The organism is Faunimonas pinastri (assembly GCF_900110915.1).
Classification (GTDB): Bacteria; Pseudomonadota; Alphaproteobacteria; order Rhizobiales; family Afifellaceae; genus Faunimonas; species Faunimonas pinastri.
Genome location: NZ_FOFG01000018.1, coordinates 1 through 56170, shown reverse-complemented (window position 1 = coordinate 56170; position 56170 = coordinate 1). Strand labels below are relative to the sequence as shown.

The following is a 56170-nucleotide window of genomic DNA, read 5'->3' as shown; positions in this document are numbered from 1 at the left end:
TGCCCGGCCACAAGGTCGATGCTGTCGTGGCCAAGGTCCGGCATTCCACGCCGGGCGTCGGCCTGATTTCGCCGCCGCCGCACCACGACATCTATTCCATCGAAGACCTGGCACAGCTGATCTTCGACCTGAAGTCGACCAATCCGGCGGCCGACGTGTCGGTGAAGCTCGTTTCCGAAGTGGGCGTCGGCACCGTCGCGGCCGGCGTCGCCAAGGCGCGCGCCGACCACATCACCGTGTCCGGCTATGACGGCGGCACGGGCGCCAGCCCGCTGACGGCGATCAAGCATGCCGGCTCTCCCTGGGAGATGGGCCTGGCGGAAACCCAGCAGACGCTGGTGGAGAACGGCCTGCGCTCGCGCGTCGCCCTGCAGGTCGATGGCGGCCTGCGCACCGGCCGCGACGTCATCGTCGGCGCGCTCCTGGGCGCAGACGAGTTCGGCTTCGCCACCGCCCCGCTGATCGCGGTCGGCTGCATCATGATGCGCAAGTGCCACCTGAACACCTGCCCGGTGGGCGTGGCGACGCAGGATCCGGTGCTCCGCAAGCGCTTCAAGGGCACGCCGGAGCACATCATCAACTATCTCTTCTTCGTCGCCGAAGAGGTGCGCGAGCATCTGGCGAAGATGGGCGCGCGCAAGCTGGACGAGATCATCGGCCAGTCCGACCGGCTGGATTCCCGCTCCTTGCTCGATCACTGGAAGCGCAGGGGCCTCGACTTCTCCCGGGTCTTCTACAAGCCCGAGGCGAAGCCGGAGGCGCTGCGCTGGACGGAGCGCCAGACGCATCCGATCGACGACGTGCTGGACCGCAGGCTCATCGCGCAAGCGATGCCGGCGCTGGAGCGGCGCGAGCCCGTGGTGGTGGAAGCGGCGATCCGCAACCTCGACCGCTCGGTGGGCGCCATGCTCTCCGGCGAGGTCGCCAAGCGCTACAAGCATCGCGGCCTGCCGGTCGACACGATCACGGTGAAGCTTCAGGGCACGGCTGGCCAGTCCTTCGGCGCGTTCCTTGCCCGCGGCGTCAGCTTCGATCTCGTCGGCGAGGCCAACGACTATGTCGGCAAGGGTCTTTCCGGCGGCCGGCTGGTGGTGCGCCCGCGCGCCGACACCCGCGTGGATCCGGCCAACTCCATCATCGTCGGCAACACCGTTCTCTACGGTGCGATCGAGGGCGAGGCCTATTTCGGCGGCGTCGCCGGGGAGCGCTTCGCCGTTCGCAACTCCGGCGCGGTGGCGGTCGTGGAAGGCGTGGGCGACCACGGCTGCGAGTACATGACCGGCGGCGTGGTCGTCGTTCTAGGCCAGACCGGACGCAACTTCGCGGCCGGCATGTCCGGCGGCGTCGCCTATGTCCTGGACGAGGACGGCACCTTCTCCTCGCGCTGCAACCTCGCGATGGTGGAACTGGAGCCGGTCCCGGAAGAGGACGATCTGATGGAGCAGTTGCACCATCATGGCGGCGACATCGAGTTCCACGGCCGCGTCGACGTGACGTCCGACATGAACAGCCACGATCAGGAGCGTCTGCTCACTCTGATCGAAAGCCATCTGAACCACACGGGCTCCAAACGCGCCCGGCATATCATGGAGAACTGGGCGGCCTATCGCTCCCGGTTCGTCAAGGTGATGCCGGTCGAGTACCGGCGGGCGCTCCTGGAAATGGAGCAGATGCGCATGGGCGCGGTCGCGGCTGAATAGCGCGCTGGAAGCAGGAATAGAACGATGGGTAAGGTTACAGGGTTTCTGGAGATCGATCGCCAGGAACAGCGCTACCAGCCGGCCTCCGACCGGGTGCGCCATTTCCGCGAATTCGTGCTGCCGCTTCCCCAGCCGGAAGTGCAGCGTCAGGCCGCGCGCTGCATGGATTGCGGCGTGCCGTACTGCCATGGCCCGACGGGCTGCCCGGTCCACAACCAGATCCCGGACTGGAACGACCTGGTCTATGGCGGCGACTGGGAGGAGGCCTCGCGCAACCTCCACACGACCAACAACTTCCCCGAATTCACCGGCCGCATCTGCCCCGCTCCCTGCGAGGAAGCCTGCACGCTGAACATCGAGGACATCCCGGTCACCATCAAGACCATCGAGCAGGCGATCGCCGACAAGGCCTGGGCTTCCGGCTGGATCAAGCCGCAGCCGGCCGAGGTGAAGACCGGCAAGAAGGTCGCGGTGATCGGCTCCGGCCCGGCGGGTCTGGCTGCCGCCCAGCAGCTCGCCCGCGCCGGCCACGACGTGCATGTCTATGAGCGCGAGCCCAAGGCCGGCGGCCTGCTCCGCTACGGCATTCCCGACTTCAAGATGGAAAAGCATCACATCCTGCGCCGCGTGACGCAGATGGAAGCCGAGGGCGTCACCTTCCATTACGGCGTGAATGTCGGCGTGACGCATACGATGCAGGAGCTGAGCGACGGACACGACGCCGTGCTGCTCGCCTGCGGTGCCGAACGCCCCCGCGATCCCGGCATCGGCGGCATCGACCTTTTCGGCGTGCATTACGCCATGCCCTATCTCGTCCAGTCCAACCGCCGCGTCGGCGGCGAGACGGTGCCGGAGCCCGGCGCCTCGGGCGATATCTGGTCCGGCGGCAAGCATGTCGTCGTCGTCGGCGGCGGCGATACGGCGTCGGATTGCGTCGGCACGTCCTTCCGGCAGGGTGCGCTTTCCGTCACCCAGCTCGATATCCGCCCGGTGCCGCCCAAGCACGAGGACAAGGGGCTGGTGTGGCCGTACTGGCCGACCAAGTTCCGCACCTCCTCCAGCCAGGCGGAAGGCGCGGAGCGCGAATTTCAAGCCGCGACGCTGGAATTCGTCGGCGAGGAAGGTCGCCTGACGGGCGTGCGCTGCGCCCGCGTCGACGACAAGCGCCAGCCCATCGAGGGCTCGGAGTTCATCCTCCAAGCCGATCTGGCCTTTATCGCCATCGGTTTTGCCGGCCCTGGAGAGGGCACCTATCTCGCCGAACTCGGCGACGCCCTGCAGCGCGACCGCCGCACCAATGTGGCGGCCGATGAGAAGGACTACCGCACCAGCGTCGACAAGGTCTTCGCGGCCGGCGACGTCCGCCGGGGTCAGTCGCTGATCGTCTGGGCGATCCGCGAAGGCCGCCAGGCAGCCCACGCCATCGACACCTATCTGATGGGCTCGTCGCTGCTGCCGCGCTGAGGCGGAAGCGCGCCGGCCGGCTCGCTGGCCAACAACAATCAAGCCTGCCCTTCGGGGCAGGCTTTTTCATTCAGGAAAGAGCGCCAGCGCCGAACCTGCTATGCCTCCGGGTCGTGACAGCAGACGCAGATCTTGTTGCCTTCGGGATCCCGGAAATATGCGCCGTAAAAATTTGAATGGTATTGCGGCCAAAGTCGCGGTCCGCCCTCGTCGCTCCCACCCGTAGACATTGCGTACTCATGGCATCGATCGACGAGCGGACGACTGGCCGCCAGGAAGGCGGTCATTTGTCCATTCCTGGCGATGTGGCCCCGCCATCGAAAGGCTGCATCACGACGAAGAGCGGCCGATCTGCATCCGTATGCTTCCAGCAGGCCCATTGCGCGCCCGAGAACTTCAAGGGCAGACCCAGGATGTCCATGAGCGGCCTATAGAAATCCAGGGCGCGCGGCACGTCGTTCACCCCGATCGTCACATGTGAAAACACCCTCCGGCTCCTGCGTCCCGTTCACCCTTCCGGTATGACTTTGAGAAGCCGGCGGAAGCGCCAACCGGTTCCGGCGCCACCCGAGTAGCGGCGCCGCAAGCGTTCCGACGACGATTTTAGATCATCATTCCGCCGGACACCTCGATCCGTTGCGCGTTGACCCAGCGATTGTCTTCCGACAGCAGCGACGCGATCATCGGGCCGATATCGTCGGGCAGGCCCGGACGGCCGAGCGCCGTGACCTCGGAGACGCGCCGGTTTACCTCCGGATTGTCGCGCACCATGCCGCCGCTGAAATCGGTCTGGACAGCGCCGGGTGCAACTACATTGACCGCGATCCGCCGATTCCCCAACTCCTTGGCCAGATACCGGGTCAGCACCTCGACGGCACCCTTCATCGAGCCATAGGCGGCGCTGCCGGGATAAACGATCCGCGTCAGGCCGGTCGAGACGTTCACAATGCGACCGCCATCCGCGATGAGGGGCAGCAGGGTCTGCGTCAGGAAGAACACGCCCTTGAGGTGAACGCGGTAGAGGGCGTCGAAATCCTCTTCGGTCACCTCGGCAATCGGGGCGTGATGCGAGATGCCGGCGTTGTTGACGAGGAAGTCGAAGCGCTCGGTACCCCAGTCGGCCAGCACCTTGCGAAGCTCGGTTGCAAAACCGGGAAAGGCCGCCGTGTCGCCGGTGTCGAGGCGCAGGGCGACGGCGCGCGCGCCGGCCTGTTCCACGGCCGCGACCACCTCGTTGGCGGCGGCACGATTGCTGTTGTAGGTGACGATCGAGCCGACGCCACGGCGGGCGAGAGCCTCCACCGTCGAGCGGCCGAGGCCGCGGCTGCCGCCGGTGACGATTGCGATTGGGGAATGTGCGGACATGGAAACTCCATCGGTTCGGTCGCACCGATCTAGTTGCAGCCGCCCGGCCTGATTAGATCGAGATTGCGGTCAACATTGTTTTGGCAGACAGAATGATCGCCATGGATCGTCTCGCCAGCCTGGAACTCTTCGTCCGCATCGTCGACCGGGGCAGCTTCCGCGCCGCGGCGGCCGATCTGGGCATTTCACGTCCTGTCGCAACGGCCGCGATCAAGGCGCTGGAAAAAAGGCTTGGCACGCGACTGCTTCAGCGCACCACCCGGCACGTCCAGCCGACGGTCGACGGCGAGTCTTATTACCGGCGCTGCGTGTCCATTCTCGCGGATATCGAGGATGCCGGCCGCGGCGCGAGCGGGGCCGTGACGGGGCTGCTCCGGGTCAACATCGCGGGCCATCTGGTGCGGACGATGCTGCTGCCGGCTTTGCCCGCATTCCTGGCGCAACATCCGGCGCTGGCGATCCATCTCGGCGAGGGAGAGCGTCTGGTCGATCTGGTGCGGGAGGGCATCGACTGCGTGGTGCGCGCGGGCCACCTCCCCGACAGCGACATGGTCGCTCGGCACCTCGGAGACATGGAGGAGATCACCTGCGCGAGCCCCGCTTATCTCGCCGAGCATGGCGTTCCTCTGTCGCCCGATCGGCTGGACGGACATGTGATGGTGGGTTTCGTGTCGTCGCGAACGGACCGGCCGCTGCCGCTGGAGTTCACGCGGGACGGCGAGACGATCGAGGTTTCCCTGCCGGCGCGCGTGCTGGTTGGCGGCGCCGATACGAGCGTGGCGGCGGCGAGATTGGGTTTCGGCTTGGTCCAGGCACCGCGCATCCGCTTCGAAAACGACCTCGCGGCGGGTACTTTGGTGGAAGTCATGGCCGATTTTCCGCCGACCCCGACCCGTCTCTCCGTCCTGTATCCCAGCAACCGCCAGCTTTCCCCGCGCGTCAGGGTGTTCGTCGATTGGCTGATCGATACGCTTGGGCCGCACCGGTCTCCTGCCTAGGAATCCTGAGCGGCACCAACCTTCGAGGCTCTGTCTCAGGGCTGAGCGGCCGGTGCTGCGGGAACCGCAGGGGCTGCAGGAACAGCCGCAGGTGGGGCCGCCGTGTTGGCCGGAACCGCGGGGCTCGCCTGGGCCAGCGGCGCGTTAGCAGGGGGTGGAGACCCCGGGGCGGATGCGGATGGGGTGGCATTACCTTGCCCGCTCGCGGTAGGCACGCTCGGCTGTTGCAGCTCCTGCCCGGTCGGCGGCGCCTCGGGTTTCGGCTGGGGCGCGCTGCCGCGCGGCCAGGCATTGTTGTCGGCCCGGCTCGCAGGCACTGCCGGGCCCTTTGCGAATGCCGCCGTCACGAGGCTGCTGGCGAGGCTGTCGTTCGCATTGCCGGGAACGGCAGGTGGCATGTCGGAAAGCGCGTTCGTCGGCCCGACAGGCGCGCCCACCGGTATCATCGGCCCGATCTGCGGTCCCTTGGGCTGGTCGCTCGGCGCGGGCTGCTGGCCATTCGCCACGGGCGGCAGGGTGCCCAGTGTCTTGTCGAGATCGGTCTCCAGAAAGAAGGCGAGCTTGCGCGCGCCGGCTTCCGTAAAGGCGATGCCGCCGCTGTCGCGCAATTGCACGGGCTGGCCGGAGACATCCGGGCCGTTGCTAACGAAGCGGCCGTCCTCGTCGGCGAAACCGTCCCAGAGATCCTCGACCTTGACCCCGAGGGTATCCAGGTGATCGTGGAAGATGCCGTTCAGCGTGCTGTAGGTGTTGGACATGGCCGTGGAGCGGACCGGCACCAGCCCTGCCCAGACCACCGGCTTGCCCGTGGCCTTCAGTGCCTGCCCGAAGCGGGCGACCCGCTCGCCATAGACCTGCGTCCAGCGATCGGAGCCCAGCACCGCGCTGCCGCCGGTGCCGGTGATCGTCTGCCGGTCGTTGGCGCCGATCATCACGACGATGGCGTCCGCCTTCTGGTCGCCGGCAAGGCCCGGCAACCTTGCCGGCCAGTCGAACGCCTTGTCACGGACGAGACCGGAGGAGCCGACGCTTGCGTCGATGACCAGCACATCGGGATTGTCGGAATAGGCGGCCGCGAGGCCCTTTGCCAGCGAGGCCGCCATGAAGTCGCCGACAACGAGGATGTGGCGGGCGTTTTCCGCCTTGCCGTCCGCCGCGACCGGCTTGGGATTGACGGCGAGGGGCGCGTTTCTCTCCGCCGGCGTGCGGACGGGCGCCGGTCGCCGGGGCGTGCTGCGCCGCGCGGGAGCAGGCGCCTGCTGGGGCGCGATGGCCGGGGCCTGCTGCGGCGCCATCTGCTGCCGCCGTCCGAAAAGCCGCTGGAAGAAATTGGGGCGGCCCGCCTGCTGCGGCTGCGCCTGGTAATAGCCGCCATTGGGCTGCGCCGCGGCGATATCGCCGAAGGCGAGCCCCGCGACGAGCGCTCCGGTCACGCAGACGATAACGGCCCTTCTCATCTCACCTCCGCGCTATCCCTCGCGCAGAGCGCTCAGGACTTCCACGCCGGCATGGCCGTTCGGCTCCATGCCATTGCGGCTCTGGAAGGCCTTCACCGCCTCGCGCGAGGCAGGACCGGCCTTGCCGTCGATCTCGCCATCATAATAGCCGAGAGCGGAAAGGCGTTGCTGAACTTCCTGCACTTCGCCGGGCTTCAGGGCGCGCTGGCCGTTCGGCCAGGCATGGACGAAGGGTCCGGCGCCGATCAGCCGGTCGGCAAGGTGACCCACCGCCAGCGCATAGGCGGTCGACTGGTTGTAACGCTTGATGACGAAGTGGTTGCGCAGCATCAGGAAGGCGGGGCCGCCCTGCCCGGCCGGCAGGACCAGCACGGCCTTGTCGTCGCCGCGCGGGAAATCCTTCCCGCCGACGCGCACGACGCCCGCCCGCGCCCATTGCGAGATCGGCAGCGAGCCCTTGCGGCCGCCGCTAAGCTCCGGCGGCAGCAGCACCTCGTAGCCCCAGGTCTTGCCGGAATTCCAGCCGGCCTTCTTCAGGTAGTTCGCGGCCGAGGCCATCGCATCCACCGGCGAATTCCAGATGTCGCGACGACCGTCCCCGTCGAAGTCGACGGCGTAGCCGTTATAGGTGGTGGGGATGAACTGCGTGTGGCCCATGGCGCCGGCCCAGGAGCCGGTCAGGCCCTTCGGCGAGATATCGCCGTGCTGAAGGATCTTCAGGGTCGCTATCAGCTGCGTGCGGCCGAACTTGGCGCGACGCGGATCGGCATAGGCGAGCGTCGCCAGCGAGCGGACGACCGGCTTCACGCGCTTGGGATCCTGCAACGCCTCGCCATAGGAGGATTCGATGCCCCAGATGGCGACGAGGATCTCGCGCGGCACGCCGTAGCGGCGTTCGATGGCGTCGAGCGCGGTCCGGTATTGCTGCAGCGCGACGCGCCCAGTGGCGATTCGCTTGTCGGAGACGGCGCCCTCGACATAGTCCCAGAGCGGCTTGACGAATTCCGGCTGGTAGTGGGCACGCTCCAGCACGTCGGGATCGGGTGACACGCCGCGGAAGGCGGCCTGGTAGACGGCGCGGGAGATGCCCGCCTGCGCGGCCGTCGGCCAGAACCCGGCGACCCAGCGATCGAAGCCCGCATCGGCGTGGGCGATGCTGCTGAAGCAGGTCGCCGCCAGCACGAGAGCGAGGCTCGGAAGGGACAGTAGTCGCCGCATGTCATCCTCTCCGTTATTCCGTTTGTCAGAAGCTCCCAAGCTCGCTGGATATGGTTAAGGAGAGGATAAGACGGACGGTTCCCTGTCACTGCCGGCCATCAACGAGGCGTGAGCAGGCAGCCTGACGGTCAGGCCGCCCTACTCCCTCGGCACGTTCCGGTCCAGTTCCTCCAGCCAGATCCGGCCGTTCCCGTCGGAGGGCGCGCGCCAGTCGCCGCGCGGCGAGAGCGAGCCGCCGGCCACGACCTTCGGACCGTTCGGCATGGCGGAGCGCTTGAACTGGCTGATGGTGAAGAAGCGGAAGAGGAAGACTTCCAGCCAGTGGCGGATGTCGGACAGGGCGTAATGATGCCGCCGCTCCTCGGGAAAACCGGGAGGCCACGCGCCACTTTCCCGGTCGCGCCAGGCATTCAGCGCCATGAAGGCGATCTTGGACGGCACGTAGCCGTAGCGAAGCACGTAGAAGAGATTGAAGTCCTGCAGTTCGTAGGGACCGATCTTCTCTTCCGTGCTCTGCGGCGCACCGCTGGCTCCGGGCGGGATCAACTCCGGCGAGATCTCGGTGGCAAGGATCGCGGTCAGCGTTTCCGACACGTCGGCTTCGAATCGCTTCGAACTGATGACCCAGCGGATCAGGTGCTGGATCAGCGTCTTCGGCACACCCGCATTGACGTTGTAGTGGGACATCTGATCGCCCACGCCATAGGTGCACCAGCCGAGCGCCAGCTCCGAGAGGTCCCCGGTGCCGAGAACGATGCCGTTCTTGTGGTTGGCGAGGCGGAAGAGATAGTCGGTCCTGAGCCCCGCCTGAACGTTCTCGAAGGTGATGTCGTAGACCGGCTCTCCCTTGGCGAAGGGATGCTCCATTTCCTGGAACATCGTCATCGCGGTCGGCCTGATGTCGAGTTCCTGCTGGGTGATGCCCAGCGAGGTCATCAGCCCTATGGCATTCGTCTTCGTGCCCGCGCTCGTGCCGAAACCCGGCATGGTGTAGCCGAAGATGTTGGTGCGCGGCAGCTTCAGGAGATCCATCGCCTGCGCCGCGACGATCAGCGCCTGGGTGGAATCGAGGCCGCCGGAAACGCCGACGACGATGCGCTCGATACCGGTGGATTGCAGCCGCTGGACAAGGCCGGCGACCTGGATGTTGTAGGCTTCGTAGCAGTCGAGTTCCAGCCGCTCGCGACTGGCCGGAACGAAGGGGAAGCGCTCGATGCGGCGCTTCAAACCGATATCGTCGGCCGGGGGATCGACGCGGAAGAAGACGCGACGCCAGCCGCCGGTCATCTCCTCCTGCCGGGCATTCTCGTGGAAACTGCCCATGCGGATCCGCTCCTGCCGGAGAAGATCGAGGTCGATATCGGCATAGGCGATCTGGTCGGTGGACGGGAAACGCTCGGTCTCCGCCAGCGTCGCGCCGTTCTCGAAGATGCCCGCCTGCCCGTCCCAGGCGAGATCGGTGGTGGATTCGCCGGGACCGGCCGCGGAATAGAGATAGGCCGCGATGCAGCGGGCGGACTGCGACTGGCAGAGCATCCGCCGCGTCTCGGCCTTGCCGATGGTGATATCGCTGGCGGACAGGTTTGCGAGAACCGTCGCGCCGGCCAGCGCCGCGTTGGAGCTCGGCGGGATCGGCACCCAGAAATCCTCGCAGACTTCCGCATGGACGATCAGGCTCTTCACGTCCTCGGCCTGGAACAGGAGATCGGTGCCGAACGGCACCTCGCGGCCGGCAACGAGGATTTCGTCGTCGGCGATCTCGGCGCCGGAGAGGAAATGACGCTGTTCGTAGAATTCCCGGTAGTTCGGCAGGTAGCTCTTGGGCACCACGCCCAGAACCTGCCCGCGATGGATCGCCACCGCGCAATTGTAGAGGCGCTGCTCATGGCGGAGCGGCGCGCCGACGAGGATCAGCGGCAGGAGGTCGGCGGAGGCTTCCGCGATGGCGTCGATCGCCTCCTCCACCGCATCCAGCAGCACGTCCTGCTGCAGGATGTCGCCGATCGAGTAGCCGGAAATGCCGAGCTCGGGAAAGACGGCGAGCGCCGCTCCCTCTTCGTGGCACTGGCGGGAAACCCGGATCACCGCCTCCGCATTGGCGGCGGGATCGGCCAGCGTGCAATGCGTGGTGCAGGCTGCGACGCGGGCGAAGCCGTGCCGATAAAGCGAGTCGAACGTCATCGTGGAACCACCATTCCTCATGCGGTCAACATGCCGCCGGAGGGAAAGTTCCGCAATCCCGTCCGCCACTTAACCGAGAGCGCCGGAGCCGGTGGGGTCAGGCGGCGTGCTGGCGCAGCAGGATTTCTTCCCAGTCCAGCGCGTGCTCGACCATCAGGTCGAGATCGTCGAAGCGGGGCTGCCAGCCGAGTTCCCGGCGGATGCGCTCGGCGCGCGCGATCATGACGGGGATGTCGCCGGTGCGGCGGGCCCGGGCGCGTATGTCGATGGTGCGGCCGGAAACGCGCTGCACGGCATCCAGCACGTCGAGCACGGAATAGCCGTGGCCGTAGCCGCAGTTCAGCGTGCGGCTGGTGCCGCCGCCGCGCAGGTGGTCGACGGCAGCGCCGTGGGCGCGGGCGAGATCGGAAACGTGGATGAAGTCCCGGATGCCGGTTCCGTCCGGCGTAGGATAGTCGGTGCCGAACACGGCGACATGGTCGCGCTGACCGGTGGCCGCCTCGATGGCGACCTTCATCAGATGCGTCGCGCCCCGCGTGGACTGGCCGGTGCGGCCGAGCGGATCGGCGCCCGCGACGTTGAAATAGCGCAGCGCCACGTAGCGGAAGTCGTAGGCCGTGGCGGCATCCGCCAGCATGCGCTCCGTCATCTGCTTGGACGCGCCGTAGGGCGAAAGCGGCGAAAGCGGCGCTTCCTCGTCCACCGGCAGGCTGGCGGGAATGCCGTAAACGGCGGCGGTGGAGGAGAACACGAATTCCGGCACCCGGCACGACACGGCCGCAGCGACCAGCTCGCGCGATTTCACGGTGTTGTTCAGGTAGTAGCCGAGCGGATCCGCGACGGAGTTCGGCACCACCACGGAACCCGCGAAATGCAGGATCGTTTGAACATCCCGGGTCGTCAGGATCCGGTCAACGAGGACCCGGTCGCCGATGTCGCCGACAACAAGCTCTGCCGAGGGAAGAACCGCCCAATCGAATCCCGTGGAAAGATCGTCCAGCACGACGATCCGCTCGCCACGCCGGGCCAGTTCCAGGACGACATGGCTGCCGACGTATCCTGCGCCGCCGGTAACGAGAATCGTCATGCCTCTACCGTTCCCTGCCCGATTGATCTCTGGACGAGACGCCCGGAGGTACAGTAAGGCAGCGATCCAGAGGGCGGAACCGAAAGGCTAAGGTGTGGTAAATCCAATTCGCAAGGCGGTGTTTCCGGTCGCCGGGCTGGGCACGCGTTTCCTGCCGGCCACGAAGGCGACGGCCAAGGAAATGCTGACCATCGTCGACCGTCCGGCGCTGCAATATGTGGTCGACGAGGCCATCGAGGCCGGCATCGAGCACATGGTCTTCGTGACCGGTCGCGGCAAGGGCGTGATCGAGGATCACTTCGACTCCGCCTTCGAGCTTGAGGCGACGCTGAAGAGCCGCAACAAGACCAAGGAACTCGAGCAGCTCCAGCGCGAGCTGCCCAAGGCCGGCACCACGAGCTTCACCCGCCAGCAGGCCCCTCTGGGGCTCGGTCACGCCATCTGGTGCGCCCGCGACATCATCGGCAACGAGCCCTTCGCGGTGCTCCTGCCGGACATGCTGATGAAGGCCGAAAAGGGCTGTCTGAAGCAGATGCTGACCGCTTACGAGAAGCATGGCGGCAACGTGCTGGCGCTGGAGAAGGTGCCGCACGACCAGGTCAGCAAATACGGCGTCGTCGCCGTCGGCGGGCAGGACGAGACCGGCTACGAGATCACCGGCATGGTGGAAAAGCCGAAGACGGAAGACGCTCCTTCCGACCTCATCATCTCCGGCCGCTACATCCTTCAGCCCGAGATCTTCGACATCCTGACGCATCAGGAGCCGGGCGCCGGCGGCGAGATCCAGATCACCGACGCCATGATCAAGCTGATGAAGACGCAGCGCTTCACCGGCTTCGAGTTCGACGGCATCACCTACGATACCGGCTCCAAGATCGGCTTCCTGACCGCCAACGTCGCCTATGCGCTGGAGCGGCCGGAACTCGGCGGTGAATTCCGCGCCGAGATCGAGAAGCTGCTCGGCCGCTAAGGCGGTCGAAGAAGAACGAGCGGCGCGCCCCCAGTCTTTCCGGGAAGCCAATCTTTCCCGGAAAGACTGGGAGCGCGCTTTATCTTTGCAGCCGGACCCGCACCGTCACCGTGTTGCTGTCGCCCGTGGAGCTCGGCTCGTCGCTCCGGGTGTTCTCGTATTCGTAGCGCCCGATCAGCGCGACGTCCCGATTGAGGTTGTAGGCCACCGTCGCATAGCCGGTGAACGTCCGGTCGGTACGGTCCACCCCCTCGAAATGCTCCTCGGAATAGCCGATGCCGGCCTCCACGTTCAGATCGTGGCGGATACTTCTGACCACGCTGAGCGTGCCGCCATAGACGATCGATTCCGACGAGCCCTCGAGAGTCGTGGGCCGGAACTCGGTTGAAAGGCCGAGCTTCACGATCGTCAGCCGGCGCGGCGACCAGAGGATCGCGGCGGAGGCGGTCGGCGCATCGATATCTGCGAGCCGGTCGTCGTCGAAATGCTCGTGGTGGTATCCGGCGGCCAGCTCGCCGCTGAGCTTGGGGCCGAAATCGGCGATGATGCCGCCGCGCAGATCGCCCCAGACGCTTGAGCGCCGATAGCCGTCCTCGTCCGTCGCGCGATCGTAGCTGCGGGTGCCGACCGCCACTTCCACATAGGGCTTCAGCGCCGGGCTGATCTCGTAGGAACCGCGCAGCCGGCCTTCATAGGCATTGTTGTCCTCGCGCGCGAGATCGGCCTTGCTGCCGTCGGCCAGCGAGACGTCCTCATGGATTTCGCGTTGCACGCTGCCTGCCGCCTCGATGCCGAAGCGGCCAAGCGTCTGGTCGACGCCCGCCTGCCCCGTCAGCGTATGAACCGCCGGCCGTTCCGTCGCGCCGGACGGCGTGTCCGGGCTCGTATAGCTTTGCAGCCCGTAATGGTAGCTCGCGCCGAGATTGACCTTGGTATCGTGCGAGACGTCGATGCGCCCCTTCACGTCCACGTCGGCCTCGCGCTCGTCCAGCGACTTGTCCTTGAACTGGGTGTCGCTGCCCTTGGCGTCGATCTGGAGGGAGTGACGCGACCAGTTGGATTGCAGCGTGGCTTCGGGGGCGATCACCGCGCCCAGCGCCGGGTTCTTGTCGGGACCGCCATCGGGGTTGTCGCTGGCGGTGACGCCGACCTCGATCGCGGGGCGGAGGGTGAAGGTGCCGACCCGCACGCCCACCGGCGCGAAGGCATCGTCCGCCGCCTCGCGGTCGACGCTTCGCCGGCGGGCCGGGATCCCGGTTTCCGGCACGATCGTCGTGGCCGCCGCGTTCGTCACGGGTGCGGCCGCCGGCGTGGCAGGCGTCAGCAGATCGTCCCCGGCGGCATCGAGATCGCCGGAAAACGTGTCCAGCCCGGTTGCGGCCGTGCCGCGCGCGGAGGTGTTTCCGGTCGTGCCGAGATCGGTCGGCAGCGTGCCGCGGAGAGGCAGTGCGCCGGTCGTCGCCGGACCCGCGTCCGTGCTCGCGGTCGTGGCGGTCAGCGCCGCGTCCTGCGCCCACGCGCCACCCGCCCCACCGAGCAGGGCAGCGAGACAGACACTGGCGGAAAGACCGGCGCGCAGCATGGGTGACCCGCAAGCGCCTGCCCAGCCAGCGCTCGCTTAATTGATATTGCCAATGCGTAAAGCCCCATGGTTAACGCTCGGTTTACCGATTGAACGGCGACGGCGCTCGCGTCCACGACGACGCCGTGATAAGCGGCAACCCATGAATTCACCTGCAGTCCAGTCGGCGCTCCGTACGCTCGGCACCGAGATCGATGCCCTCAACGCGCTGAATCGCGCCCTCGGCAACGGGCTCTCCGAGCCCTTCAAGGAAGCCTGCGCCACGATCCGCAAGGCGGAAGGCCGCGTCGTCGTCACCGGCATGGGCAAGAGCGGCCATATCGGCACCAAGATCGCGGCGACCCTCGCCTCCACCGGCACGCCGGCCTTCTTCGTTCACCCGGCCGAGGCCAGCCACGGCGATCTCGGGATGATCACCCATCGCGATGTGATCCTGGCGCTCTCCTGGTCGGGAGAGACGGCGGAGTTGAAGAATATCGTCTTCTATTCCCGCCGCTTCTCCGTGCCGCTGATCGCGATCACCGCCGGCGAGCATTCGACGCTGGGACAGGCGGCGGACACCGTGCTGCTGCTGCCGCGCGTCACCGAGGCCTGCCCGCATGGCCTCGCTCCCACCAGTTCCACGCTGATGCAGCTGGCGCTGGGCGATGCGCTCGCGGTGGCGCTCCTGGAAAGCCGCGACTTCACGCCCGACGATTTCGCCGTGTTCCATCCCGGCGGCAGCCTCGGCGCCAATCTCCAGCACGTCCGCGACATCATGCATGCAGGCGACAGCGTGCCGATCGCCCCACTGGGAACGCGGATGGACGAAGCCATCGTCCTGATGACGCAGAAGGGCTTCGGCTGCCTCGCCATCACGGGCGGGGACGGCCGTCTCGCCGGTATCGTCACTGACGGCGACCTCCGCCGACATCTCGGCGGCGATCTCCTGTCGCGCCGGGTGGAGGAGATCATGAACCGCAATCCGCGCACCGTGGCCCCGGAAATGCTGGTCGCTTCGGCATTGAAGGCGCTGAACTCCGCCGCCATCACCGCATTGCTGGTGGTTGACGGAGGCAAGCCGGTCGGCATCGTCCACATGCACGACATGCTGCGGATCGGTGCCGCCTGAGAAGCTCCCGGACGGCCCGACGCGTCGGGCCTAGTCGCCGACGCAAACGACGATCTTGCCCAGGTGTTTCTGCGATTCCAGCAGGCGATAGGCGTCCTGCGCCTCCGCGAACGGAAAGACGCGATCGATCACCGGCCGCATCTCCTGCGTGGCGATCGCGCGGTTCATCGCCTCGAACATCTCCCGCGAGCCGACATAGATGCCACGCAGGTTGATGCTCTTGCGCAGGATCGGGCTCGGATCGATCCGATGATTGTCGCTCAGCACGCCGATCAGGGCGATCGAGCCACCGATGCGGACGCTGTCGATCGACAGCGGCAAGGTGCCGGGGCCGCCGACCTCGACGACATGATCGACGCCGGAATCTCCGGTGAGATCGCGCACCGCCTTGTCCCAATCCGGCCGCGCCCGGTAGTTCACGCAATCCGACGCGCCGAACGCCTTCAGCTTCTCGATCTTTTCGTCCGAGGACGAGGTCGCGATGACGCGCGCGCCGGTCATGCGGGCGAATTGCAGCGCGAACAATGAGACGCCACCGCTGCCCAGCACCAGCACCGTCTCGCCCGGCTTGAGCGGCCTTCCGCCGAACAGCGCGTTCCAGGCGGTCACGGCCGCGCAGGGCAGCGTCGCCGCTTCCTCGAAGCTCATGTGATCGGGGATCGGCACAAGTCCGTTCTGGTCCAGCACCACATATTCCGACAGCATGCCGTCGATGGCGCCGCCAAGCGCGCTGGCGGCGTGGGCGGATGTCGGCGGGCCGGCAAGCCAGTTCTGCATGAAGATGCCGGCCACACGGTCGCCCGCCTTCACCCGCTCCACGTCTTCGCCGATCTCCACCACCTCGCCGGCACCATCGGAGAGCGGAACGATGTTTTCGGGAACGCCGCCACGGCCGTACTGGCCCTTCACAACCATCAGGTCGCGGTAGTTCAGCGACGTCGCACGGACGCGGATGAGCACCTGCCCCCGCTTCGGACGGGGCGTTTCGGCTTCGGCAAGCGTCAGGCTGTCGATGCCGGCGGCTGTCGGAATGCGGTAAAGCTTCATCGAAATTTCTCCGTCGCGCGTTCAGTCGAGCCCGGCGCGGTCCTGCACCACGCGGGCGAGATAGCTCCAGTCCTTGTCGGCGCCGCCGGTCGCCACCGCTTCCACCATGTTATCGCGGGCGACGCTGGCGAAGGGCATGGGGACATGCAGTTCATCTGCAGCGGCCAGCGCCAGCCGCACGTCCTTCAGGCCGAGCGACATCTTGAAGCCCGCTTCGTGCTGTCCGTCGGCGATCATCGTGCCGTAGTTCTGGTAGACCGGAGACTGGAAGAGGTTGTTGATCGCGGCGAGGAAATCCTTGGGCGGTATGCCGGCCTTGCGCATCAGCGCGAAGGTTTCGCCCAGCGTCTCGATCATCGCCGTCAGCATGAAATTGTTGCCGAGCTTCACGAGGTTCGCCTTCCAGGGCTCTTCGCCGAATTCCGAGACGCCACGACCGAGCGCATCCAGCAGCGGGCGGATCGTTGCCACGCCGCGAGCTGGCCCGGCCAGCACGATCCAGAGCTTGGCGGCCGCCGCCATCTCGGGCCGCCCGAAGACCGGCGCGGCGACATAGTCCCGGCCTTTCTTCGCGTGCTCCTCCGCAAGCGTTCTGGCCGCGGCGACGCTGAGCGTGCTCATGGAAAGGTGGACCGCACCCTGCCGGAGGTTGTCGAGCAGCCCGCCATGGACGACCTCGGTCACCGCCTGGTCGTTCGCCAGCATGGTGACGACGGCCTCGGCGTCGCGCACAGCTTCCGCGATGCTGCCGGCCACCGGCGGCTCCTTGCCCTCGAAGCCTTCGGGCGTCTTCCGGCTCCGATTCCAGACCGTAAGGTCATGGCCGGCCCTGGCCAGGTTCGCGGCCATGGGCATGCCCATGGAGCCCAGCCCGATAAATGCAACCTTCATCCCAGCGCCTCGATCTCGAAAGATAGCCGCTGAACGGGGAGACGAAGAGCTGGTTCCGATCAGGAACCGCCGATAAGGAGCAGAAGGGGAAAAACGCTAGGCGGGTCCGGCAGACGGATCTTCGGGAACCACGTGCAATGTCGCCCCCTCCGCCGCGCTGACGCGCACCCGGGCGCCCATCGGGAGGTCCGGCCCCGTGACGCGCCACATCGTGTCATCGACCCGAATGCGCCCGACGCCGTCGTGAAGCGGCTCGGCCAGCGTGAACGCACGGCCGACGAGCCGGTCGGCACGGCGGTTCAGCGTGGGATCGGCGGGCTGGGCCGCCCCGTAGCCGAAGAAGTGGCGAGCCGCGAGCGCGATCGCCACCGACAGCGCCGCGAAGCCCAGTACCTGCCATTGCCACGGCCAGGGCACGACCAGCGCGCTGACGCCGATCAGCATCGCCGCGATGCCGAACCAGATAAAGAACAGACCGGGTGCCAATGCCTCGACCGCCAGCAGGACGAGACCGAGGACCCACCAGGTCCAGCCGCCCAGCAGGGAGAGGACGGTTTCGATCATGGAAATTCCGGCGGGTTCGGCACATTGGTGCCCGTGGGCGGCACGATCCGGGTAGGCCGGCGCGCGGGTCTTTCGACCGGCCGCTCCGCACCCTCGTTACGGGACCCGTCGTTCCGGGCCGCGAAAGCGTCGCGGGCAATCTCAGAGATGCCGCCGAGCGCGCCGATCAGCGACGAAGCCTCCACCGGCAGCATGAAGGTCTTCTGGTTCGGCGAACGGGCGAATTCCTTGAGCGCATCGACATAGCGCTGGGCGACGAAGTAGTTGATCGCCTGCACGTCGCCCTCGGCGATCGCGACGCTGACCAGCGCCGTCGCCTTGGCCTCCGCCTCCGCCTGCCGCTCGCGCGCCTCGGCGTCGCGGAACGCCGCCTCGCGCCGGCCCTCGGCTTCGAGGATCTGCCCTTGCTTCTGCCCCTCCGCCTTGAGGATCTCCGCCGCGCGCTTGCCTTCCGCTTCCAGGATCGCGGCGCGCTTCTCGCGTTCCGCCATCATCTGCCGCGCCATGGAATCCACGAGGTTGCGCGGCGGGTCGATGTCCTTGATCTCGATGCGGGTGATCTTCACGCCCCAGGGCGAGGCGGCGGCATCGACGACGCGAAGCAACCGTTCGTTGATCTCGTCGCGGTTGGACAGGAGCTGGTCGAGGTCCATCGAGCCCATGACGGAGCGGATATTGGTCATGGTGAGGTTCAGGATCGCGTTCTGGAGGTTGTTCACCTCGTAGGCGGCCTGCGGCGCGCTCACAACCTGGAAGAAGGTGATGCCGTTCGCCGTCACCGTCGCGTTGTCGCGGGTGATGACTTCCTGGCTCGGCACTTCCAGAACCGTTTCCATCATGTTCATGCGCGCGCCGACGCGGTCGATGAAGGGGGTGATGATGTTCAGGCCCGGCGACAGCGTGCCCGTGTATCGCCCGAAGCGCTCGATCGTATAATTGTAACCCTGCGGAACAGTCTTCACCGCCGAGATCAGAACGATCACCACCAGCGCGACGAGCACGATCACGGCGATATCGAAGCCGGTCATTGTTTCCTCCACCATCATCTTGCCTGTTCTCCTATCGCCTTTGAGGCATCTTGTCGCGGCCATCGGTCGCCACAAGGCGATTTCGGGTGCATAAAGTCGGCGGATGCGGTAAGCGCGACAGCCCCTCCGGCCTTCCCTGCCGGCCTCACCGCCGACCTCGGAGGGCAGGAGTTCCCCCGACGTGCTCGATCACCAAGCGATCATCGACCTGATCGGCCATTACGGCCTCTGGCTCGTTTTCGGCTTCATCCTGCTGGAGAGCATCGGCTTGCCGCTGCCCGGCGAGACGGCGCTGATCGCGGCATCGCTGTTCGCGGGCTCCACGCACCAGATCTCGCCGGTCAGCGTCATCATCACGGCAGCGCTCGCAGGCGCGCTCGGCGGCAGCATCGCCCACTGGATCGGCAAGCGCGTGGGCCTGCCCGTGCTGGCGCGCTACGGCTCCTACATTCACCTCCCGCCGAAAAGGCTCAAGGTGGGGCGCTATCTCTTTGCGGAATACGGCAACGCCATCGTCTTCGTCGGGCGCTTCGTCATCATCCTGCGCGCCATCGTGGGCCTGCTCGCCGGCGCCAACCAGATGTCGTGGCAGCGCTTCGGCCTTGCCAATCTCGTGGCGAGCATCGTCTGGGCCTGCCTCTATGGCATCGGCTGCTATTATCTCGGCGCGCAGATCAACCGCTACGGCAGTCCCGTCGCGATCGGGCTGCTCGTGCTGGCGCTGCTGATCATCAGCGCCAGCCTGTGGTTCTTCCGCCGCCACGAGAAGCAGCTGGAGGTGAAGGCGGAGGCCGCCTTTCCCGGTCCGCTTGTGGCGGAAAAGCCGGTCGGCGGCCGCCGACCGGTCAATCCCTGAAGACCTGACCGATTACCGGAGGGCAGCGGCCCTCAGAGCCAGCCCTGCAATTCCCGCATCACCATCTTGGTGATGACGCGCATGCCTCCGGCGCTGGCGTTCAGGCAGGGGATGTGGCTGAACTTCTCGCCACCATGGTGCAGGAAGACCTCGCGGTTCTGCACGGCGATTTCTTCCAGCGTTTCCAGGCAGTCGGCGACGAAGCCGGGATTGAGCACGGCGATGCGCTTCACGCCGTCCTTGGCGAGCTGCTCGATCGTCTTGTCGGTATAGGGCTGCAACCATTCCTCCGGCCCGAAGCGGGATTGGAACGTCGCGATCAGCCGCGTCTTCGGCCAGTCCAGCGTCTCCCGCAGGAGCCGCGTCGTCTTCTGGCAGTGGCAGTGATAGGGGTCGCCCTTGCGGAAATAGGATTGCGGCAGGCCGTGATAGGAGGCGATCACCACTTCCGGCTCGAAATCCAGCTTCGCGAGATGCTGCTCGACGCTCTCCGCCAGCGCGTCGATATAGGCCGGGTCGTCATGGTAGGGCGGCACGGTGCGTAGCGCCGGCTGCCAGCGCATCTTCATCAGCGCCTCGAAGGCCTTGTCGTTGACCGTCGCCGTCGTGGTCGCGCTGTATTGCGGATAAAGCGGGAAGACGAGGATCTTCTCGCAGCCCTGCGCCTGCAAGGCGTTCATGCGCTCCACGATGGACGGGGTGCCGTAGCGCATCGCCCAGTCGACGGTCACCTCTTCCTCCGCCGCAAGCTCGGCCGCGAGCTTCTCGCCCTGCTCGCGCGTGATCGTCCTGAGCGGCGATTCATCCCGCTCCTTGTTCCAGATGGAGGCATAGAGCGCGCCGCTCTTCTTCGGTCGCGTGCTCAGGATGATGCCCTGGAGGATCGGCTGCCAGATCGCGCGCGGCGCCTCGATCACGCGCCGGTCGGACAGGAATTCGCCGAGGTAGCGGCGCATCGGCCAGTAGGTCGTGCCGTCGGGTGTCCCGAGATTGACCAGCAGCACGCCGATGCGCCTGGCCTTCAGCGGGGGATGGTCGGCCGGCGGCTTGACCTCGCGCATCGCGGCGCGCTTGCCGGTGCCGGGGGAAATCAGATCAGCTTCGAGCACCATTCAGGGCCTCCTGTCCGGGACAAATAGGCCAAAGTGCCGGTGATTTCCAAGCACGGCTGGCGGGACACTCTGTCCAGCGGCAGGGCGCCCGGGCCGCGATCCGCGTCTCAGCCGGGCGCGCCGGCATGGGAACGGAACCAGAGCGTCGCCATGATCAGGACGATAGCGGCGAACTGGGCCAGCACGCGCATCTGCATCAGCTTCTGCGACCGGTTGGGATGCCCCCCCTTCATCATGTTCCAGAGCCCGGCAAGCAGGATCAGGAACACGAGGCCGATCATGGCCGGGATGATGACGGTGCTCATGGTGTCCCGTTCAGCACGACGATGGAAAGATCGAGCATCGTCGCATAGGCGACCCAAACCGCATAGGGGATAAGCAGCAGCATGGCGGCCCGGTCGATCCTGCCGAAGAGGCTTATGGTCCAGAGGATCAACGCTTCCAGCACCACGATCACGGCGAACGAGGCCGGCAGAAGGTGGGCGCCGAAAAAGACGAAGGACCAGCCCATGTTGAAGGCGAGTTGCAGCGCATAGAGGCCAATGGCCTTCCCCGTCAGCGGGGATCGCCGCCGCCAGACCTGCCAGACCGCCACCGCCATCATGACGTAGAGCACGGTCCAGGCCGGCCCGAAAAGCCAGTTCGGCGGCTGGAAGAAAGGCTTCCGCAGGGTGGCGTACCAGCCGGGAATTTGCGGGATGGTGACAAGGCTGGCGCTCACCGCCACCGCGCCGCAGATCGCCAGTGACAGCAGGAGGACAAGCAGCGAACGACCGGAGAAGGCGGGTGCCGGCTTCTCCGCCACGCCGGCCCTCGCCGGGTCCGCGACCCCGTTCATCGAGCTGCGCCTCGTCATGAGTTCCGGCTCGATCTGATCGCGCTGCGGTCGAGAACCCGCTTCGGCAGGAGCCGCCTGAGCGCCCCCATCAGGTGGGTAGGGTAGGTGACGAAATATTGCGGGCGCGGATGGCGGGCTTCCGCGGCGTGGACCAGCACCTTCAGCACGGCCTCGGGACCGAGCTGCCCGCGTGTGTTGCCGCCGCTTTCCAGCCCCTTCAGCCGCCGCCGGTAATAGCTCCGGTGAACGGAGGTTTCGGGATCGATATGACGGTGGAAGGCCAGGATCGAGTTCTGGCCGATGCGGGACGCGATCGGGCCGGGCTCGATGGCGCTGACTTGGATGCCGCTGCCGGCAAGCTCGATGCGCAGCGTGTCGCAATAGGCCTCGATGGCGAATTTCGTCGTGCTGTAGGCGCCGCGAAAGCCCATGGCGAAGAGGCCGAGGATGGAGGACACCATGACGATGCGGCCCGAGCCCTGCCGCCGCATGACGGGGATCGCCAGCCGGGTCAACTCGTGCCAGCCGAAGAAGTTCGTCTCGAACTGCTCGCGCAGCGCCGCGAGGCTCAGATCCTCCAGCGCGCCGGGCTGGGCATAGGCGCCGTTATTGACGAGCGCGTCGAGCCTGCCGCCGGTGGCTTCCATCACCGCCTCGAACGCGGCGCCGATGGAGTCCGGCTCGCGGTAATCGAGATAGAGCGCCTCCAGCCCCGCCTCCGTCAGCCGGGCGAGATCGGCGGCATTCCGCGCGGTGGCGAAGACCCGCCAGCCCCTCGCCTTCATTCCCGTCGCGCAGGCCTCGCCGATGCCGGACGAACAGCCGGTGATCAGGATCGTCTTGGGATCTGTCATCTCTTCCGAATAGCCGGTTCGTCCCGATCAGAACAGATCAGGACAGGACAGGGCTCGGCTCCTGGGGCGCAAGGGCGAGGGGCGTGCCGATCGCCGCGCGGATCTCATCCGCCTTGCGGCCGGCCAGCCGGAGGGCGCGAAGCGATTCCGAGCCGCGCGATTTGGAAAGCTTCTGGCCGAACTCGTCGAGGATCAGCGGGTGATGGTGATAGAGCGGCTCGGGCAGGCCGAGCAGCACCTGCAACAGCCGGTGCACCGAAGTCGCGGGCCTGAGATCCTCGCCGCGCACGACATGCGTGACGCCCTGGAAAGCATCGTCCACCACCACGGAAAGATGGTAGCTCGCCGGTGTTTCCTTGCGCGCGAGGACCACGTCGCCCCAGCGCGCCGGGTCGGCGGAAAAGCTCACGTCGGGATCGGCGGGAAACAGCGGGTTCCGCTCCCGCCAGCGAAGCGTCCCACGTCCCGCGAGCGCGGCAAGGGCCCGCTTCATGTCGAGGCGGAGGGCGAAGGGAGCACCTCCTTCCCGCACCTCGCGCCGCCGGGAGTTCGACCATTCACGCTCGCGCCCGGGATAGAGCGGCGCGCCGTCCGGATCGCGCGGCCATGCCTGCCCACCCGCTTCCTCAGCCGACACCGCCGCCTGGATTTCCGCCCGGCTCAGCGTTGCGGGATAGATGAGGCCAAGCCGGTCCAGTTCGGCCAGCGCTCGCCGGTAGGCGTCGAAGCGGTCGCTCTGGCGCAGCACCGGACGTTCCCAGTCGAGGCCGAGCCAGGCGAGGTCCTGCAGGATGGCCAGTTCGTATTCCGGCCGGGCGCGGACACGGTCGATATCCTCTATGCGCAGGAGAAAGCGGCCGGACGCGGCAAGCGCCGCCGCTTCGTTCAGGCATCCGGAATAAGCGTGGCCCAGATGCAGGTAGCCGTTCGGGCTCGGCGCGAAGCGAAACGTCGGCTGCCCGGCGCTGCGCAGGGCCAGCGGGATCGTTTCCGGTTTCTCCAGATCGGTAACAGCTTCAGGCACGCTTCGCCCTGGTTGATCTCCGGCGGTCAGGCCATGATCGGCGCTTGTACAGGCATGTACTCACGCGGCATGGTCCGCCCGTCCAGGTTGCAGTCCATTCGGGTCAGAGCATCCCGGAGCGCGTCTTGATGGTCAAGCGGTATGCCGTTCAGGGCAGTCTCGGCGATCGCCACCCAGATCTTCTGGATAGCATCTACTTCCTGGCGCCCACTTTCGGTCAGGAACACCGCCGCCTTGCGCTGGTCGCCGGCAACCCCGTGGCGCCGGACGAGGCCCGCGGCGATCAGGCGGCCGACCAGCTTGGTGACGGTCGGCGGCTGGACGCCAAGCGAGACCGCGACATCCCCCATCGTGCAGCCATCCTGCCCGTCGAGAAGCAGCAGCACGGAATCCTGTCCGGGGTGCAGCGCACGCGAGGCGAGAGCGGAAGCCCGCTTGGAGCGATGGGATTTGGCAACGCGGAGCAGAAGAGAAATGGCCGTTTCAGTCATCGCAATGTTCCCTCTGTTATTAACTAGATATCTAAGGGAAAGCGGCGGACGACTCCTTTTCATTTGATAAGCTTCTGCCCGATTGGGCGCGTCTTGCGATTGATTCCCTGCTAGTCACGACAGCTGTTTCAGGACGGGTGAACGATGGATACGATCACGCGCATGCAGGCCTTCATCGCCGTGGTGAATTCCGGTGGCTTTTCCGCGGCCGCCCGCAGCACCGGGCATTCCAAGGCGCTGATGTCCAAATACGTCTCCGAACTGGAGGAGGAACTCGGCGCCCGCCTCCTGAACCGTACGACTCGGCAGTTTTCCCTGACGGAAGCCGGAGAGGTCGTGCTCGGCGAGGCGCAGGAGGTGCTGACCCGCGTGGCGCATCTGCGCGAGGCGATCGAGGCGACGAACTCCAACCCGCGCGGCCGGCTGCGCATCTCCATGCCGCGCGCCATCGGCGAGAACTTCCTCAGCCGCAGCATCATGGAATTCGCCGCGTCCTATCCCGATATCCGAATCGAGCTCAGCCTGGAGGACCGCTTCGTCGATCTCGTCGAGGAAGGCTTCGACGTCGCGATCCGCATCTCGTCGCTTTCCGATTCCAGCCTGATCGCGAGAAAGCTCTCGGACTTCCGCATCGCCACGGTCGCCTCGCCGGAAGCCATCGCTACCTATGGCCGCCCCGAACACCCCTCCGAACTGGTGGGCATGCCCTGCATCATCGACACCAATCTCCTGACCAAGGCGAACTGGCCGTATCAGGACGAGGGGCAGAAGTTCACGGTCACGGTTTCCGGCCGCATCACCGCCAACAGCCCGATCGCGGGCATGCACGCGGCCCGCGTGGGCCTCGGCTTTGCCCGGGAACCCTGGCTCGTCGTGCAGCACGAGGTGGAAGCCGGCCGCCTGCTGGTCGTGCTGGACGATTACGAGTTGCAGGAACTGGGCGTCTACGCGGTCTACCCCCACCGCGACCGGATGCCGGCGAAGCTCCGGGTCTTCATCGACCACCTCGCCGCCTGGGTCGACCGCGAGCGCAAGGCTGGCCGCACGACCTCCTAGCGACGGTCCGCCTGCCTCAGCGCGCTTCCATGCGCCGGCGCATCGCGCCGGCGAAGGCGCGCAGGATCGCCTCCGACGTGGCGTCGCTCTCCGCCCAGTATTCCGGATGCCATTGCACGCCGGCGGCGAAGGCCGGAGCATCGGTGACCCGCACCGCCTCCACCGTGCCGTCCGGCGCCCGTGCCTCCACCGTCAGTCCGGATGCGAGCCGATCCACCGCCTGCCGGTGCAGCGAGTTCACGCGGGCGCGGCAGGTCCGGACCATTCCGGCGAAAAGACCGTCCGCCTCGAAATCCACCTCATGCGCCAGGCCGAACCGCACGTCGCGGTCCTCGGAAACCGGCGAGCGATGGTCCAGCGAGCCCGGCCGCTCCTGCGCCTCGGTGACCAGACTGCCGCCCAGCGCGACGTTCAACTCCTGGAAGCCCCGGCAGATCGCCAGCAGCGGGATGCCCTTTCGGATGGCGAGCCGGATCAGCGGCAGCGTCACCGCATCGCGCTCGCGGTCGAAGGGTTCATGCCGCTCGCTGGACTCCACCCCGTAAAGCGAGGGATGCACGTTGGATCGCGAGCCCGTGAGAAGGACGCCGTCGACGCGCTTCAGTGCCGCTTCCAGGTCGATGCGCCCCGGCATCGACGGCAGCACCATCGGGATCGCCCCGATATGGGTCATGGCACGAAGATAGGTGTCGGGCGCCGCATGCCAGACATAGCCGTCCGCCGGACGAACGTCGGCGGATACCAGCACCAGCGGCGGCCTGTCGGCGGGAGAGGGGCCAGGGACAGAAGCGGATGAAGAAGCAGCGGGAGACATGGAGCGATCCGGTTTGCCGCTTCTGTGTAGTGCTCCCTCGCCCGCGTGTCAGCCGCAAAGCCGCGGACGGGAACAAGCGTCCCACGGTCCGATTATGACAGGGAATATCAGGGAGATTGCGCGTGTATCGGCTCAAACCCACCAGAATGGCAAACGGGATCGGCCTGCTGCTTCCCGATGAACTCGTCGCCGCCATGGGGCTGACGGAGGCGACGGAGCTCAGCCTGATCCGCGCGGGCGACGATCTCAGGATCACCCCTTTCGATGCGACGCTGGACGAGCAGATGCGCTTTGCCGAGCGCGTCATGGAACGCTTTCCCGCCCTCGCCGGAGGGTCGACGCAGTGAGCTGGAAATGGATCAGCCCCCGGACCGTCGAGGCCATCAATCGGCGGCAGGCCGGCAAGGGTGGCGACGCCGATACCGGGCAGAACGGGGAATCGTCGGAGCTTGCCGGCGTGCTGGTCGAAGTGGAGCGGATGGCCGACCTGCCCGACGTGACCATCCACGACCTCGCCGCCGGCTATCTCGCGGGCCTTGCCGGGCGCAAGCCCTTCCGCTCCCGGAATTCCGAAACCGGCTTCGTCGTCGCCGGCACGTTTCTGCTGATGAACGACTTCCGCATCGACGCATCCAATGACGAGGTCCGCAGCCTCATCGGACAGATCGATGGCGGCGCCGTCGATGCGGCTGATATCGGCCGCTGGTTCCGCAAAAAGGCAGCGCCGCCGGACGCGGCCTATCTCGTTCCCCAGCAGGATCAATAGCCGGGCTCCGCGCGCAGCGACGGCCGAAACGAAAACAGGCGCGATCTGAAGATCGCGCCTGTTGGAATGGAGCGGGTGCGGAAGACCGTACCCGGCGTTCTGAGCCCAGGCTTACTGGAAGTGGTAGGCAGCGCCGAAGCGGACCGTGTGGGAATCCTGGTCCTGACGGCAATTGCAATCATCGACCGGCAGCCGGACGGACTTCAGGGTCGAGGCGTAGCGATATTCGCCGCGCACCGAGACGTGGTCGGTCAGCTTGTAGTCGAGGCCGCCGCCGACGGTCCAGGAATCGGTCGGCACGCGACCCTTCTCCGAACCCGTGTCCTCGTCCTTCTGCTCGCTGCGGGCGAAGTTCACGCCGCCGGCGACAAAGGGAAGGAAGCGGCCGACGGCGTAGCCGGCGCGCAGGCGCAGGTCGGCATCCACATTGCCGCGGTAATGGTCGTCGCCACCGCCGGGAATGTCGCCGCTGCCGGTGAGATCGGCAAGCGAGATGTCGCCTTCCGCGCCGAGCAGCCAGTTGCCGAACATGTAGTTGTAGCCGAGATAGATGCCGCCGAGGCCGCCATCGGCGTCGAAGCTGGTGCTCCCGCCGTTACCCTTGGTGTGGGTCTTGGCCCAGCTGCCGCCACCGAGCAGACCGCCATAGGCGCCGGCCCAGTCGACATTGCCGGTGTTGGTCTCGGTCGGGGTCTCGGTCTTCTCGCCCGGACGCCAGATCACAGCCGCACGGACGATATGGGTGTCCTCACGCGTCTTGAAGGACTGACCGCCATAGCGGAACGTCTCTTCCGGGTAGCCTTCGTAGACATATTCGCCACGCAGGACGACGGAGCCGAGCACCGGTGCGTTCAGCTTCCAGTCGACGCCGGCGCCGGCCGTCCAGCCCCACAGGCGCTGCACGTCGCCATATTCCGCGTTCGGATCGTGCTGGTAGGTCTCGTTCATCGCGACACCGCCGGCGATGAAGGGCATGATGGAGCCCATGTCGTAGCCGAGACGGGCCCGCAGGCGCGCGCTGTACATGGAGTCGACATCCGACGCCGCGAGGTCGTCGCCACCGCCATTGGTGCCGCGCACGACGTGCAGACCGATATCGGCTTCCGGACCGTAGACGAAGCGGCCGGACTGGAAGTTGTAGCCGATCAGGCCGCCGCCGGTCTGGCCGTACTCGGTGTTGGACTTGGAACTGCCCTGCTTGGTATGAAAGGTGGTCGCGGCACCGCCATAGAACACACCGGCATAGAACCCGGCCCACGTCGAAGCGGGCGACAGCTGGGTGATGATCGGTGCATCGACCGGCTGCGGGAGATCGGCCGCGAATGCCTGTCCGGCCAGTGTAGTGGTGGCGAGGCAAAGTGCCATCAGCCCAAACGAAACTTTCATCAACGTCTCCGCCGACATGTTGTTGCGGCGAACCTACAGCCCGGCCCGGCCGAAGCCAAAGCTCAAACGCCGGTTCCGGTCCTTTTCGGGGCGATGTGACATTTCGGTTTCAAAACGGAACCGAGGACCCGTCGATCCCGGTGCGGTCGTGACACTCCGCCTGATACGTCTCCGACATGCCCTTCTGGGCCCGGGGCGCCGCATTGACAGGGCCTGCAAGCGAATGCCTCCTCCGCTCCTGCATCATCAGCAGAGTGTCTCAATGATTCGCTCGTTCCCGGTCTTGCTTCTCGCCTGCGCTTCCGCTCTGGCCGCCAGTGCCGCCGCGCCGGCCGGAGCGGCCGACCTCCCGCCGGACGCTCAGCGCTTCAACGCCGATTCCGCCGCGCCCCTCGCCAATATCGTGAGCGAATTCCGGCTCGGCGCGAGCGCCAACGTCTTTTATACGCGCGACCGCGAGGACGACGTCTTCGTCAATCCGGAGGTCCTGTTCGCCTCGCCCTTCCCCGAGCACACGAACCTCTTCTGGGACGAGTTACTGCGCCCGCGCCCGCATGTCGGCGGAACGATCGCCACGGATGGCGGCACCAATGAGGCCTATGCCGGGCTGACCTGGGACTTCAGCCTGACGCACGGTCTGTTCTTCGAAACGAGCTTCGGCGGCACCTGGCACGATGGCAAGCTGAGCCAGCCCTGGTACGACCATGGCAACGAACTCGGCTGCCGCGTTCTATTCCGCGAGACGGCGGGCATCGGCTATCGGGTCGGCCGCCACTGGGACGTGCTGGCCTCCATCGACCATGCCTCCGATGCGAGCCTGTGCGACAAGAATTCCGGGCTGACGCATGCGGGACTGGCGGTCGGATATCGCTTCTGAGAAGCGGGTCGCCGCCATCTTGCCCTTCGGTGCGCTTGGCCTAAAAAGGCTGGATGGTTGTCCTGAACAAGATCTACACCCGCACCGGCGATGACGGCACTACCGCGCTGGCCAATGGCGAGCGCCGCCGCAAGCACGATCTCCGCATCGAGACCTACGGCACCGTCGACGAGACCAACGCGACGGTTGGCCTCGCGCGCGCCGAGCTCACCGAGGATTTCTCCGAACTGGATGCCATGCTGTCACGCATCCAGAACGACCTCTTCGATCTCGGCGCCGATCTTGCCAACCCGGATGACGGCAAGCCGGTCGCCTTCGAGCCGCTGCGCATCGTCGGATCGCAGGTCGACCGGATCGAGCGCGACATCGACGGGCTGAACGCCGACCTGCAGCCGCTGCGCTCCTTCGTGCTGCCCGGCGGCAGCAGGGCCTCCGCCGCCCTGCACTTGGCCCGCACCGTGTCGCGACGCGCCGAGCGGCTGATGGTGGCGCTGAAGGCCGAGGGCGAGCAGGTCGGCGACCCGGCGGTGCGCTACATGAACCGGCTGTCGGATTTCTTCTTCGTGGCAAGCCGCTGGGTGAACGACCACGGCAACGCCGACGTCTTGTGGGTGCCCGGCCAGAACCGGTGAGCCTCCACTGCCTTGCGTCGGTGGACAATCCAGCGAACGGAACGAGCCACATGAAGCCCTTCATTACTTCTGAACTGACCTTGGCAGGGAAACAACTCTTCCGATTTCAGTTGGAAGGGGGCGATCTCGAATCCATCAGCGGCCTGACGCACTCTCATCGGATTGCTGCTTATGCGATGCCACCCAAACATACATTCGAAGCTGCTTGGATATTTGTGTTGTGCTTCGAAGACAGCAACACATTCCTTGAGCTCTCGTCTGCTTGTACTCAGATCGTGGATTGGGAAGAGATTGGATCCCTCAATATTCGTATGGATTCCAATGATGCAGGCGAATCAAAATCAATAGCGTCGTATTTGTCAAAACAAGAGATATTGCCTTTTTCTGTGAGAATTATCCAGAAGCTTATCTACGAAGACGACGACGTGATTAGTGAATGCGGTCTTGTACTGTCCGGGGCTGACGGCACTGAGATCGTCATTGCTGCTGGAATCCCGTCAGGCTCAGTATCTGTTGCTGCGCCGTTTGCAGAAGGGTCCTTTGAACCCGAGTTTCCGCTTGTCACTTACAAGCGCGAGCCTCTGGAACTCGGAGTTGAGAGGCCAAGTCGTTGAGATCCGGCCGCTTCTGCCATCGCGTTCTTGATTCGGCCTGCCGCGAAGGCTACCTCGCTCGTTGCAGGCCCGGAGTGAACACATGAAGATCCTCGTCCCCGTGAAGCGGGTCATCGATTACAACGTCAAGGTTCGGGTCAAGGCGGACGGCTCCGGCGTCGAGACCGCCAACGTCAAGATGTCGATGAACCCCTTCGACGAGATCGCGGTCGAAGAAGCGGTTCGCCTGAAAGAAGCCGGCACCGCGACGGAGATCGTGGCCGTCTCGATCGGCCCGGCGCAGGCGCAGGACACGATCCGCACCGCGCTGGCCATGGGCGCCGATCGCGGCATCCTGGTGCAGGCGGATGGCCCTGTCGAGCCGCTGGCGGTCGCCAAGATCCTGAAGGCGATCGTCGAGGCGGAAAAGCCGGATCTCGTGTTCCTGGGCAAGCAGGCGATCGACGACGATGCCAACCAGACCGGGCAGATGCTGGCCGCCCTTCTCGGCTGGCCGCAGGGCACCTTCGCCGCCAAGCTGGAGTTGGCGGATGGCAGCGCGACCGTGACGCGCGAGGTCGACGGTGGCCTACAGACGGTGAAACTGCGACTGCCGGCGATCGTCACCACCGAGCTTGGCCTGAACCAGCCGCGCTACGCCTCGCTGCCGAGCATCATGAAAGCCAAGAAGAAGCCGCTGGAGACGAAAAACGCCGCTGATCTCGGCGTCGACGTGACGCCACGTCTCGAAATCATCGAGACGCGGGAGCCGTCGCGCCGCACCGCCGGCGTGCGGGTCGGGTCCGTGGGCGAACTCGTTGACAAGCTCAAGTCCGAAGCCGGCGTTCTCTAAAGGGATATGCGAATGACCACCCTGCTGATTGCCGAGCACGACAATTCGACCCTGAACGAGGCGACCGCCCGCGCGCTCTCCGCCGCCACGGCGCTGGGCGGCGAGATCCATATCCTCGTCGCCGGCAAGGATGCCCGGGCCGTGGCCGAAGCCGCGGCCTCGCTCGCCGGGGTCGCCAAGGTGCTGCTGGCCGATTCCGACGCGCTCGCTCATGCCCTGCCGGAGCCGCTGGCCGATACGATCGTCGCGCTCGCCGCCGGCTATGACGCTTTCGTCGCCCCCGCCACCAGCACCGGCAAGAACGTCATGCCGCGCGTCGCCGCGCTCCTCGACGTCATGCAGGTGTCCGAAGTGATCGAGGTCGTCGCGCCCGATACCTTCCGCCGCCCAGTCTATGCCGGCAACGCCATCCAGACCGTGCGTTCGGCGGCAGCGAAGATCGTGATGACGGTGCGCACGTCGTCCTTCCCACCCGCTCCGGGGGGCAATGGGCCGTCTCCGATCGAAGCTGTCGAGGCCGCGACTGGTTCCGGGCTTTCCGCCTTCGTGGAGGAGAAGCTCTCCACCAGCGATCGGCCGGATCTCGCCTCCGCTCGAATCGTGGTTTCCGGCGGCCGCGCCTTGGGCTCGGCGGAAAAGTTCTCCGAGATCATGCTGCCGCTAGCCGATGCGCTTGGCGCGGCGCTCGGCGCCTCCCGCGCGGCCGTCGATGCGGGTTACGCCCCGAACGACTGGCAGGTCGGCCAGACGGGTAAGATCGTGGCGCCGGACCTTTATATCGCCTGCGGTATTTCCGGCGCGATCCAGCATCTCGCGGGCATGAAGGAAGCGAAAACTATCGTCGCCATCAACAAGGACGAGGAAGCGCCGATCTTCCAGGTCGCCGATTATGCATTGGTCGGCGATCTCTTCGCGCTGGTGCCGGCCTTGACGGAAGAGTTGAAGAAGCGCGGCTGAGGGTGCAAGATCACTGCGGCGATGATTGCATAATCGCCACAGCTGCCATTTAGCTGCCTCTTTATGTTGCATCGCACATCTTGTTTTTGATACCGCTTTCCAAGCAAAAGGATCAGCGGGAAAGATGCACAGGATCTCGCGTGTAGGGGTTATCGGCGCAGGCCAGATGGGCAGCGGTATCGCCCATGTCTGCGCCATGGCAGGATTCGACGTCCTGCTGAACGACGTCTCGCGCGAGCGTGTCGAAGCCGGCATGGCGACCGTGGACGGCAATCTGGCGCGCCAGGTCGCCTCCGGACGGATCACCGAGGAGCAGCGGCAAGCCGCCTGGTCCCGGATCAAGCCCGCGTCGACCTACGACGCGCTGGCGGACGCCGACCTCGTCATCGAGTCGGCGACGGAAAACGAGGCGCTGAAACGCGGCATCTACACCGAGCTTTGCGCGGTGCTGAAACCCGGCGCCGTCATCGCCACCAACAGTTCAACGATCTCCATCACCCGGCTGGCGGCTGCAACCGACCGGCCGGAACGCTTTATCGGCATTCATTTCATGAATCCGGTGCCGCTGATGGACCTGGTCGAGCTCGTGCGCGGCATCGCCACCGACGACGAGACCTTCGAGGCCGCCCGGGCTTTCGTGATGGAGCTGAACAAGAAGATCTCGGTCGCCGAGGACTTCCCGGCCTTCATCGTCAACCGCATCCTGCTGCCGATGATCAACGAGGCGATCTACACGCTCTACGAAGGCGTGGGCACGGTCGACGCCATCGACAACGCCATGCGGCTCGGCGCCAACCACCCAATGGGCCCGCTCCAGCTGGCGGATTTCATCGGCCTCGATACCTGCCTGTCGATCATGCAGGTGCTCTACGAAGGGCTGGCGGATTCCAAGTATCGCCCCTGCCCGCTCCTGGTGAAATATGTCGAGGCCGGCTGGCTCGGCCGCAAGGCAAACCGCGGCTTCTACGATTATCGCGGGCCGACGCCGGTCCCCACGCGCTGAGCCTGGGGAAGAAGCCGGCCCCGGGCCCCGATCAGCCCGGGGCCTTTTCGCTCTGGAGCCGGCCGTCCGACCAGCAATCCGTCACGGCTACCCAGTTCACCTGCCATTGATCCTTTTCGTCCGCCGTCCAGCGGCCGATGCAGGAGAAAACACGGTCGAGCCAGTCCGGGTCATCTTTCCCGGCATCCAGCATTTCGGATGTCGCGTGCAGGGCGTCCGTCTGCTCCCGCCGACAGCGCGCGGGGCTTTCCGCCGCGTCCTTCGCATGGGCTGCGCAGAATCGGCCGATGCCGCGGATGACTGCGCCGGTGTCGGCGGAGCCCGTCAGGTCCGCGGCCTGGGCAGTGGCCAGACCCGGCGTGAGAAGCATGAGAACCAGAAGAACGCGTTTCATGCCCACCCCAAACAACAAGCGTGGTTCTGGCTGACCCGATTCGAACGGGTTTCGCCAACGGGAATATGGGGCATCACAAGGGTTATCCCACCCTCGTGCAGGATTGATACGCCGGAGGGGGTATGCGCCCCCTTTGGGATCACTCCCGCGTGATCACCTGCACGGCCTCGAAGCCCTCGAATTCGGGCCGGCCGAGGTAGGTCGGCCGATGGTTGCCGGCGTTCGCATGCGCCTGCCGGAAGGCATCCGACCGCGTCCAGTCCTCGAAGTGGCGGGGACTTTCCCACACGGTGTGCGAGGCATAAAGCGTATGGTCCTCGCGCTCCGGTCCGCGCAGCAGGTGGAACTCGACGAAGCCCGGCAGATCCTGCAGATGCGAATCGCGCTCCCGCCAGACGGTTTCGAAATCGGCCTCCGATCCCTTGGCGACCTTGAAGCGGTTCATGGCGATGTACATGCGGTTGTCACTCCGTTCGGCCGGTGCTGAAGGATGGCCCGGAGGCATTCCTGAATATCAGGCGCTGCGCTCCGCCTCGCTTCCCATCGGGTTCGTTGCCAAGGCGGAATTATAATAGCGCGGGTCGTCTGTCACTTCCTCGCCTATCCATTCGGGCAAGGAGATCGCCTGGTCGGGATGGCTGAGTTCGACCTCCGCCACGATCAACCCGGAATTGGCCCCGGCGAATTCATCGACCTGCCAGAGCAGCCCGTCATGCCGGATCTCGTGGCGGGTCTTCTCGATCAGCGGCCCGTCGCACAGCGCGTGGAGCATGCTCTGCGCATGATCGACGGGGATCTCGTATTCGTATTCCGGGCGTGAGATCCCGTCCGGCTCCCCCTTGACCGTGAGATAGGCGCGGTCGCCGGCGCGCCGCACCCGCACGGTCGCCTTTCCCTTGCTGAGATAGCCCTGGCAGTAGCGCTCGCTTGTCGCGCCGTCGCGCCATCGGTCGTCCCGGACCAGAAACTTGCGCTCGATCTCCAGCGGCATATGTCCTCCGTTTGGCGAATTGGCGATCCTGCGCGTGGAACGAGGGGGAGCGCGCGCCGTTCCCTCACAACGCCTCCCGCAAAACGCCTGCGCCTCCAGCAAAGCGCCTGCCCGATCTCCAGTGCGATCTCCAGCCCCGGTATCCGGCCCCGGTCTCCGGCCCGATGATCACCCCGGTTTGGCCTCGCTTTTGGCCTGAATGATCCAGAGGTTGCGCGAAATCCTGGCAAGAAGAACCGGATTTTATTTGATGAACATGAAAGAGCCGGTAAGTACTCTCTTAATGCGTAGGGTGATAATGCCCCTGCGCATCCTTTCCTGACTTCTGCCCTGGCGGGCCATGGTTACCTCGGATCCCACAGTTTCTGCACAGCGCGCGCGGCTTGCGATACCCGCGGGATTCCGCGCGCTCGTGCGACGGAGCGAGATCTGGCTCGTCTTCATGGCGCTGGTGGTCGGCGCCATCGCCGGCTTGATGGTGGTCGTCGCCAGCTACGCCGCGAACTGGCTCCATGCCGTGCTGTTCGGGCTTGAGGACGGCGAATATCTCAGCGCGATGGCTTCGCTGAAACTCGGCGTCTCCATCTTCGTGCCGGCCATCGGCGGCCTCCTGCTCGCCCTCTTCACCCGCTCCATCGTCCGCTGGCGGCAGCGTCGGCCCGTCGATCCCATCGAGGCGAACGCCCTGCATGGCGGTCAGATGTCGCTGACCGACAGCATCCTGATCACGGTGCAGACGGTGATCTCGAACGGCTTCGGCGCCTCCGTCGGGCTGGAGGCGGGCTATACGCAGATCGGCTCGGGCATCGCCTCCCGGCTGGGTTCCGCCTTCAGCCTTCGCCGCAGCGACATGCGCATCATGGTGGGCTGCGGCTCGGCCGGCGCCATCGCCGCCGCGTTCGGCGCGCCGCTGACGGGCGCCTTCTATGCCTTCGAGTTGATCGTGGGCACCTATACAATCTCCAGCCTGGCGCCGATCGTGGGCGCGGCGATCAGCGGCGTGCTCGTCGCGCAGGCGCTCGGATCGGAGCCGCACCATCTCGGCCACATCGATTCTGCCACCGCCATCGGCCTGCCCGAGCTCACCATGCTGGTGCTGCTGGCTATCCTCTGCGCCGGCGCGGGCGTCGCCATCATGCGCGGCGCGACGCTCCTGGAGGAGTTCTTCCAGAAAAGCCGCATCCCCGTACTGATCCGCCCGGCGATCGGCGGCCTCGCTCTGGGAGCCATGGCGCTGATCACGCCGCAGGTGCTTTCCGCCGGGCACGGCGCTCTCTACCAGCTGATGGCGACGGAGAAGCCGGCGCTCGGCATGCTCGCGCTGGTGCTGCTCCTCAAGGCCTGCGCTTCCGCCATCTCGCTGGGCTCCGGCTTTCGCGGCGGCCTCTTTTTCGCCTCGCTGTTTCTGGGATCGCTGCTCGGCCGCCTCTATGCCGGGCTGATCGTGCTCTATGCGCCCGAGCTCGCGCCCGATCCGATCGTCGCCGCCACGATCGGCATGACCGGGCTGGCGGTGGCGATCGTCGGCGGCCCGCTTACCATGGGATTCCTTGCACTGGAGACGACCGGCGACCTGCCGCTGTCCGTCGCGGTGCTGGCGACGGCCGCCGTCGTGTCGCTGACCGTGCGCAAGACCTTCGGCTATTCCTTCGCGACGTGGCGGCTGCATCTGCGCGGCGAGTCCATCCGCGGCGCCCACGACGTCGGCTGGATGCGGGCGCTCACCGTCTCGCGGTTGATGCGAAAGGACGTGCGCACCATCAGCGCCGACATGACCGTCAGGGAATTCCGCCGGGCCTTCCCCCTCGGGTCCACCCAGCGCGTCGTCGCGACCGATGGCGAAAGCCAGTATGCCGGCATCGTCGACGTGGCGGAGGCACATCTGGCTTCTCTGGACGAAACCGCTGATACGGCGACCGTCCGCACCATCCTGCGCACCCGGGAAAGCGTCCTCCTGCCCTGGATGAACATCAAGCAGGCCGCCGTCATCTTTGAAAAATCGGAAAGCGAGGCGCTGGCCGTCGTGTCCGCGCCCGGCCGCAACGTCGTGGGCTTCCTCACCGAGGCGCATGCGCTTCGCCGCTACACGGAAGAGCTGGACAAGGCTCGGCGCGAACTCTCCGGCGAGACCTGGGCCCGCGACGAAGGCCGGGCGGCGGTCAGCATCGAGCCCGGCCGGGAGGGCTGAGCGCTTCCTGCCGAGGCGCTGGCGGCGGCAGCCGGATCGTCGGCAGGCTTGGCGGTCGTCGTCTCCGCCCTATTCAATGGATGATCCCCGGCGTCCAGCCGGATCGATCCAGATCTCATCCCAGATCTCATCGCAGCATCAGGAGTTCCCGTGCCCGATCAAAAGACCGACCTTCCCACCCGCCCCTTCGGCACCACCGGCATGCAGATCACCCGCGTCGGCTTTGGCGCCTGGGCCATCGGCGGCGGTGACTGGGCCGTCGGCTGGGGCGACCAGGACGACCAGGCCTCGGTGGACGCGATCCGCCATGCCGTCGACCGAGGCATCAACTGGATCGACACGGCGGCCGTCTATGGCCTCGGTCATTCCGAGGAAATCGTCGGCCGGGCCGTGCGCGACATGCCGGCGGACGAGCGGCCCTACATCTTCACCAAATGCGGGCTGGTCTGGGACGAGAACGACCGCAAGGCGCCGGCAAAGCGCGTCGGCGATCCCGCCCGCATCAAGGCGGACTGCGACGCATCGCTGAAGCGCCTCGGCGTGGAGCGCATCGACCTTTACCAGATGCACTGGCCGCCGGCCGACAACACGCCGGTCGAGGATTACTGGCAGGCGCTGCTCGACCTTCGCGACGCCGGCAAGATCCGCGCCGCCGGTCTCTCCAACCACAATGCCGCGCAACTGAAGGCCGCCGAGAAGCTCGGCCACGTGGATACGCTGCAGCCGCCCTTCTCCATGATCAAGCGCGGCGTGGCGGAAGCCGAGCTGCCCTGGTGCGAGGAACACCGGACGGGCGTCATCGTCTACAGCCCCATGCAATCGGGCCTGCTCACCGGCAGCTTCAGCCGCGAGCGCGCGGCCAAGCTGCCGGAAAACGACTGGCGCTCGCGCAACCCGGAGTTCACCGGCGAGGGACTGGAGCGCAATCTCGCGCTCGCCGATGCGCTGAAGCCCGTGGCCGAACGGCACGGCACCTCCGTCGCGTCCGTGGCTGTCGCCTGGACGCTCGCATGGCCGGGCGTGACGGCGGCGATCGTCGGCGCACGCTCGCCCGCTCAGGTGGATGGCTGGCTGGATGCCGCGAGCCTGGAGCTCGCTTCGGCCGACATGGACGAGATCGCGAAAGCCATCGAGCGGACCGGTGCCGGATCGGGTCCGGTCAAGCCGGCGGCCTGAATCGAGAAGGGCGGCCCGAGGCCGCCCTTCCTTATCTACGGGAGGGCCTAGAGCCCTTCCGCCTGCATCGCTTCCCGCACATGCGGCCGCGCGGCGACGCGGTCGTGATAGCTCTTCAGCGCCGGCCAGCGATCGAGCGTGATGTCCAGCTTGCCCATGATGCGAAGCGCGAAGAAGCCGTAGCAATCGGCCAGCGTGAAATCCTCGCCGACCAGGAAGTCGCGCTCGCCAAGTAGCTTTTCCATGTTGCCGAGGCGCTCTTCCAGAAGCGTCCGCGCCTTCTGCTTGATCTCCTGATTGTCGCCGGCGCGAAGGCCCCAGCTGGCGTTCTTGTGCAGTTCCATGCCGATGAAGCTCAGCCATTCCTGGAAGCGCGCCCGCTCGATGGTGCCGGGATTGGGCACGAGGTCCTCACGGCCGGCACGATCGCCGATGAACTGCAGCACCGCCGCGTTCTCCGTCAGCACGCTGCCGTCGTCCAGCAGCAGGGCGGGCACCTGCCCCTTGGGATTGATCTCGCGAAAGTCGCGGCCGTCTTCCGTCGTCTTGCTCTTCATGTCGACCTTTTCCAGGTCGCATTCGATGCCGGTCTCCAGGATAGCGATGTGCTCGGAGAGCGACGACATTGCGGGAGAGTAATAGAGCTTCATTCGGGAATTCCTCGAGCGTTGCACGGGAGAGGCGGCCGGGATGCGAAGCCCGTGCAGACGTCGGGCGAGCGCGGCCAAGTGTCCTCTTCAGGATCGGAACTTCCAATCGGCCCTGCGGTTGCAGCACCATTGGCCGGGTGGGGTGAACCGGTCGTTCGGGGGCAGGGCATTTGGTCCGACGCATTCTTCTAGCCATCGTGCTGATCCTGGTGATCGGCGCGGCAATCTTCGTGGCGCTTGGCTGGAAACCGGCCATCGCGCCGGTTGACCGGCCGCAGGCCTCCGCCTTCAAGCCGGAGGTGCTCTCTCGTGGCGCCCAGCTGGCCGCGCTCGGCGACTGCACGGTTTGCCACACGGCCCCGGGCGGTCGGCCGTTCGCCGGCGGGCTGGCGGTCGAGACGCCGTTCGGCACGATCCACTCCACCGATATCACGCCGGATCCGGAGACCGGCATCGGGCGCTGGTCGGAAGCCGCTTTCAAGCGCGCCATGCGGGAAGGTGTTTCACGCGACGGGCACCATCTCTACCCGGCCTTCCCCTACGACCACTTCACCCGGACCAAAGACGAGGACATCTCGGCGATCTACGCCTTCCTGATGACGCGCCAGCCGGTTTCCGCCAAGGCGCCGGCCAACGATCTGCCGTTCCCGCTGAACGTCCGCTTCATCCTGACGGGCTGGAACCTGCTCTTCCTGCACCGCGACCCCGTGGCCGACGATCCGTCACAGCCGGAGGCGTGGAACCGGGGCAAGTACCTCGTGGAGAGCCTTGGCCATTGCGGCGCCTGCCACACGCCCCGCAACGCGCTCGGCGCGGAGAAGCGCGCCCACGCCTTTGCCGGCGGCGTTGCCGACAGATGGACAGCACCGGCGCTCGACGGGGCTTCGCCCGCGCCCGTGCCGTGGACGCAGGAGAGCCTCTTCACCTACCTGAAGACCGGCTTCGAAACGCAGCACAGCTTCGCCGCCGGTCCCATGGCGCCCGTGGTTTCCGACCTCCGCGCCGTCTCCGACGACGACGTGCAGGCGATCAGCGTCTACATCGCCTCGCTGATGGGCCCCGTTCCCCCCCCCCGCCAGCAGGAAGGCCAGCGCGCCGTCGAGATGGCGACGCAGGCGGGCCTCGGCTTCACCCGCGGGGCGCCGGACCAGAGCCGCGACGAGCCGGGAGCGGCCCTCTATGCCAGCGCCTGCGGCTGGTGCCACTACAACGCGGACAGCAAGGGAAGCTCCTTCGCCAGCCGGCAGAAGCTCGGTCTGGGCAGCGTTTCCAGCATGCCGGACCCGTCCAACCTGATCCACGTGATCCTTGAGGGCATCCCGCCGGTCGAGGGCGAGGCGACGCCGATCATGCCCGGTTTCGCCGGCTCCTTCACCGACCGGCAGGTGGCCGACCTGGCGAACTACGCGCGGGCGCATTTCAGCACCAGGCCGGCATGGAAAAACGTCGACGACGCCGTGAAGGCGATCCGCTCCGGCAAGGACATCGACCGGAGTGCGAGCCGCCCATGACCCGCACACTCTTCCCCTCGCTCCCGTTCCCGGCTGCAATATCGGAGGTTCGATGATCACCCTCAACGTGAACGGCCGGGATCATCAGGTCGACAGCGATCCCACCACGCCGCTGCTCTACGTGCTGCGCGACGAGCTCCAGATGAACGCGGCCAAGTTCGGCTGCGGGCTCGGCCAGTGCGGCTCCTGCACCGTGATGGTGGACGGGCAGGCGATCTTTTCCTGCGTGACGCCGATCACGGCGCTGCAGGGCCGCAAGATCAAGACCGTGGAGGGGCTGGGCACCATCGATCGGCCCGGGCCGATGCAGCGGGCCTTCATGGAGGAGCAGGCGGCGCAGTGCGGGTATTGCATCCCCGGCATGATGATGCGGGCGCAGGCGCTCTTGGAAACGAACCACAACCCGTCCGAGGCCGACATCCGCGACCACATGCGCACCAATCTTTGCCGCTGCGGCACGCAGATGCGCATCCTGGCAGCCGTCCGCCGCGCCGCCGGCTACATGCGCGAGGCAAAGGGCACCGGGCAGGAACAGGGGACGAAGTCATGAGCGCGTTGAAATCGATCGCGGCCGCCGCGTCCCTCTTCGGCCAGACCCCGGGCGATCCGGAACCGGCGGCGCACGTCGAGGCGGGCACAGGCCCGTCGCGCCGGAGCGTGCTCGTCGGCGGCGGTTCGCTCGTCGTCGGCTTTTCGCTTTTCGGCAATCAGGCGCTGGCGCAGGAAGGCGGCCAGAACGGCGGCGGCGAGGGCACGGGCGCGGCCGCCCATCCCGAGGAAAAGGCTCCCGCCCTGCCGGGCAGCCTGAAGACCAATCCACAACTCGATTCCTGGATCCGCATCGATGCGGATGGCGCGATCACCGTCTTCACCGGCAAGGCGGAACTGGGCCAGGGCATCAAGACCGCCCTCAGCCAGCTTGCGGCGGAAGAGCTCGGCGTCGAGTTCAAGGCGATCAGGCTGGTGACCGCTTCCACCGGCGTCACGCCCAACGAAGGCTACACCGCCGGCAGTCACTCCATGCAGGACAGCGGCACCGCGATCATGAATGCAGCCGCGCAGGTGCGCGAGATCCTGATCGGCATGGCGGGAACCAAGCTGAACCTGCCGGCCGAGCAGCTGAAGGCTGAGAACGCGGCGATCGTCGCGCCGGACGGGCGCAAGCTCGGCTATGGCGAGATCGTCGCCGGGCAGCGCTTCAACACGCAGGCCCAGCCGACCTCGAAGCTGCGCGATCCCCTGAACTTCACCATCATCGGGCAGGAGATCCCGCGCGTCGACATTCCGGGCAAGGTGACGGGCGGCGTGGCCTATGTGCAGGACCTCCGCCTGCCCGGCATGGTGCATGCCCGCGTGGTGCGCCCGCCGAGCTACGGGGCGCAGCTGACCGCGATCGACACGTCGGCGGTGGAAAAGCTGCCCGGCGTGCTCAAGATCGTGCGCGACGGCAGCTTTCTCGCCGTGGTCACGGCCAAAGAGTTCCAGGCCGTCACCGCCATGCGCGCGCTGCAGGTGGCTGCGGAATGGCAGGAACGGCCGAGCCTTCCGAACCAGTCCACCTATTACAAGACGTTCCGCAGCCTGCCCTCGGACTATCGGCTGATCCTGGACAGCCACGCGCCGACCGCTCCGGCGGCGAAGACCGTCTCGGCGACGTTCCATCGGCCGCACCAGTCGCACGGCTCCATCGGGCCTTCCTGCGCCGTCGCCCATTTCACTGGCGGCAAGATGACGGTGTGGACGCATACGCAGGGCGTCTATCCCCTGCGCAAGGCTTTGACCGAACTCCTCGCCCTGCCGGACGAGCAGGTCCAGTGCATCCATACGGAAGGCTCCGGCTGCTACGGCCACAATGGGGCGGACGACGTCGCGGCCGATGCGGCGCTGATCGCCCGCGCATTCCCCGACAAGCCCGTTCGCGTCCAATGGATGCGCGAGGACGAGCATGGCTGGGAGCCTTATGGGTCCGCGATGATCACCGAGCTTTCCGGCTCGCTCGACGCCGGCGGCAAGATCGTCGATTTCCAGTTCGAGGTCTGGTCCAACACGCATAACGGCCGGCCCGGCCCGGCCGGCAATCTGCTTGCCGCGCAATATCTGGAGAAGCCGTTCACCCCGGCTCCGCCGACGCCGATCCCGCAGCCGGAAGGTGGCGGCGACCGCAATTCCATTCCGCTCTACCACATCCCCAATGCCAAGGTCGTCGAGCACTTCGTGAAGACCATGCCGCTCCGGGTTTCCGCCATGCGCGGGCTCGGCGCCTACATGAACATCTTCAGCATCGAAAGCTTCATGGACGAGATGGCGGTGGCGGCTGGCGCCGATCCCGTCGAATTCCGGCTCAGGCACATGGAGGACGCGCGTGCGCGCGACGTCATCTCCAAGGCGGCGGAGGAATTCGGCTGGTCGAGCTGGAAGGCATCGGCGCCCGGCCGTGGACGCGGCTTCGCCTTTGCCCGCTACAAGAACCTCGGCGCCTATTGCGCGATCGCGGCGGAAGTCGAGGTGGAACGCGAGACCGGCGCCGTTCGCCCCGTGCGCTTCGTCGCCGCGACCGACAGCGGCCAGGTCGTCAACCCCAACGGCATCCGCAACCAGGTGGAAGGCGCGATCGTCCAGTCGTCCAGCTGGACGCTGTTCGAGCAGGTGACCTACGACAACACCCGTATCAGCAGCCGAACCTGGTCGACCTACCCGATCCTGCGCTTCCCGGCGCTGCCGGATACGGTCGAGGTCCATATCATCGACCGGCCCGGCCTGCCCTTCCTCGGCACCGGCGAGTGCGGGCAGGGTCCGACCTCGGCGGCGCTTGCCAACGCCGTTGCCAATGCCGTCGGCGTGCGCGTCCGCGACCTGCCGTTGACGCCGAACCGGGTGAAGACCGCGATCGGCGTGTGACGTCCAAACGGAAGCGGGCGTTCAGGTCGCCCGTTCCCGCAGCTTGCGGGCGAGATCGTCCGTATCTTCGGCGACGATCGTCCAGTCGCCTTCCGGCTTCAGGTCCTTCGTCTGCCCCGGTCCATGCTCCAGCGGGCGGGGAATGAACGCCGTCTGCAGCCCGCAGCCCTGCGCCGCCTCCAGGTCGTCGTTGTGCGCGGCGACCATCATGCACTCTCCCGGAGGAAGGGCCAGCAACGCGCAGGCGCGGAGATAGCACTCCGGCTGCGGCTTGTAGTGGCCGGTCACCTCCGCACCGAGGATGGCGTCGAAGGAAAGCCGCCCGAAGCGGATCAGGCCGACAGCCAGCGCGACATTGGCGTTGGAATGGACGACCGTGATCGCCTGATCGCGCAGGGCCAGCAGTCCCTCCCGCACGTCCGGCCAGGGATCGAGCCGGTGCCAGAAGCGGGTGATGTCCGCCCGTTCCGCTTTACCCAGATGCTCCAGCCCGAAATCCGGCAGGATCCGGTCGAGGTTCTCCCGGTGAAGCACGTCCAGCGGCGCGAAGGGTCGCCTGCCGCTCCGAACCTCCTCCATGGCCGGCTGGTAGAGCGCACGCCATTCGTCGGTGAAGCGAAATGCGGTCGCCTCGTCGGGCAGGCGGGGCCGGATCTGCCGCGCGATGGAGCTTCGCCAGTCCGTCAGCGTGCCGAACGTATCGAAGAGAAGAGCCTTGGCCTGCATTTCTGCCTCCGGAAAAATCAACCGACCGGTCAACGCTGCCGCGAAACGGGGCGATCCGCACGAATTTTGATCATTTGGTAAAAAAGTTTGACGGCCATTTCGGAAGTAATCACGCTGCGATCATCAGGGGGTTCGTGACGCTTATTCGCGCTCTCGGAGTTGATACGGCCGACGTGCCGGAAGCGGAGGAGTAGACATGTCGGTTATGCTGGAAGGCCTGCCCGATGTCACGGCGGGCCGACTTGAAGTTGAAGATTATCTTCGCAATTTCAGCGACCTTCATCCGCCGCTGACCCGGCATGAAGCCTTTGTCGAAAGCGATCGCTGCTATTTCTGCTACGACGCCCCGTGCATGCGGGCCTGCCCGACCTCCATCGATATCCCGCTCTTCATCCGCCAGATCGGCACAGGAAACGCGGAGGGGGCGGCGGAGACGATCTTCGCCTCGAACATTCTCGGCGGCATGTGCGGCCGGGTCTGCCCGGTGGAAACGCTCTGCGAGGAAGCCTGCGTGCGCAACGAGGCGGAGGACAAGCCGGTCAAGATCGGGTTCCTCCAGCGCTTCGCCACCGACACCATGATCGACGCGGGCGAGCATCCCTTCCGCCGCGCCGCCCCCACCGGCCACAGCGTCGCCGTGGTCGGCGCCGGGCCTGCCGGCCTTGCCTGCGCGCATCGGCTGGCGCTGCACGGCCATGACGTCACGATCTTCGAGGCACGGCAGAAGGCCGGCGGCCTCAACGAATACGGCATCGCCGCCTACAAGGCGGTGGCGGGTTTCGCCCAGCGCGAGGTCGATTTCGTGCTTTCCATCGGAGGTATCCGCATGGAAACCGGCAAGGTCCTCGGCCAGGATTTCACGCTCGGCGAACTCCGCCGCGACCACGACGCCGTCTTTCTCGGCATGGGCCTTGGCGGCGTCAACGCGCTCGGCACGGAAGGCGAGGCGGCGGGCGGCAGCCATGACGCGGTCGCCTGGATCTCCGACCTCCGCCAGACCGTCGAACTCGGCGGTTTGCCGGTCGGCCGGCGCGTGGTGGTGATTGGCGGCGGCATGACGGCGGTGGACGCGGCGGTGCAGTCCAGGCTGCTCGGCACCGAGGAGGTCACCGTCGTCTATCGCCGCGGCCAGCCCGACATGAAGGCGAGCCGATTCGAGCAGGAACTGGCGCAGACGCGCGGCGTCCGCATCATGCACTGGGCCAAGCCGCACCGCCTGCACATCGGCGATGACGGGCACGTCCGGGGCATCGAGCTGGAGCGCACCCGGCTTGAGGACGGGCGCCTCGTCGGCACCGGCGAGTTCGTCTCCGTCGCCGCCGACATGGTGTTCAAGGCGATCGGCCAGACCTTCGTGCCGCACGCGCTGGACGAGACGGGGATCGCGCTCACCGGCGGCCGCATCGCCGTCGACGAGGAGGGACGCACCAGCCTCGCCGATGTCTGGGCCGGCGGCGACTGCGTGGCCGGCGGCGAGGATCTCACCGTTGCCGCCGTGCAGGACGGCAAGGTCGCCGCGGAATCCATTCATCGCGAGCTGTCGGCCTTCGTTGCCCGGCAGACCGCTCCAGTCGAGGCCTGAGGAGGAACCCATGGCCGATCTGCGCACCGATTTTCTCGGCATCAAGTCGCCGAACCCGTTCTGGCTCGCTTCCGCGCCGCCCACCGACAAGGCCTACAACGTGGTCCGCGCGTTTCAGGCCGGCTGGGGTGGCGTCGTCTGGAAGACGCTCGGCGAGGACCCCTCCGTCGTCAACGTCAACGGACCGCGTTACGGCGCGATCCACGGTCCCGACCGGCGGCTGATCGGCCTCAACAATATCGAGCTGATCACCGACAGGCCGCTGGAGGTGAACCTTCGCGAGATCACGGAGGTGAAGCGCGACTGGCCGGACCGGGCCATCGTCGTGTCGCTGATGGTGCCCTGCGAGGAGACGAGCTGGGTTTCCATCCTGAAGCGGGTGGAAGAGACCGGCGCGGACGGCGTGGAGCTGAATTTCGGCTGCCCGCATGGCATGTCGGAGCGTGGCATGGGCTCGGCCGTCGGCCAGGTGCCGGAATACATCGAGATGGTGGCGCGCTGGTGCAAGGCGAACACCCGCATGCCGGTGATCGTCAAGTTGACCCCCAACATCACCGATGTGCGCTACCCCGCCCGCGCGGCCAAGCGCGGCGGCGCCGACGCGGTGTCGCTGATCAACACGATCTCATCCATAATGGGCGTCGATCTCGACCAGATGGCGCCCTCCCCCACCATCGACGGCAAGGCCAGCCACGGCGGCTATTGCGGCCCGGCGGTGAAGCCGATCGCGCTCAACATGATCGCCGAGATCGGCCGCGACGCGGAAACCGCCGGCCTCCCGATTTCCGGCATTGGCGGCATCACGACCTGGCGTGACGCGGCGGAGTTCATGGCGCTCGGATGCGGCACGGTGCAGGTCTGCACGGCGGCGATGACCTACGGCTTTCGCGTCGTCAGCGACATGATCGAGGGCCTGTCGCGCTGGATGGACAGCAAGGGCTACACGAGCGTCGACGATTTCGTCGGCCTTGCCGTGCCCAAGGTGACCGACTGGCAGTATCTCAACCTCAATTACGTGACCAAGGCGCGCATCGACCAGGATCTCTGCATCAAGTGCGGCCGCTGCCACATCGCCTGCGAGGACACGTCGCACCAGGCGATCACGCATCTGGTCGACGGCCGCCGCCATTTCGAGGTGATCGACGAGGAGTGCGTGGGCTGCAATCTGTGCGTCAATATCTGCCCGGTGGAGGATTGCATCACCATGGAGACACTGCCGCCCGGCGCGATCGACCCGCGCACCGGCATCGTCGTGCAGAGCGAATATGCCAACTGGACCATGCACCGGAACAATCCGATGTCGGTGACCTCACAGCAATTCGCAGCCGAGCCCGTCGTGCTGCCGGGGGAGTAGCTGGACAGCGCCGGAGCGATCCCCCAGATCCGCCCGTTCAACTCGGCAGCGGAGCGAAACCTCGATGGATCTGGAAGACCACGCGGCGATCGAAAGGCGTTTCACGACCGGTCGGCATGACGCCTTCGGCACCGGAAAAGTGGCTGGCGACGAAGGAAAGCCGCGCCGCCGGCTGGACGCATGAAGGCGACAGCGAACCGTCGGCCATCGTCCGGCCGCCGCATCCTGAAGGTCAAGCACATCCGCAAGGCCGATCTGGTCCGACGACTATCACGCCCGAATGCGCGAGGTGGTCGGCTACGCGCATTGGCACATGGCGCGGCGCCCGGAGGGGCGACGTCGCGGAACCGCACTGGCGATATTCGCTGATGAACCGGGGGCCACGCCCCGCTGAGATAACCGTCAGCGCGGTCTCAGTCCGTTCAGGAAGATCGAGAGGATTGTCGCCTCGGCATCCGGGATCGGCTCGGCCTCGCTGCCCAGCACCGCCCGCACCTGCACGTCGAAATCGGCATAGTGCTGGGTCACCGCCCAGATCGTGATGATGAGGTGGCGCGGATCGACAGGGGCGAGACGCCCCTCGGCGATCCAGCGGCTGATGATGGCGCTCTTCTCGTCCACCAGCGCCCGGAGCGGCCCGGTCAGAAAGCCTCCGATGGAGGGCGCGCCGTGGAGGATCTCGTTGGCGAACAGACGCGAGGCCGCCGGGTTGCGGCGCGACAGCTCCAGCTTCAGGACGATGTATTTGCGGATTTCGTCGACCGGATCGCCTGCCTCGTCCAGCCGGGTCAGCGGCTCCAGCCATTCCGTCAGCGTTTCCTCCAGAACGGCGACGTAGATCCCTTCCTTGCGGGGGAAATAATACAGGAGGTTCGGCTTCGACATGCCGGCTTTTGCCGCGATCTGGTCCAGCGTCGTGCCGCGAAAGCCATAGGTGGAGAAGACCTCCAGCGCGGCCTGCACGATGATTTCGCGGTTGCGGCTCTGGATCCGCGTCCGCGTGGTCGCCCGCAAGGCGGGATCCGGCTCTGGCCTGTTCACGCATGGTCTCCGGCTGGAAGTCTCGCGGCGGAAAGACGACGTTCCCGCACGGCCTTGGTAACCCGGGAGGCCGCGGCTGCCCTGCTCGTCTTTTGGGCACAGCAGCGAAGCGCCGGAGCAGAATTTCACCTTGACCGTCCCCGGAGGGAAATCTAGCGTCCGTTTTGACCGTTTAGTCAAGTTTGGCACACGCTCTTCTTGTCGCGTTCGAGCCATGACTTGGCGTTACCAGTGACAGGGCCATGCTGCAGAAGTCGACGACCAATAATCTGGAAGCTTTCTGGATGCCGTTCACCGCAAACCGGCAGTTCAAGCAAGCCCCCCGCATGCTCGTCGCCGCCAGGGACATGCATTACACCACCGACGACGGTCGCCAGATCCTCGACGGAGCCGCCGGCCTCTGGTGCTGCAATGCCGGGCATGGCCGGCCCAAGATCGTGGAAGCCATCCAGAAGCAGGCGGCGGAACTCGATTACGCGCCGGCCTTCCAGATGGGGCACCCCAAGGCGTTCGAGTTCGCCTCGAAGCTCGTCGCCATGGCTCCCGCGGGCATGGATCACGTCTTCTTCACCAATTCCGGTTCGGAATCGGTGGAAACGGCGCTGAAGATGGCGCTCGCCTATCACCGGGTGAAGGGCGAGGGCAGCCGCACCCGCCTGCTCGGCCGCGAGCGCGGCTATCACGGCGTTAATTTCGGCGGCATTTCCGTCGGCGGCATCGTCGGCAACCGCAAGATGTTCGGCACGCTGCTGACCGGCGTCGACCACATCCGCCACACGCACGACCCCGCCCGCAACACCTTCTCGCGCGGCCAGCCCGAGCATGGCGTCGAGTTCGCCGACGAACTGGAGCGGCTGGTCACCCTGCACGACGCCTCCACCATCGCGGCGCTGATCATCGAGCCCGTCGCCGGCTCCACCGGCGTGCTGGTGCCGCCGAAGGGCTACCTGCAGCGCATCCGCGAGATCTGCGACAAGCACGGCATCCTGCTGATCTTCGACGAGGTCATCACCGGGTTCGGCCGCCTCGGCGCGCCCTTCGCCGCCGACTATTTCGGCGTGACGCCCGACATCATGACGACCGCCAAGGGCGTCACCAACGGCACGGTTCCGATGGGCGCGGTCTTCGTGAAGGGCGAGATCTACGATGCCTTCATGAACGGCCCCGAGCACCTGATCGAGTTCGCCCACGGCTACACCTATTCCGGCAGCCCGCTAGCAGCGGCCGCCGGGCTGGCGACGCTGGAAACCTACCAGGAAGAGGGGCTGCTGACGCGCGGGGCCGAGCTTGCGGACTACTGGGCCGGCGCGCTCTGGAGCCTGAAGGGACTGCCGCACGTCGTCGACCTGCGCAATTGCGGGCTGATCGCCGGCATCGAGCTGGAGCCGATCGCGGGACAGCCGGGCAAGCGCGGCTTCTCCGCCTTCCTCAAGGGATTCGAGGACGGCATCCTGATCCGCACGACCGGCGACATCATCGCGCTGTCGCCGCCGCTGATCATCGAAAAGCACCAGATCGACGAACTCTTCGGCAAGATCGCCGAGATCCTGAAGTCGCTGGACTGACGGTCGGACGGGGAGCTCCACCCCCGGTCCTGAGACAGACCACTCCACCGCTCGTTCAGCGGAACCGCGCCCCGGGCGCGGCGGGGAGAGGCTGCGTGTCATTCCAAGCGGTTGGCGAGGCGGCCGGGCAAGCGGGACGTTCGAGGAAACGGCGGAAGCAGGACAGGGGAAGAGCATTGGCGACGGCACCGGCTGACAATCTCAGGATCAATGGCGGCAGGCTTTGGGACAGCCTGATGGAGATGGCGAAGATCGGCCCCGGGGTGAAGGGCGGCAACAAGCGCCTGACGCTGACGGACGAGGACAAAGCCGGGCGCGATCTCTTCCGCTCCTGGTGCGAGGCGGCGGGCTGCCGTGTCTCGGTCGACACGATGGGCAACATGTTCGCCCACCGCCCCGGCACGGATGAAAGCCTCCCGCCGGTCACCATCGGCAGCCATCTCGACACCCAGCCGACGGGCGGCAAGTTCGACGGCGTTCTGGGCGTTCTCGGCGGTCTGGAGGTGGTGCGCACGCTGAACGATCTCGGAATCCGCACGCGCCACCCCGTCGAGGTCGTCAACTGGACCAACGAGGAAGGCTCGCGCTTCGCCCCGGCGATGATCTCCTCCGGCGTCTTCGCCGGCGCCTATACGCAGGATTACGCCTACGGCCTGGCCGATGCGGAAGGCCTGACGCTCGGTGGCGAACTGAAGCGCATCGGCTTTATCGGCGACGAGCCGGTCGGCCAGCGCAAGCTCAAGGCTTATTACGAGCTCCACATCGAGCAGGGCCCGATTCTGGAGGCGGAGGAGTGCGACATCGGCGTCGTCACCCACGGCCAGGGCCAGCGCTGGTACGATGTCAGCTTTACCGGCTTCGAAAGCCATGCCGGCTCCACGCCGATGCCGCGACGCCACGATGCTCTGGTCGCCGCCTCTCGCCTCGTGCTGGCCGTGCGGGAGATCGCGCTCGCTCATGCGCCCCATGCGGTCGGCACCGTCGGCGTCATGAAGCCCTACCCCGCCTCGCGCAACGTCATTCCGGGGGAGGTCTCCATGACGGTTGATTTCCGCCACCCGGATGACGCCGTCCTCGCCGAGATGAAGGCGCGGATGGAGGCGGAGATCGCAGCCATCAATGACGATCTCGGCACGTCGGTCGATGTGGAGGAGGTCTTCTATTATCCGCCCGTTCCGTTCGACCGGGCCTGCGTGGACACGGTGCGGCGCGCAGCCGAGCGTCTCGGCTACCGCCATCGCGACATCGTTTCCGGCGCCGGGCACGATGCTTGCTACGTCGCCAGGGTGGCGCCGACCTCGATGATCTTCTGCCCCTGCGTGGATGGGATCAGCCACAACGAGATCGAGGATATCTCGCAGGCCTGGGCGACGGCGGGGGCCGACGTGCTGCTCCACGCCGTGATGGAGATGGCCGAGATCGTGGAATAGCGCGGCGGCATCGGCGGGCAGGGTTCGTTCAAGGTTCGGGGAGCAGGTTCAATGTCGAAGGTCATCAAGGGCGGCACGGTCGTCACCGCCGATCACAGCTTCAAGGCGGACGTGCTGATCGAAGGCGAAACGATCGCGGCGATCGGGCAGAACCTTTCCGGCGACGAGGTGATCGACGCCACCGGATGCTACGTCATGCCGGGCGGCATCGACCCGCACACGCACCCCGCCATGCCGTTCATGGGCACCACTTCCGCCGATACCAATTACTCTGCCACGCGCGCAGCGCTGGCCGGCGGCACGACCACCATCGTCGATTTCTGCCTGCCGGATCCCGGCCAGTCGCTGCTTGAGGCACTGGAGATCTGGGACAGGAAGTCCGTCTCGTCCCACTGCGATTATTCCTACCACATGGCAATCACCTGGTGGTCGGAGCAGGTGTGGCGGGAGATGGCCGAAGTCGTCGACCGCGGCATCAACACCTTCAAGTACTTCATGGCGTACAAGGGCGCCCTGATGGTGAACGACGACGAGATGTACCAGTCGTTCCTGCGCTGCGCGGAAATCGGCGCCATGCCGCTGGTCCACGCCGAGAACGGCGACGTCGTCGCCCGCCTGCAGCAAAAGTACATGGACAAGGGCGTGACCGGCCCAGAGGCCCACGCCTTTTCGCGGCCGCCCGAGGTGGAGGGCGAAGCCGCCAACCGCGCCATCATGATCGCCGACATGGCGGGCGTCCCCGTCTACATCGTGCATGTCTCCTGCGAGCCGGCGCATGAAGCGATCCGCCGCGCCCGCGTCAACGGCAACCGCGTCTATGGCGAACCGCTGATCCAGCACCTCACGCTCGACGACAGCGAATATCTGCACCAGGACTGGGATTACGCGGCAAGGCGCGTGATGTCGCCACCCTTCCGCGACCGGAAGCACCAGGACAGTCTCTGGGCGGGCCTGCAATCGGGCAGCCTGCAGGTGGTCGCGACCGACCACTGCGCCTTCACCACCGAGCAGAAGCAGTTCGGTCGCGAGGATTTCCGCAAGATCCCGAACGGGACCGGCGGCCTGGAAGAGCGCCTGCCCGTCCTCTGGACCAGGGGCGTGCGCACGGGCCGGCTGACGATGAACGAGTTCGTCGCGGTCACCTCCACCAACATCGCCAAGATCCTCAACATCTTCCCCCGCAAGGGCGCGATCATGGTCGGCGCGGACGCCGACATCGTGGTCTGGGATCCGGAAGCGAAAAAGACGATCAGCGCCGCGACGCAGTTCTCCGCCATCGATTATTCCGTCTTCGAGGGCGTAGAGGTGAGCGGCCTGCCGCGCCTGACGATCTCGCGCGGCGAGGTCTGTTTCGCCGACGGCGAGATGAAGGCCCGGGAGGGACGCGGCAAGTTCCTGCGCCGTCCACCCTTCCCCGCCGTCCACCACGCGCTGTCCTCGTGGAAGGCGCTGCAAACGCCGCAGCCGGTGGAGCGGCGCAAGGAGAACATGCCGATCGGCGTGTGACCGCGAGAAGCGCAAGGACGGATCTGAAAAGAGGCCGCGGCGGGCGCCGCTCACCTGCCTGCTCATGTCGGGGCGAATCGCCGTCCCGCCTCCCGGCGGCCGGCAGCCCATCCGCGTCGCTTCATGCCGGAATCGCGGACAAAAAAAGAGCCGCGCGGAAGATCCGAACGGCCCGAAGTCTAGGGAGGAAACGCCCCGAAGGGCGTGCTCTCTATCTACCGGGATGCCGGCCCGGCAGCAAGGCCGGGAATGGGACAGAGCCATGCATTCTGCGCATGCTCAATTATCAGGCAAGAACCTCTTCCCGATCGATCGCGGTCAGGGCACCATAAGCTCCAATGACCCGCGCGGCCGTGCGATGGCCGACGCGCGCGGCCTCGGCGGGCTCGCGACCCATGATGCGGGCGGCGAGATAAGCCCCGGCGAACGAATCACCCGCTCCCGTCGTGTCGACGATCCGTTCCGGCTTTTCCGCCGCGATGTGCTGTGACACGCCGCCCGACACGAGCAGGCAGGGATCGGGGCCGTTCTTGACCACGATTTCCTCCGCGCCCGTCCTGGCGATCCGCTCGGCGGTCTCCTCGATCCGCGCGTCGCCGAAGAGCTTCTGCTCGTCGTCGAAGGTCGGGCTCACCATGCTGCAGACGCCGTAGGCCTCGGTGATCACCGCCCGCGCCGTGTCGACACCCGTCCAGAGCGACGGGCGGTAGTTTGGATCGAACGCCACGCGCGCGCCCTCCTCCCGGCGCCGGCGCAGGAGGCTCAGCAGCGTGTCGCGGCCGCGCTCCGACAGGATCGCCAGCGTGATGCCGGAGAAATAGAGCGTATCGACGCCGGCAAGCGCCTGCCGCAGCCAGTCGGGATCGTCGGCCAGCAGCTTCGCCGCCGATTCGCCGCGCCAATAGGTGAAGTGCCGCTCCGCCCCGTCGAGCGTGATCGCATAAAGGCCGGGGCGGCGGTCGGGAACCGTGCGGATGCGGTCCGCGGCGATGCCGGCCTTCTCGATCGTGCCCCGCAGCCGGCCGGAAAAGTCATCCTGCCCCAGAGCGGTGACATAGGCCGTCCCGTGTTCGGGAGGCAGCACCGCGCGGGCGTACCAGGTCGTGTTCAGCGTGTCGCCGGCCACGCCCATGCGCCAGAGATCGTCGCCACCACCCGCTCCGCCGCTCTTTCCGGCGCCCGACAATTCGATCATGCACTCGCCTATGGCGGCAAACGCTGCCGGTTCCATGCGTTTCTCCCCGGATATCCCGGGGCTGACATGGCCGAAGCCCGGCGCGTTCCGCAAGTACCAACAGCAATCTTCACGCGGCTGCTTCTTTGGAATTGACAGGCCCGGCCGAAGCCCATATTGCAGCGCCCATGCCCAGGTGGCGGAATTGGTAGACGCGCACGGTTCAGGTCCGTGTGCCGCAAGGCGTGGAGGTTCGAGTCCTCTCCTGGGCACCACCGCTGAAAAAGTTGCCGCAATGGCAATATGTTGAAGGCCAGCAAGGCTTTGCGTTCTCCCGACTGTGTAACAATCGTGAGACACAATGCTTTTTCGTTTGGTCCGCCCGGTGAAGCGCCAAGGCTCCTCTAACCACTATTTCGTGCAGCGCATCCCCGCCGATCTGAAGGGTCGTGTGGCCGGCCTGCCGCTTGAGTTCCCGCTCGGGGCCGAGACTCACCGTCTCACCATCTCCCCTTCCGCAGTCGCCGTCCGATTCTCATTACGGACCCGCGATCCGGGGGAGGTGAAGGAGCGCCAAGCAGCGTGTGCCACCTACCTTGAGCGTGTTTGGACAGCACTTAGAGCAGACCAGCCAGCTCCCCTCACCCATCGGCAGGCCACCGCCTTGGCTGGCGATCTATACCGGGCATGGGCAAACCCTGACGAGCTCCGATCGACGGCCGTTGAGCTGAGCCCAAGCGGCGAATGGGTTGTCGTGACGGAGACGCACGAGGAACATGAGGCTGCCATTACGGCCACCTTGGAGCACTGGCGGAATGTCGGGCAAGGAACTGACCTGGAGACTGCCCTAGGTTCGCTGGTGGACCGCCTGCTACGCAGGAAGGGCATACAGCGGGTTGATGATCCGAGCCGTAAGATGGTACTCGACGCCTTCCACATGGCCCTCCAGCACGCCTGGGAGGCTCTCCAGCGCAATGCGCAAGGTGACTACTCGCCTGACCCAAAGGCCACTCGGTTTCCGGAGTGGCAGGAGACCGACGTTGCGCCCCCCGCGCCCTTCCTTGTCCCCGTCGCGGAGAGCTTGAAGGCCCTAGTCGATGGTTGGTGGAAAGAAGCCAAAGCCACTGGCCTCGCTGTCAGCACGTATGAGAGCTACCGAAACACAATGGAGCGCTTCGTAACCTTCCTCAGGCACGATGATGCGGCTCGGGTGACGGAGCAAGACGTAGTTCGATTCAAGGATTTCCGCCTCTCCGAGACCAACCGGAGGACGGGCAAGCTCATTTCGCCCAAAACAGTGAAGGATAGCGATCTAGCCGGCCTGAAGTCCGTCTTCACCTGGGCCGTTGCAAACCTCCGTATGCAGGAGAACCCAGCGCGACGTGTCACGCTTAAGGTCGGCAAGCAGGTCCGCAGCCGATCCAAGGGCTTCACGGAAGCAGAGGCTCGCGCCGTGCTCACTCATGCACTCCACCATCAGCAAGCGAGGGAAAACCCAAAGACCCAGGCGGCAAAGCGCTGGACACCGTGGTTATGCGCCTACACTGGAGCACGCGTGGGAGAGATCCTCCAGCTTCGAAAGCACGATGTCAGGCGCGAAGGAGACTTCTACTTTATCACCATCACGCCTGAAGCAGGGACTGTGAAAACCAAGGAAGTTCGTGAAGTTCCTTTACATCCTCACCTGGTTGAACTGGGCTTCATCCGGTTTGTTAAGGGCTCGTCGGACGGCAACCTGTTTCTGAATTTCCCTGCACACGGAGACATCCGAAAGCCCCTTCGTGGCTTAAGAAACAGGATGGCCGCCTTTGTGCGTGAAGTCGTACCGGACGAAGCGGTGGCCCCAAACCACGCTTGGCGCCACCTCTTTAAGACCAGAGGCTTTGAGGCAGGCATTCAGGAGCGGGTTTTGGATGCCATTTGCGGACACGCTCCTAGAACGGTCGGGGCCGCATATGGTGAAGTGACCCTAAGAACGATGTGGGCGTCGATACAGACCTTTCCACGCTTCTCATCCTAGAATAGGGCTCTCACGAGAAAGAGGATAATCCGTTGGCAGATGTTGTGGGCCGTTCGATTCGTCTCTTCCTAGTGGATGGAGCTCCTCGCGGCGTTGTAACGGCCGAGATCGTGAACTGGACCGGGAAAGTCTTATTCGCACCGCGATCCAAGATCGCATATGCCCTTTCTCGCCCAGAAGCGAAGCGGACAGGGATCTATTTCCTGATAGGCGAAGATCCGGATCAGCCTTCTAAGAGCCGAGTTTACATCGGAGAGTCCGACGATCTTTCAAACAGGATGAAGCAGCACTCCGCTGACAGCAGCAAGGATTTCTGGCTGGAGGCCTGCCTAGTGAGCTCCAAAGACGAGAACTTGACGAAGGCTCACGTTCGATATCTGGAAAGCCGCCTAGTTGAAATCGCGCAGAAAGCCGAGAGAGCTATCGTCGCAAACAGCCAAGATCCGTCCCCCAAGGTGCTGCCTGAGGCTGATGTGGCTGATATGGAATTTTTTCTAACGCAGATACAAACAGTGTTGCCGGTCTTGGGGTTCGATTTTCTTCGGGCTACTCCCGCCGTCCGCAACGGGCTTCAGGGTAGTCTGGCGGCCCAGACACCAACGTCAGCTATGACCGCCTCGCTCTCCCTGTCCCTGAGCCCACGTGAGCATCCCGGCCTCGCCCTTGCGGTGGAGCAGGACGGAGAGATCATTGTGCTAAAGGGATCACGTGCCCTCACAGAGTCCTACTCAGTGAACACCTACGCCGGCCTCCGAGAGCAACTTATCGATGAGGGCCGATTGGTGAAGGAGAGCGGCTCGCAGTATCTGCTTTTCGCTGAAGACGTGACCTTTAAAAGCCCTAGTGCTGCGGCGGCTGTCATCTTGAACCGCAATGCGAATGGCAGAACAGAATGGAAGATCAGGAGCAGTAGCCAAAGCCTCAAGGATTATCAGGACGCTCAGCTCCATTGAGGGTAGCTGCCCCAAGGGGACGTTGATGCCCGTTTCAAGCTGGATGAGGGGGAGCGTCCCCGGTTCATGAGATGCAGCACATGGGGGCGAACGATGAAGCTGTTCCGCAAGATCGGTTCGCCTCCCCTCGGCTCCACCAATTGGTCTGCCCCCTGAAAAGTGGTCCTCCGTGAAGTAGGCTTTTGAAGCTTTGGAGGATGCCAGGAATGCCGCGCAAGAAGCACCAGCCAGAAGAG

General features: G+C 66.0%; 54 protein-coding genes and 1 tRNA gene (1 of these 55 cut by a window edge). 28 read left to right on the top strand and 27 right to left on the bottom strand.

What is annotated here, in order from left to right; translation table 11 throughout:
- On the top strand, positions 1-1700 hold the final stretch of the coding sequence (gene gltB / locus BMY25_RS18200) for a glutamate synthase large subunit (RefSeq protein ID WP_092499306.1). It extends 3028 nt beyond the left edge of the window; only the last 1700 of its 4728 coding nucleotides appear in the window; the start codon falls outside the window, past its left edge; it ends in the stop codon at positions 1698-1700.
- A gap of 24 nt (positions 1701-1724) precedes the next feature.
- Positions 1725-3164, top strand: a complete 1440-nt coding sequence (locus BMY25_RS18195; RefSeq protein WP_092499304.1) for a glutamate synthase subunit beta — start codon at positions 1725-1727, stop codon at positions 3162-3164.
- A gap of 283 nt (positions 3165-3447) precedes the next feature.
- On the opposite strand, the gene BMY25_RS21245 is transcribed toward BMY25_RS18195, so the two are convergent.
- Together BMY25_RS21245 and BMY25_RS18185 are read right to left on the bottom strand one after the other, a co-directional pair.
- A complete protein-coding gene (locus BMY25_RS21245; protein ID WP_238858414.1) occupies positions 3448-3651 on the bottom strand; it encodes a VOC family protein in 204 nt (67 codons plus the stop codon).
- A 116-nt stretch (positions 3652-3767) separates the two neighbouring features.
- Positions 3768-4529, bottom strand: coding sequence for an SDR family NAD(P)-dependent oxidoreductase (locus BMY25_RS18185; protein ID WP_092499302.1), 762 nt, complete (start codon positions 4527-4529; stop codon positions 3768-3770).
- A 101-nt stretch (positions 4530-4630) separates the two neighbouring features.
- Here BMY25_RS18185 and BMY25_RS18180 point away from each other — a divergent pair, with 101 nt between their 5' ends.
- On the top strand, positions 4631-5527 hold the full coding sequence (locus BMY25_RS18180; RefSeq protein ID WP_092499345.1) for a LysR family transcriptional regulator: 897 nt from the start codon (positions 4631-4633) through the stop codon (positions 5525-5527).
- Positions 5528-5562: 35 nt separating this feature from the next.
- Here BMY25_RS18180 and BMY25_RS18175 read toward each other — a convergent pair whose 3' ends face one another.
- From BMY25_RS18175 to galE, 4 genes are all read right to left on the bottom strand, one after another.
- Positions 5563-6984: an SGNH/GDSL hydrolase family protein gene (locus BMY25_RS18175; RefSeq protein ID WP_092499300.1), complete on the bottom strand. Its 1422-nt coding sequence runs from the start codon at positions 6982-6984 to the stop codon at positions 5563-5565.
- Positions 6985-6996: 12 nt separating this feature from the next.
- Positions 6997-8202: a lytic murein transglycosylase gene (locus BMY25_RS18170; protein WP_092499298.1), complete on the bottom strand. Its 1206-nt coding sequence runs from the start codon at positions 8200-8202 to the stop codon at positions 6997-6999.
- A gap of 138 nt (positions 8203-8340) precedes the next feature.
- The gene (locus BMY25_RS18165) at positions 8341-10383 is read right to left on the bottom strand and encodes an NAD(+) synthase (protein WP_092499343.1); all 2043 of its coding nucleotides are present in this window, start codon (positions 10381-10383) and stop codon (positions 8341-8343) included.
- A 97-nt stretch (positions 10384-10480) separates the two neighbouring features.
- Positions 10481-11470 (bottom strand): UDP-glucose 4-epimerase GalE, encoded by a 990-nt coding sequence (gene galE / locus BMY25_RS18160; protein WP_092499296.1) that lies wholly within the window; start codon positions 11468-11470, stop codon positions 10481-10483.
- A gap of 94 nt (positions 11471-11564) precedes the next feature.
- On the opposite strand from galE, the gene galU reads away from it, so the two are divergent.
- Entirely contained in the window at positions 11565-12440 is an 876-nt protein-coding gene (galU, locus tag BMY25_RS18155) for a UTP--glucose-1-phosphate uridylyltransferase GalU (protein ID WP_092499294.1), read from the top strand.
- Between the two features lie 79 nt (positions 12441-12519).
- Here the strand turns inward: galU and BMY25_RS18150 are convergent, their stop codons facing one another.
- Complete coding sequence (locus tag BMY25_RS18150) at positions 12520-14022, bottom strand: outer membrane beta-barrel protein (RefSeq protein WP_092499292.1); 1503 nt, start codon at positions 14020-14022, stop codon at positions 12520-12522.
- A gap of 142 nt (positions 14023-14164) precedes the next feature.
- On the opposite strand from BMY25_RS18150, the gene BMY25_RS18145 reads away from it, so the two are divergent.
- Positions 14165-15133, top strand: coding sequence for a KpsF/GutQ family sugar-phosphate isomerase (locus BMY25_RS18145; protein ID WP_092499290.1), 969 nt, complete (start codon positions 14165-14167; stop codon positions 15131-15133).
- Positions 15134-15163: 30 nt separating this feature from the next.
- On the opposite strand, the gene BMY25_RS18140 is transcribed toward BMY25_RS18145, so the two are convergent.
- The 4 genes from BMY25_RS18140 to BMY25_RS18125 all read right to left on the bottom strand — a co-directional run bounded on the left by BMY25_RS18140 (position 15164) and on the right by BMY25_RS18125 (position 18663).
- The gene (locus BMY25_RS18140; RefSeq protein ID WP_092499288.1) at positions 15164-16180 is read right to left on the bottom strand and encodes a zinc-dependent alcohol dehydrogenase family protein; all 1017 of its coding nucleotides are present in this window, start codon (positions 16178-16180) and stop codon (positions 15164-15166) included.
- A 21-nt stretch (positions 16181-16201) separates the two neighbouring features.
- Positions 16202-17071 carry an NAD(P)-dependent oxidoreductase gene (locus BMY25_RS18135; protein ID WP_092499286.1) on the bottom strand — a complete coding sequence of 290 codons (870 nt, stop codon included), beginning with the start codon at positions 17069-17071 and terminating at the stop codon, positions 16202-16204.
- Between the two features lie 96 nt (positions 17072-17167).
- Complete coding sequence (locus BMY25_RS18130) at positions 17168-17635, bottom strand: NfeD family protein (RefSeq protein ID WP_092499284.1); 468 nt, start codon at positions 17633-17635, stop codon at positions 17168-17170.
- On the bottom strand, positions 17632-18663 hold the full coding sequence (locus BMY25_RS18125; RefSeq protein WP_092499341.1) for an SPFH domain-containing protein: 1032 nt from the start codon (positions 18661-18663) through the stop codon (positions 17632-17634). Before BMY25_RS18125 ends, BMY25_RS18130 begins: the two co-directional genes overlap by 4 nt.
- 181 nt (positions 18664-18844) lie before the next feature.
- On the opposite strand from BMY25_RS18125, the gene BMY25_RS18120 reads away from it, so the two are divergent.
- Positions 18845-19519: a DedA family protein gene (locus tag BMY25_RS18120; RefSeq protein WP_238858413.1), complete on the top strand. Its 675-nt coding sequence runs from the start codon at positions 18845-18847 to the stop codon at positions 19517-19519.
- Positions 19520-19551: 32 nt separating this feature from the next.
- Here BMY25_RS18120 and hemH read toward each other — a convergent pair whose 3' ends face one another.
- From hemH to BMY25_RS18090, 6 genes are all read right to left on the bottom strand, one after another.
- Positions 19552-20580 carry a ferrochelatase gene (gene hemH, locus BMY25_RS18115; RefSeq protein WP_092499337.1) on the bottom strand — a complete coding sequence of 343 codons (1029 nt, stop codon included), beginning with the start codon at positions 20578-20580 and terminating at the stop codon, positions 19552-19554.
- Between the two features lie 158 nt (positions 20581-20738).
- Entirely contained in the window at positions 20739-20936 is a 198-nt protein-coding gene (locus tag BMY25_RS18110) for a twin transmembrane helix small protein (RefSeq protein ID WP_092499281.1), read from the bottom strand.
- Positions 20933-21469, bottom strand: a complete 537-nt coding sequence (locus BMY25_RS18105; RefSeq protein ID WP_092499335.1) for a TspO/MBR family protein — start codon at positions 21467-21469, stop codon at positions 20933-20935. Before BMY25_RS18105 ends, BMY25_RS18110 begins: the two co-directional genes overlap by 4 nt.
- Before the next feature lie 14 nt (positions 21470-21483).
- A complete protein-coding gene (locus BMY25_RS18100) occupies positions 21484-22323 on the bottom strand; it encodes an SDR family NAD(P)-dependent oxidoreductase (RefSeq protein ID WP_092499279.1) in 840 nt (279 codons plus the stop codon).
- A 37-nt stretch (positions 22324-22360) separates the two neighbouring features.
- A complete protein-coding gene (gene gluQRS, locus BMY25_RS18095) occupies positions 22361-23302 on the bottom strand; it encodes a tRNA glutamyl-Q(34) synthetase GluQRS (RefSeq protein ID WP_092499333.1) in 942 nt (313 codons plus the stop codon).
- 71 nt (positions 23303-23373) lie between these two features.
- On the bottom strand, positions 23374-23838 hold the full coding sequence (locus BMY25_RS18090; RefSeq protein ID WP_177176931.1) for a MarR family winged helix-turn-helix transcriptional regulator: 465 nt from the start codon (positions 23836-23838) through the stop codon (positions 23374-23376).
- Positions 23839-23982: 144 nt separating this feature from the next.
- On the opposite strand from BMY25_RS18090, the gene BMY25_RS18085 reads away from it, so the two are divergent.
- Entirely contained in the window at positions 23983-24894 is a 912-nt protein-coding gene (locus tag BMY25_RS18085; RefSeq protein WP_092499275.1) for a LysR family transcriptional regulator, read from the top strand.
- A 16-nt stretch (positions 24895-24910) separates the two neighbouring features.
- Here the strand turns inward: BMY25_RS18085 and BMY25_RS18080 are convergent, their stop codons facing one another.
- On the bottom strand, positions 24911-25708 hold the full coding sequence (locus BMY25_RS18080) for a gamma-glutamyl-gamma-aminobutyrate hydrolase family protein (protein WP_092499273.1): 798 nt from the start codon (positions 25706-25708) through the stop codon (positions 24911-24913).
- Between the two features lie 122 nt (positions 25709-25830).
- Between BMY25_RS18080 and BMY25_RS18075 the strand changes: the two genes are divergently transcribed.
- Together BMY25_RS18075 and BMY25_RS18070 are read left to right on the top strand one after the other, a co-directional pair.
- Positions 25831-26055, top strand: a complete 225-nt coding sequence (locus BMY25_RS18075) for an AbrB/MazE/SpoVT family DNA-binding domain-containing protein (RefSeq protein WP_143062041.1) — start codon at positions 25831-25833, stop codon at positions 26053-26055.
- Positions 26052-26474 carry a hypothetical protein gene (locus BMY25_RS18070; RefSeq protein WP_092499269.1) on the top strand — a complete coding sequence of 141 codons (423 nt, stop codon included), beginning with the start codon at positions 26052-26054 and terminating at the stop codon, positions 26472-26474. Before BMY25_RS18075 ends, BMY25_RS18070 begins: the two co-directional genes overlap by 4 nt.
- A gap of 111 nt (positions 26475-26585) precedes the next feature.
- Here the strand turns inward: BMY25_RS18070 and BMY25_RS18065 are convergent, their stop codons facing one another.
- A complete protein-coding gene (locus tag BMY25_RS18065; RefSeq protein WP_177176930.1) occupies positions 26586-27860 on the bottom strand; it encodes an outer membrane protein in 1275 nt (424 codons plus the stop codon).
- A 262-nt stretch (positions 27861-28122) separates the two neighbouring features.
- Between BMY25_RS18065 and BMY25_RS20925 the strand changes: the two genes are divergently transcribed.
- The 6 genes from BMY25_RS20925 (at position 28123) to BMY25_RS18040 (ending at position 32775) form a co-directional block, all read left to right on the top strand.
- On the top strand, positions 28123-28737 hold the full coding sequence (locus BMY25_RS20925; RefSeq protein WP_177176929.1) for an acyloxyacyl hydrolase: 615 nt from the start codon (positions 28123-28125) through the stop codon (positions 28735-28737).
- A gap of 53 nt (positions 28738-28790) precedes the next feature.
- Positions 28791-29369, top strand: coding sequence for a cob(I)yrinic acid a,c-diamide adenosyltransferase (locus tag BMY25_RS18055; protein WP_092499265.1), 579 nt, complete (start codon positions 28791-28793; stop codon positions 29367-29369).
- Between the two features lie 50 nt (positions 29370-29419).
- On the top strand, positions 29420-29983 hold the full coding sequence (locus BMY25_RS20555; protein ID WP_143062040.1) for a hypothetical protein: 564 nt from the start codon (positions 29420-29422) through the stop codon (positions 29981-29983).
- An 82-nt stretch (positions 29984-30065) separates the two neighbouring features.
- Positions 30066-30815 carry an electron transfer flavoprotein subunit beta/FixA family protein gene (locus tag BMY25_RS18050; protein WP_092499263.1) on the top strand — a complete coding sequence of 250 codons (750 nt, stop codon included), beginning with the start codon at positions 30066-30068 and terminating at the stop codon, positions 30813-30815.
- 12 nt (positions 30816-30827) lie between these two features.
- Positions 30828-31772, top strand: a complete 945-nt coding sequence (locus BMY25_RS18045; RefSeq protein WP_092499261.1) for an electron transfer flavoprotein subunit alpha/FixB family protein — start codon at positions 30828-30830, stop codon at positions 31770-31772.
- A 124-nt stretch (positions 31773-31896) separates the two neighbouring features.
- Positions 31897-32775, top strand: coding sequence for a 3-hydroxybutyryl-CoA dehydrogenase (locus BMY25_RS18040; protein WP_092499259.1), 879 nt, complete (start codon positions 31897-31899; stop codon positions 32773-32775).
- A 31-nt stretch (positions 32776-32806) separates the two neighbouring features.
- Here BMY25_RS18040 and BMY25_RS18035 read toward each other — a convergent pair whose 3' ends face one another.
- From BMY25_RS18035 to BMY25_RS18025, 3 genes are all read right to left on the bottom strand, one after another.
- Positions 32807-33169 carry a hypothetical protein gene (locus tag BMY25_RS18035; protein WP_092499257.1) on the bottom strand — a complete coding sequence of 121 codons (363 nt, stop codon included), beginning with the start codon at positions 33167-33169 and terminating at the stop codon, positions 32807-32809.
- 139 nt (positions 33170-33308) lie between these two features.
- Positions 33309-33626 carry a heme-degrading protein HmuQ gene (hmuQ, locus tag BMY25_RS18030; protein WP_092499255.1) on the bottom strand — a complete coding sequence of 106 codons (318 nt, stop codon included), beginning with the start codon at positions 33624-33626 and terminating at the stop codon, positions 33309-33311.
- 57 nt (positions 33627-33683) lie between these two features.
- Positions 33684-34160, bottom strand: coding sequence for a CYTH domain-containing protein (locus BMY25_RS18025; RefSeq protein WP_092499253.1), 477 nt, complete (start codon positions 34158-34160; stop codon positions 33684-33686).
- 412 nt (positions 34161-34572) lie between these two features.
- Between BMY25_RS18025 and BMY25_RS18020 the strand changes: the two genes are divergently transcribed.
- Both BMY25_RS18020 and BMY25_RS18015 read left to right on the top strand, forming a co-directional pair.
- Positions 34573-36348 carry a chloride channel protein gene (locus tag BMY25_RS18020; RefSeq protein ID WP_238858412.1) on the top strand — a complete coding sequence of 592 codons (1776 nt, stop codon included), beginning with the start codon at positions 34573-34575 and terminating at the stop codon, positions 36346-36348.
- 150 nt (positions 36349-36498) lie between these two features.
- A complete protein-coding gene (locus tag BMY25_RS18015; RefSeq protein ID WP_238858411.1) occupies positions 36499-37524 on the top strand; it encodes an aldo/keto reductase in 1026 nt (341 codons plus the stop codon).
- Between the two features lie 47 nt (positions 37525-37571).
- Here the strand turns inward: BMY25_RS18015 and BMY25_RS18010 are convergent, their stop codons facing one another.
- A complete protein-coding gene (locus BMY25_RS18010; RefSeq protein ID WP_092499249.1) occupies positions 37572-38174 on the bottom strand; it encodes a glutathione binding-like protein in 603 nt (200 codons plus the stop codon).
- Positions 38175-38344: 170 nt separating this feature from the next.
- Between BMY25_RS18010 and BMY25_RS18005 the strand changes: the two genes are divergently transcribed.
- Genes BMY25_RS18005 through BMY25_RS17995 form a run of 3 tightly spaced genes read left to right on the top strand, consistent with a single transcriptional unit; the run spans position 38345 to position 42583 of the window.
- Entirely contained in the window at positions 38345-39685 is a 1341-nt protein-coding gene (locus BMY25_RS18005) for a c-type cytochrome (RefSeq protein ID WP_238858410.1), read from the top strand.
- Positions 39686-39737: 52 nt separating this feature from the next.
- Positions 39738-40235, top strand: coding sequence for a (2Fe-2S)-binding protein (locus BMY25_RS18000; protein ID WP_092499247.1), 498 nt, complete (start codon positions 39738-39740; stop codon positions 40233-40235).
- Positions 40232-42583: a xanthine dehydrogenase family protein molybdopterin-binding subunit gene (locus BMY25_RS17995; RefSeq protein WP_092499245.1), complete on the top strand. Its 2352-nt coding sequence runs from the start codon at positions 40232-40234 to the stop codon at positions 42581-42583. Before BMY25_RS18000 ends, BMY25_RS17995 begins: the two co-directional genes overlap by 4 nt.
- Positions 42584-42604: 21 nt before the next feature.
- Here BMY25_RS17995 and BMY25_RS17990 read toward each other — a convergent pair whose 3' ends face one another.
- Entirely contained in the window at positions 42605-43309 is a 705-nt protein-coding gene (locus tag BMY25_RS17990) for a haloacid dehalogenase type II (protein WP_092499243.1), read from the bottom strand.
- 196 nt (positions 43310-43505) lie between these two features.
- Here BMY25_RS17990 and BMY25_RS17985 point away from each other — a divergent pair, with 196 nt between their 5' ends.
- Both BMY25_RS17985 and preA read left to right on the top strand, forming a co-directional pair.
- Complete coding sequence (locus BMY25_RS17985; protein ID WP_428976985.1) at positions 43506-44891, top strand: NAD(P)-dependent oxidoreductase; 1386 nt, start codon at positions 43506-43508, stop codon at positions 44889-44891.
- Between the two features lie 10 nt (positions 44892-44901).
- On the top strand, positions 44902-46245 hold the full coding sequence (gene preA / locus BMY25_RS17980; RefSeq protein WP_092499241.1) for an NAD-dependent dihydropyrimidine dehydrogenase subunit PreA: 1344 nt from the start codon (positions 44902-44904) through the stop codon (positions 46243-46245).
- 37 nt (positions 46246-46282) lie between these two features.
- On the opposite strand, the gene BMY25_RS20920 is transcribed toward preA, so the two are convergent.
- Positions 46283-46453, bottom strand: coding sequence for a hypothetical protein (locus BMY25_RS20920; RefSeq protein WP_177176928.1), 171 nt, complete (start codon positions 46451-46453; stop codon positions 46283-46285).
- A gap of 194 nt (positions 46454-46647) precedes the next feature.
- Positions 46648-47286 (bottom strand): TetR family transcriptional regulator C-terminal domain-containing protein, encoded by a 639-nt coding sequence (locus BMY25_RS17975; RefSeq protein WP_238858409.1) that lies wholly within the window; start codon positions 47284-47286, stop codon positions 46648-46650.
- 242 nt (positions 47287-47528) lie between these two features.
- Between BMY25_RS17975 and aptA the strand changes: the two genes are divergently transcribed.
- The 3 genes from aptA to hydA all read left to right on the top strand — a co-directional run bounded on the left by aptA (position 47529) and on the right by hydA (position 51787).
- Positions 47529-48851, top strand: a complete 1323-nt coding sequence (gene aptA, locus BMY25_RS17970; RefSeq protein ID WP_092499238.1) for an omega-aminotransferase AptA — start codon at positions 47529-47531, stop codon at positions 48849-48851.
- A gap of 176 nt (positions 48852-49027) precedes the next feature.
- On the top strand, positions 49028-50281 hold the full coding sequence (locus BMY25_RS17965; protein ID WP_092499236.1) for a Zn-dependent hydrolase: 1254 nt from the start codon (positions 49028-49030) through the stop codon (positions 50279-50281).
- A 51-nt stretch (positions 50282-50332) separates the two neighbouring features.
- A complete protein-coding gene (hydA, locus tag BMY25_RS17960; RefSeq protein WP_092499233.1) occupies positions 50333-51787 on the top strand; it encodes a dihydropyrimidinase in 1455 nt (484 codons plus the stop codon).
- A 286-nt stretch (positions 51788-52073) separates the two neighbouring features.
- Here the strand turns inward: hydA and BMY25_RS17955 are convergent, their stop codons facing one another.
- The gene (locus BMY25_RS17955; protein ID WP_092499231.1) at positions 52074-53018 is read right to left on the bottom strand and encodes a sugar kinase; all 945 of its coding nucleotides are present in this window, start codon (positions 53016-53018) and stop codon (positions 52074-52076) included.
- A gap of 133 nt (positions 53019-53151) precedes the next feature.
- Between BMY25_RS17955 and BMY25_RS17950 the strand changes: the two genes are divergently transcribed.
- The 3 genes from BMY25_RS17950 (at position 53152) to BMY25_RS17940 (ending at position 55934) form a co-directional block, all read left to right on the top strand.
- Positions 53152-53236: transfer RNA gene (locus tag BMY25_RS17950), tRNA-Leu, on the top strand.
- 86 nt (positions 53237-53322) lie between these two features.
- Entirely contained in the window at positions 53323-54981 is a 1659-nt protein-coding gene (locus BMY25_RS17945; RefSeq protein WP_092499229.1) for a tyrosine-type recombinase/integrase, read from the top strand.
- A gap of 32 nt (positions 54982-55013) precedes the next feature.
- Positions 55014-55934 carry a GIY-YIG nuclease family protein gene (locus BMY25_RS17940; RefSeq protein ID WP_092499227.1) on the top strand — a complete coding sequence of 307 codons (921 nt, stop codon included), beginning with the start codon at positions 55014-55016 and terminating at the stop codon, positions 55932-55934.
- Positions 55935-56170 lie beyond the last annotated feature (236 nt).

What these genes read in the sequence shown, in the direction of transcription:
- BMY25_RS18195 (WP_092499304.1), top strand. Translation starts at nt 1,725, where the DNA reads ATGGGTAAGGTTACAGGGTTTCTGGAGATCGATCGCCAGGAACAGCGC.
- BMY25_RS18185 (WP_092499302.1), bottom strand. Translation starts at nt 4,529, where the DNA reads ATGTCCGCACATTCCCCAATCGCAATCGTCACCGGCGGCAGCCGCGGC.
- BMY25_RS18180 (WP_092499345.1), top strand. Translation starts at nt 4,631, where the DNA reads ATGGATCGTCTCGCCAGCCTGGAACTCTTCGTCCGCATCGTCGACCGG.
- BMY25_RS18175 (WP_092499300.1), bottom strand. Translation starts at nt 6,984, where the DNA reads ATGAGAAGGGCCGTTATCGTCTGCGTGACCGGAGCGCTCGTCGCGGGG.
- BMY25_RS18170 (WP_092499298.1), bottom strand. Translation starts at nt 8,202, where the DNA reads ATGCGGCGACTACTGTCCCTTCCGAGCCTCGCTCTCGTGCTGGCGGCG.
- BMY25_RS18165 (WP_092499343.1), bottom strand. Translation starts at nt 10,383, where the DNA reads ATGACGTTCGACTCGCTTTATCGGCACGGCTTCGCCCGCGTCGCAGCC.
- galE (WP_092499296.1), bottom strand. Translation starts at nt 11,470, where the DNA reads ATGACGATTCTCGTTACCGGCGGCGCAGGATACGTCGGCAGCCATGTC.
- BMY25_RS18150 (WP_092499292.1), bottom strand. Translation starts at nt 14,022, where the DNA reads ATGCTGCGCGCCGGTCTTTCCGCCAGTGTCTGTCTCGCTGCCCTGCTC.
- BMY25_RS18145 (WP_092499290.1), top strand. Translation starts at nt 14,165, where the DNA reads ATGAATTCACCTGCAGTCCAGTCGGCGCTCCGTACGCTCGGCACCGAG.
- BMY25_RS18140 (WP_092499288.1), bottom strand. Translation starts at nt 16,180, where the DNA reads ATGAAGCTTTACCGCATTCCGACAGCCGCCGGCATCGACAGCCTGACG.
- BMY25_RS18135 (WP_092499286.1), bottom strand. Translation starts at nt 17,071, where the DNA reads ATGAAGGTTGCATTTATCGGGCTGGGCTCCATGGGCATGCCCATGGCC.
- BMY25_RS18130 (WP_092499284.1), bottom strand. Translation starts at nt 17,635, where the DNA reads ATGATCGAAACCGTCCTCTCCCTGCTGGGCGGCTGGACCTGGTGGGTC.
- BMY25_RS18125 (WP_092499341.1), bottom strand. Translation starts at nt 18,663, where the DNA reads ATGACCGGCTTCGATATCGCCGTGATCGTGCTCGTCGCGCTGGTGGTG.
- hemH (WP_092499337.1), bottom strand. Translation starts at nt 20,580, where the DNA reads ATGCGCGAGGTCAAGCCGCCGGCCGACCATCCCCCGCTGAAGGCCAGG.
- BMY25_RS18110 (WP_092499281.1), bottom strand. Translation starts at nt 20,936, where the DNA reads ATGAGCACCGTCATCATCCCGGCCATGATCGGCCTCGTGTTCCTGATC.
- BMY25_RS18105 (WP_092499335.1), bottom strand. Translation starts at nt 21,469, where the DNA reads ATGAACGGGGTCGCGGACCCGGCGAGGGCCGGCGTGGCGGAGAAGCCG.
- BMY25_RS18100 (WP_092499279.1), bottom strand. Translation starts at nt 22,323, where the DNA reads ATGACAGATCCCAAGACGATCCTGATCACCGGCTGTTCGTCCGGCATC.
- BMY25_RS18090 (WP_177176931.1), bottom strand. Translation starts at nt 23,838, where the DNA reads ATGACTGAAACGGCCATTTCTCTTCTGCTCCGCGTTGCCAAATCCCAT.
- BMY25_RS18085 (WP_092499275.1), top strand. Translation starts at nt 23,983, where the DNA reads ATGGATACGATCACGCGCATGCAGGCCTTCATCGCCGTGGTGAATTCC.
- BMY25_RS18080 (WP_092499273.1), bottom strand. Translation starts at nt 25,708, where the DNA reads ATGTCTCCCGCTGCTTCTTCATCCGCTTCTGTCCCTGGCCCCTCTCCC.
- BMY25_RS18065 (WP_177176930.1), bottom strand. Translation starts at nt 27,860, where the DNA reads ATGAAAGTTTCGTTTGGGCTGATGGCACTTTGCCTCGCCACCACTACA.
- BMY25_RS20925 (WP_177176929.1), top strand. Translation starts at nt 28,123, where the DNA reads ATGATTCGCTCGTTCCCGGTCTTGCTTCTCGCCTGCGCTTCCGCTCTG.
- BMY25_RS18055 (WP_092499265.1), top strand. Translation starts at nt 28,791, where the DNA reads ATGGTTGTCCTGAACAAGATCTACACCCGCACCGGCGATGACGGCACT.
- BMY25_RS20555 (WP_143062040.1), top strand. Translation starts at nt 29,420, where the DNA reads ATGAAGCCCTTCATTACTTCTGAACTGACCTTGGCAGGGAAACAACTC.
- BMY25_RS18050 (WP_092499263.1), top strand. Translation starts at nt 30,066, where the DNA reads ATGAAGATCCTCGTCCCCGTGAAGCGGGTCATCGATTACAACGTCAAG.
- BMY25_RS18045 (WP_092499261.1), top strand. Translation starts at nt 30,828, where the DNA reads ATGACCACCCTGCTGATTGCCGAGCACGACAATTCGACCCTGAACGAG.
- BMY25_RS18040 (WP_092499259.1), top strand. Translation starts at nt 31,897, where the DNA reads ATGCACAGGATCTCGCGTGTAGGGGTTATCGGCGCAGGCCAGATGGGC.
- BMY25_RS18035 (WP_092499257.1), bottom strand. Translation starts at nt 33,169, where the DNA reads ATGAAACGCGTTCTTCTGGTTCTCATGCTTCTCACGCCGGGTCTGGCC.
- hmuQ (WP_092499255.1), bottom strand. Translation starts at nt 33,626, where the DNA reads ATGTACATCGCCATGAACCGCTTCAAGGTCGCCAAGGGATCGGAGGCC.
- BMY25_RS18025 (WP_092499253.1), bottom strand. Translation starts at nt 34,160, where the DNA reads ATGCCGCTGGAGATCGAGCGCAAGTTTCTGGTCCGGGACGACCGATGG.
- BMY25_RS18010 (WP_092499249.1), bottom strand. Translation starts at nt 38,174, where the DNA reads ATGAAGCTCTATTACTCTCCCGCAATGTCGTCGCTCTCCGAGCACATC.
- BMY25_RS18000 (WP_092499247.1), top strand. Translation starts at nt 39,738, where the DNA reads ATGATCACCCTCAACGTGAACGGCCGGGATCATCAGGTCGACAGCGAT.
- BMY25_RS17995 (WP_092499245.1), top strand. Translation starts at nt 40,232, where the DNA reads ATGAGCGCGTTGAAATCGATCGCGGCCGCCGCGTCCCTCTTCGGCCAG.
- BMY25_RS17990 (WP_092499243.1), bottom strand. Translation starts at nt 43,309, where the DNA reads ATGCAGGCCAAGGCTCTTCTCTTCGATACGTTCGGCACGCTGACGGAC.
- BMY25_RS17985 (WP_428976985.1), top strand. Translation starts at nt 43,506, where the DNA reads ATGTCGGTTATGCTGGAAGGCCTGCCCGATGTCACGGCGGGCCGACTT.
- preA (WP_092499241.1), top strand. Translation starts at nt 44,902, where the DNA reads ATGGCCGATCTGCGCACCGATTTTCTCGGCATCAAGTCGCCGAACCCG.
- BMY25_RS20920 (WP_177176928.1), bottom strand. Translation starts at nt 46,453, where the DNA reads ATGGCCGACGGTTCGCTGTCGCCTTCATGCGTCCAGCCGGCGGCGCGG.
- aptA (WP_092499238.1), top strand. Translation starts at nt 47,529, where the DNA reads ATGCTGCAGAAGTCGACGACCAATAATCTGGAAGCTTTCTGGATGCCG.
- hydA (WP_092499233.1), top strand. Translation starts at nt 50,333, where the DNA reads ATGTCGAAGGTCATCAAGGGCGGCACGGTCGTCACCGCCGATCACAGC.
- BMY25_RS17955 (WP_092499231.1), bottom strand. Translation starts at nt 53,018, where the DNA reads ATGGAACCGGCAGCGTTTGCCGCCATAGGCGAGTGCATGATCGAATTG.
- BMY25_RS17945 (WP_092499229.1), top strand. Translation starts at nt 53,323, where the DNA reads ATGCTTTTTCGTTTGGTCCGCCCGGTGAAGCGCCAAGGCTCCTCTAAC.